Source organism: Sphingobacterium sp. UBA3549, assembly GCF_002376635.1.
Classification (GTDB): Bacteria; Bacteroidota; Bacteroidia; order Sphingobacteriales; family Sphingobacteriaceae; genus Sphingobacterium.
The window spans coordinates 461,372-519,042 of the sequence record NZ_DFOE01000037.1 but is presented as its reverse complement, the minus strand read 5'-3'; the positions used below and the strand labels follow the sequence as shown (position 1 = coordinate 519,042).

Genomic DNA, 57,671 nt, shown 5'->3' with positions numbered 1-57,671 from the left:
TTTTATCTTCCTTTTTCAATTTAAACCAGTGCTTTGCTTCGACAATCGCTTTTTGTGAATAAGGCCATGCACTCATATGCAATGGCTGTTTGCCGACAACCAAAAGACCCGAATTTCTATTTTTGAGGTGCATCCAACGTACATCCATCCGATTTCCATTCTCCTGCGGATAAAGGTAGTGCTCCATCAATTGATCGATATTCATGTGATAAACACCAAGATCAAATCCATAAGCACGATCAGGGTAGTTTTCCATTGGCCCTAGGCCATAATATTGGATATCGTCAAATGTCGGATTGATCCCCATTTGAAGTCCTACTTTTGGGATATTAGGCAGTCCAGCTTTTACCTTCAGCTGGTAGTTTACTGACACAATACCTGGATTTTTCACCGTATAGATCAATTTTACCTGTGCAGAATCAGCTGCAAGGGCATACAGTGTCTGTATTTCATACCCTTGATCTTTTTCCTGCGCGTTTACCGACACTACTTTTGGTGTGCCATACCAGTATTTTAGTTTTTTCTCCGGTTTCCAGCCCCGGCGGTCATTGTCCGTAGCCGGCCGCGTAAAGTTTGGGCGAATGGCATCTTTGATTATTTCCTGTCCCTTGTAATTAAACGCAGTCAAACTTCCAGTCGATTTGTCAAAGCTAACCTGAAAGTTTTTGCCTGCGATCTGATACTTATCGGCAGTTTCTGTTTTGATCAATTGACCTCCTTTGTATGATAAAGGTCGTAGGACATTGGATTGTTCCTGCAAGCGTACTTGCGATGAAGAGACCACAAATCCAACTGGAGCCCATGCAGTCGCTTCGCGTAGACGGAATTGGATATCAAGCTGATATTCCTGATCTGCGGCACGCTTGAAAGGTAAATATTTGGCAAAGCTTACCTGCGCAGAATCGCCTGCGGCCAGATTCATGGCCGATATCGGCACTTCTTTTACCAGCAGCCCATTTCTGCGGAATAATAAGACAGCATCATAATGGTTGAGGTTGAGCACTGCTGATCTATTTTTGACTTGTACCGTGGCCTTTTCTGGATCAACCAAAGTGACCTCTGCAGGCTGATAGATGCGCTTATTTTCGTACATCGCCGCTTTTGGACGTCCCCAAGCGTCGGTAATGCCATTCAGGCTAAAAGCTCCATTATGCACCTTTTCACCAAAATCGCCACCATAAGCCAGCACTTTACCATAAACGGAATCTTTGCGAATCAAGGCCTGATCCTTATAGTCCCAGATAAAACCACCAATCAAACGTGGATGGGCACGAAAAATATCCCAAAAATCACGAATGTTACCAGTCGAATTGCCCATGGAATGGGTATATTCAACAAAGAGGATCGGGCGATGGTCACCATTGTCCTGATTTAAGAGTAATGATGGAGTGAAAATGCCTGGATAAAATCGAGAGACCATGTTCACGTAATACTGATCCTTTACATTTTGAATCCGATGCGCGTGATCGTTGGATTTTGGATAACGAGAATCTGAAGGGTCAATATAGCCCGGCAACTGATGGCTCCCCATAGCTGGTTCGTAATGTACAGGACGTGTGATGTCGAAATCATGGATCCAGGCAGCCATCGCGGCTGTATTCGGACCTCTTCCAGATTCATTTCCCAACGACCAGATGATAATGGAAGGATGATTCTTGTCCCGTTCCACCATGCGTGTGACACGTTCCTGAAGTGCCGCCAGCCAGGAGGGATCGTTCATGAGTTTTCCACCAAGTCCATGGGTCTCCATATTAGCTTCATCCATCACCATAATACCATAACGGTCACAGAGCTCATAGATATAGGGATCATTCGGATAATGAGAAGTCCGGATCGCATTAAAATTAAATTGTTTGATTTGGCGAATATCCGCTTCCATATCTTCCCGTGTCAATGCCTTCCCCCGTTCAGGATGGTGATCATGACGGTTGACACCATAGAGGTAGGTCGTTTTACCATTGATCAGAAGTTTGCTATCGTTTGGAGAGAAAGCGATGCTCCGAAATCCTACTTGACAGGTCTTCGCTTCGAGCAAACGATTTTCTTTGTCGTAAAGCGTCAGTACCAAACGGTAGAGATTAGGTTCTTCCGGGGACCATTTCTTTGGATTTTTGAGCCTTGTTTCCATTAGTCCAAACTTCACATTGTCCAATCTCGGATAGATTTCATCAACGATAGCCGAAGCATCTTTTTCTAATGGTCTGTCGAGAATAGGTTTATTCTTGCTATCATACAGCTGTGCTTTTAGCGTAAAACCGTTGATGCTGTCGCCCGAAAAATTATCAACTTTTGGACGAAGCGAGAATTTGGCATCTTGATAATCAGCATCTAAAGTTGCCTGCCAATGAAAATCAGCAATACGAACTTTTGGCTCGGCCATCAAAAATACCTCGCGGTGAATACCGCTCATGCGCCAATGATCTTGATCTTCTAGATAGGAAGCATCGCTCCAACGCAAGACTTGGATAGAGATGCGATTTTTACCTTTTTTAAGATAGGGTGTGGCATTAAATTCAGATGGCAAGCAGGAGTCTTCCGCATAACCTACGTATTTGTCATTAATCCACAACTGATAGGCAGAGATAACCCCTCCAAAATGTAAGGTAATATTCATTCCATCCCAAGATCCGGGCAATTCGAATGTCTTTTGATACGATCCTACACCATTGTAATCTTTGGGAATGCGCGGCGGATCAATTGGGCTAAATGGATAGACTGCCGAACGGTAAATGGGAATATCATAACCTTTCATCTCCCAATTGGAAGGAACCTGGATTTTGTCCCATCCGCTGACCTCGGATAAATGAAAATCTTGCGGTGCATCGGCCGGTTTAAAGGCAAATTTAAAATCCCATTCTCCATTCAAAAAAAGCATCCGTTTGTTTGTTACCCTTTCATTCTTCAAGGCTTCTTCAATCGTGGCATAAGAGTATCCTGTCGCACGTGAGGGGTCTCTATTGATGGAAGTAATCATCGGATTTTCCCAAGGCGCGGCAATATGACCATTCGGCACCGGTGGGATGACCGCCGGTTTACCGTCAACCGTTTGTGCCTGTACTGAAATCGCAGACATCGACAGCAACAGGGCAACACTCAGCTTGGATACGACTATTTTTTTATATAACCTAGTATTTGTAATCGACTTCATATGCTATTCCTTTTTCCAAAACGAGTTCATAGTCGTTTCCTGAGATATGTTTTACTTGACCTTGTTTCACGCGTGGAACAACCTTGCTCCGCAGTTTTAATGTCCCTGTTCCAACAGGTGATTTTACCTTGATCTTGTTTTTCGACACGTAAAGTTCAATCTCACCCTTTAGTGTTGGTATTTTTCCCTCCATCCATGCTAAGGATGCCAAATAGGGCTTGATTTCGTACTGCGAATAACCCGCAGCCGTTGGTTGTACACCAAGATAATACTTGCCCAGCAAATAGATCGGGCTTGCTCCCCACGAATGACAAAGGCTCTTACCAAAATCTCTTCCATACATCGCATAGTGCTCGGCTCCTTTTTTCGCTGGATTAAATTCTTCCCAGAAGGTCGTCGCACCCAGTTTTAGCATACCGCCCCAATAGTCCTTCATTTCTTTCATCACATAGTCCTTTTCACCAAGTTCACACAAAGCTTCAAGTTCGTAGTAACGCATATAAGGTGTAGTAATCTGTTGTACCTGATCATTTAACAAGACATTAGCCTTCACGCCTGCCTGTTGCTGTTCGTTCAGATAATTAAAAAAAATCGCAAACATATTGGTGTAGCGTGTCACGTTATCGGTTTGCTTACCATCAATACGACTATGTGCAAAGGCTTTTTTCTGATCGTTCCAGTAATACGCAAATAGCTTATCTTTGAGTTGTTGAGCTTCTTGTTGATAGTGTTGGTTGTCTTTCGGCTCGCCAACCAAATCGGCACACATCGCCATGGTTTCGAGACTGCGGCACAGTAATAATTGTTCAAAGCTCACTTCCCCTTGCTTGCTGAGACCTTCTGCCCAGTCAATAAATACCCAATCGCCAGCTAAACCTTTCATCAAACCATCGCTATTTCTTCTATTCAAACAAAACTGCATCAGACTTTTCATACGTGGATAGATGCCTGCTATAAATTCCTTATCACCGGTATAACGGTAATAATCTGCGATACTCAAAAACCAATAGAAAGTATAATCCATAATGGTGTTGATATGGCTGATTGTAGGCTCCTTACCCCGTAAGGCTAAAATGGTTCTTTTGACGGCTTCGGAATCAAATCCCAAATAGTAATTCATCGCATACGATTGATAGGCGTCACCGCTCCAGATCCAGCGATCACGTTTGATACCGTCAATGAAAAACTCACGTGTGGTTAATTCCATGGTATATTTGGCTACATCCCATATCTTGTTTAATTCGTTATCGGAACTACGAAAGAATCCGCGATCTGCAACTGGTAGGTATTCGTATTGCATGGATACCTGATCGAACATCACGGTTCCTTCCGGTTCTAAGTAAACAAAGCGGAAGGCTTTGGATAGATCGAGGGTACTGTCCTGTGGCTGTTGGTTTTGTACCTCAAGTAAATCAATGGTCTCGCTGGTTTTCGTCGAAAGTGCTTCTTCACGGGATTCGCCATAATAGATGTTCAGGTGACCTGTCCCCACAAGCTTATGCAGGGTAAGAAAACCAAATGTATTTTTTCCGAAATCGACCAAGATACCTTTGCCTTGTTTTTCTTGCGAAAGTGACTGTTGTGGTTTCACAGGCAATTTAAACGCAGATGGCCGAGTTGTTGGTCCGTTAAAGTTCCATTTACCAGCCTTCACATAGCTTGTACCAGATTGATCAGACGCTTTACCTGTCTCATCAATCCATTCCTTATCTTCATAGGTTGCGTTCCAATCGCTATCTGTCGTTACGTTTTTTCCTGCAACATACAGTGCGGGAACATTCCCCTGATTGTAAACTTTAATATTAATTTTTTGCTTTCCTTTTTGAAGCATCACTTTAGTAGGTGCACCGGGAAGCATTTTTCCATTGATCTTGACATTATATTTGCCTTCGGCATAAATACTGATTTCTTCATCAGCAGGCAAATCAAATTCTTTACTGAACTCGACAAGAACATAGTGACTATCCATCTTCCAAAACGGAGGAAAGAAGGTTCCTCTGTCCGTACGACGATTTTGCATGTTGTTGCTCAACCACACTTCATAATCTCCAGGATACCAGATCCAGGTACTTACCTGTTGTGCAAATGCTGTCGTTCTTGCAATTAAACAACCTATAATTAAAATAATTTTATTCATATTCGAATCATTGTTAATCAATTCACTAACACCAAAACCAATGTTAACTTCGGCGGTACATGTGTTTTTCACTAGTAAAACACGCGCTATATTTTTTTAATTGCTCACTAAAATACACGCTGAGACACAACTTAGGCTTTTGCCGGTTTATATCCTTTCAGTGCAAACCATAAAATAACGAGATAACAAACCAAGGGTACACTATAGCCAATCTGTGTATTATCATGTACCGCATCAATAATATTTCCCGTTACAAATGGAAATACCGCGCCTCCGACAATGGACATAATTAGCCAAGAAGAAGCCTGTTTCGTCTCATTCCCTAGTCCAGCAATACCTAGTGAGAAGATCGTTGGAAACATAATTGACATAAAGAAGCCAAGTCCACCTAGTGCATACAAAATGATCATACCTGTACCTGAAATGGCTACAGTTGCCAATATAGCGCAACAAACAGCATAAATAGCCAATAAACGCTGCGCGGTCGTATAACGCAACAATAGGGTACCGACGAAACGTCCGCCCATAAAGAGCAAACCATATACACCTAGGAAATACCCCGCAGTTTTCTCATCGACACCTGCTCCCTGCTGTGCCATACGAATAAAAAAACTGGTTACACAAACCTGTGCTCCAACATAGAAAAACTGCGCGATCACAGAAAAACTCAAATGCTTGTGTCGAAGTACAGCAAATAAGCCAGTCTTTTTCTCTTTATCTCCTTCGACTTTATCACCTTGTATTTCAGGCAGTTTTATAAATAAAAAGATGAGCGCTACAACAACTAGGATTAATCCTAATATCAAATAAGGCATTTTTACTGCAGATGCCTCATGGAGCAGGTATGCTAAGCGACTGCTCTCCGTCATAGCCGCCAGTTCATTTTCTGAATAGCTCGTACCCGACAAAATAAAGGTCGTACCTATCACTGGTGCCACCACTGCTGCCAACCCATTAAAAGAGGCCGCCAAATTAAGGCGGTGGGTTGCCGCTTCGGGCTTACCCAAAACTGCTGCGTAAGGATTCGCCGCTGTTTCTAATAAAGCTAGGCCACAACCAATAATAAATAAAGCCAGTAAAAAGAGTTCATACATCCGGTGATCTGCCGCAGGGATAAATAAAAATGCGCCGACGGAAAAAGTCAGCAGTCCGATAATAATAGACAACTTATATCCCCACCTGCGTAATATATAACCTGCCGGTAGAGCCATAATAAAGTAAGCGAAGAATATTGATGTATCTACCAGTGCTGACTGGCTGTTATCCAACTGACAGGCTTTCTTCAAATGCGGAATCAGAATGCCATTTAAATTATGAGCCATACCCCATAAAAAAAACAGACTGACAATCAGAACGAAAGCAAGCAGGTAGCGCTTATTAGACAATGTCTCGGTTGATTTGATCGATGATTTTGTACCAATTTCCATGTCCCTATCAGTTAAGTTGACGCTTCCTTGCATTTTGCCAGCAGGATATGGTCTGCAACCAGTACGACTTCAGCATGTTGATTGATAATTTCCACATGTTCAACTACGGTACCGAACTCTGGATTTTTCGCAGCGGATTTTTCCGAAATAGTCACTTCAGCACGAATGGTATCGCCAATAAACACAGGCTTGACAAAACGAAGGCGATCGTAGCCTTTGGAAAATGCTTCCGGATTAATAACTGAGGCCGTCAGTCCGATACCAATCGCAAAGATCATTGTTCCGTGCGCGATGCGCTGTCCAAAAGGTTGGGTCTTGCACCATTCCGCATCGAGATGATGTGGAAAAAAGTCGCCTGTATGTCCAGCATGAACAACAAAATCTGTTTCGGTAATCGTACGGCCCAATGTCGTCCGTTTGTCGTTTAATATATAGTCTTCAAAAAAAATCGATTCAAAATGCATATTGTTTAATTTATGTTTATAACCTCTAGTTCCTGCTCGCTGATCTCCAATCTTTATTTTCTAGTCTCTACGATAGGTACACCGCCCTGAGCACTGCTTTTATAAGCAGCCTCCACGACGGCCATGGTCTCGATAACATCCTCCACCGCCGCCGGTAACACAGCAATTTCGCCCAGTTTAAAGCGCATCAAGCTACCCATGCTACCGATAAAGGCATCGGGGAACCAAGTCCCTTCGATCGGGAATTGTACCCACTGCGGCTTACTACCGTCTGTCGGTTTGATGCAATATTCAAATACATCGGGCACGCCGTGCGGATAATCCATCAATAAGCCCATCGTAGCTTTGATCGCTCCTTTAGTCCCTTCCCATTTGATGTAACTTTCTTCGTTGTGCGGTCCAAATTCATGGTCGTGATTGGTATTAACCACCGCGTGCATAGTATCCCCATAATCAAATAACAAGGTTGTCCGGCTCGAAGATAGCTCTTTGGCTGGATGCTTCAAGGTCTTGGCATAAACCGATGCCGGTGTACCCAAAAAGGAACGGATCAGGTCTATATAATGCACGCTATGGTACAGTATTTCCAAACGCGGATGCACCATCACGTGTGGAAAAAGCTGCCAAGGGGTATGCACGGCTACGCGCACCTCCATATCGTAGAGTTCGCCGATGTAGCCCTGATCGATCAGCCAACGAGCCGCATTGACAAAAGGCGCCTGACGCAACTGACAGTTGATCGCAGCCACCAAACCCTTGCGCTGGCAGACCTCCAAGATTGCCTGGCTATCGGCATAGTAATCGCCCATCGGCTTTTGGATCAATACCGCTGCTCCATCGGGCAAAGTCTCCAAGGTTTCGATATAGATATCCGGCATAGTCGTCATATCGTACACCGCATTTTCGGGTGCTTGCGCGACGGCATCCGCCACCGTATCGTACACATTCGGAATACCGAAATCCTGTGCCAATGCTTCTGCTTTCGCCCTTGTACGATTGACAATACCATGCACATGAAAGCCGGCCTTACGATAAGCAGGGAGATGTGCATCTTTTACTATACCGCCTGCGCCTATTATAATAATGGGCAAAGACGTTTGGGGTAATAGGGTTTTATATTGAATGTCTATCCTATCCATGTATTTAGTTTTTTCTGTGCTTTAGTCAATAATGAAAGACTACTCTCCTCGGAATTAATCGCTGCTATGACGGTCTCATCAATGATATGTGCAATCTGCGGCCAGTTGGCCAAGCGCGGTAATGTACGTGCAGTATCATGCAATTCAGCCAATTTATTATAAAAGGGTATCATCTGATTGATTTCGGAATCATACCAGGTGGAGTAACGACAGCCTACTCCTCCTTCGACAGTAAGCAGCTTATCTTGTTGGCGTCCGACTGCAAAACGTATAAAGTCATAAGCCAACTGCTTATGACGGCTACCTTCTGGGATTGCATACAACCAATACACATTTAATGAAGGAGACATTCCCCCTTCTGCTGAAGGAATGGCTGCTACATCTACCTTACCTTGCACTGCCGACGCCGCATCAATTTGTGCCCAGGATGCAAATCCAAACCAATTGACCATCATGGCTACTTCTCCCCGCGCAAAGGCGGCACCGGCCTGCACGGATTCATAATTGGCCGATTCGGGGTGCAATCCCCTACTCTCTTTAAATAACCCTCTATAAAAATCCAATGCTTCTACAGCCAATGGCTGATCCAGCTTAACAGGTATCTCTCGTTGCTGCAAATCGCCTCCACGGGACCAAAGTTGAATACAGAAATCGAATACTGCATTGTGTCCATCCGGATAACCGGCAAACACGGTTCCGTACAGGTTATCTTCCGGACGGGTAAAAAATGTGGCAACGGTTAAAAAATCAGTCCAGGTTGTTGGAACAGCCAAAGGCTTTCCGTAAAGCGCGTGAAAACGGCTCTGCTCCTGTGGGTCATCGAACAGATCTTTCCGGAAGACCAGGCATTCAGGACCATCATGAAAAGGCAAACCAAACACCTGTCCATCAAAACGTTGTAAAGCCTGTAAACTTTCGGGCCATGCACACTCCACTTCTTCGGGTGGATATTGATCAAGCATAAGATCGAGATTAGCTAAACCTTTCGTATCGTAAGCACGTGCGATCCAATCGGTATTGATATGGACAATATCCCAGTCACCATTATAAAGGCCTTGGTTCTCAAAGAAGGCTGCTGTCAATTCCTCTAAATCTAATGGAACAAACTCTATCTCCATATCCGATGGATATAGCTCCTGATAAGCCGCCCAACATTTCTCCATGGCACGCTCAAAGGGGTCGAATTTCCGGACAGCAAAACGTAACTTATCCATACAGTTCCTCCAGTATTTTAGCGGTGTGCTCACCTAATTTGGGCGAACCTTTTGTCGCAGTCAAACGCTCGCCATCGATACGAATCGGACAACGGGTGGTCTCATAATGGAAGCCGTCGCCCATCGTTACTTCTTGTAGCATTTCTAGCACTTTAAAAGCATCGTGCTCGGTCAAACGGCGCCAATCCAATACATCGGCACACCAGATGTCTGCTGCTTCCAGTATTGCTAACCAATGCGCCGTAGATGCTGTTGCCAAGTGTTCCGTTAATATCGCTTTAATGGTATCTCTTTCGCGGAAAGCCTGTTCACCGTCCGCGAAGCCTTCCAGCGCTGTGCAATCTAATAATTTGGTAAGAAAAGGAATAGAGCCCATAGCAAGTGCCAGAAAACCATCTTGGGTACGATAAACGCCATATGGCGCAGCCAAATATGCATGTGCATTGCTCACCTCGCTACGTTGGGGTAACAATTTACCATCACGAAAATAGGTTGTGACAGCCTCAAATTGTATATCTACAGCAGAATCCAACATACTAACATGCACGTGTGCCCCCATTTGGTGTATCGCACGACGATACAGGCAAGCCAAGACGGCACTACATAGATTCGAGCCGGCAAACATGTCCACAATGGAAAGTCCCATGGCCACTGGACCATTATTTGCGTCGCCACTCAACCAGGTCATCCCGGTAAGTGATTGCAATAATAAATCTTGTCCAGGTCGTTTCACCCAAGGTCCTTCTTTTCCATACCCTGAAATTTCTCCATAGATCACCGTCGGATTGATCTCTCGGACACTTGCATAGTCAAAGCCCAAACGTTCCATGACACCTGGACGAAAATTGTGCAGCACCACATCTGCCCGCGCGATTAAATCACGTATGATCTGTTTGTGGGATTCACTTTTTAAGTCCAACACCAGACTTTCTTTATTCCGATTAATGGCATGAAACACCGTTGAAGTACCATTGAGTATGGTATCCGAGGTATATAATTGCCTGCAAATATCACCCGTCTCTGGTTTTTCTATTTTTATCACCCGCGCACCTAAGTCGGCTAGCCGTAAACTTGCTAATGGGCCGGATAAAAATTGACTAAAGTCGACTACGGTATAGCCTGCTAATGGTAACATATTAATTTTCTAAATAATCGTGAACAATTGATGCGGTATGCTGGCCCACTTTTGGTGCAGGTTTGTCCGCATATAAACGCTTTCCATCAATCTGGTAAACACTACGGGTGGTGGTTAGCGCGGTACCGTCTTGTAAACTGACTTCCTGCAACATCCCTGTCTCCTTAAAACCTTGCTCCTCAAAAAAACGATGGTAATCGTTGACTGCACCACACCAGATCCCTTCCGATTCCAAACGGGATACCCATTCGCTAGTGGTCTTCTGGCACAATACCGTAGCAAAGGCCTCCAATATTTCATCACGTCGCGAAAACCAGGTTGAAGCATCTTGATAAGGCTCACTAGACAGACCTATTGTTTCTGCAATATGTCCCACATTGCCCATAGCCAAAGCTAGATAACTATCTAGTGTCTTATAAAGTCCATAGGGTGCACTTAAATAAGCATGGCCTGCGCCTCGAACAGCCGAGCGCTGTGGCAACTTACGTCCATCATTGACATGTGTGGTCAGCATTTCAAACTGCATATCCAACACAGATTCAAGCAAACTGACTTCAACAAGAGCGCCCTGTTGGGTACGGGCATGTTTCAACAATGCCGCCAATATACCTTGTGTCAGATGTGTCGCGCAATACATATCGACCACAGCCAATCCAAAAGGTACTGGTCCATCCTGCGCACAGCCCGATAGCCAAGAAAGTCCCGACAGCGACTGCACCAGCAAATCCTGACCCGGTTTTTTGGACCATGGCCCTTCATTACCGTAGCCCGTTACTGTGGCATAGATCATCTTTGGATTGATTTTCCGTACGCTCTCATAATCCAAACCGATCTTTTCCATCACCCCCGGACGGAAGTTATGTGTCATTACATCCGCCTGACGGATTAATTTCTTAATATTTTCCAGATCATTTTCGTCTTTCAAATTGGCCGCATACGATTCTTTATTTCTATTAATGGTATGAAACACCAGGCTGCTCTCATCTACAAAAATATTTTTAATCGCAATCTGTCGTCCGCCTTCTCCGGCGCCAGGACGCTCGATTTTGACAACTCGGGCACCGAGATCAGCCAACCGCAGGCCAGCGGTTGGCCCGGCCATAAATTGTGAAAACTCGAGAACTAAAAGTCCTTCCAGTGGTTTATTATCCATTGTCTTCTTTGTCCACTAATGATTCCCGATACATCTTGTTCATCTTTTCTAATACGGCAACTTCATCCCCGCCCTGTCTGAGATAGTCAACTACAATATCACCGGCGTGATCCTGAAAATACAGATGACCATCATACCGCGGGCGCAGATAGGCACGCTCCAATGTAGGCAGGGTATTTTTAAAATAGTCGGCCGTATAGGCGTTGACTTGCTCATCTTCCCAAGCACCTAAATGTCCCGGCTGACCACCATTTTCGACATATAATGTTGCCTGAATTTCTGGTGACGCAACAAATTGGGCGTAATCCATACCCACAGCAATATGTTTGCTCTGAGAGGATACTGCTAATCCCGCACCACCCAGTGTGCTAATCATTGGCGTACCGTTTAACGACACTAAATCATGAAAATGCAATACTTTACGGGCATAACCAGTTCGCGCATAATTGGAATAACCATACGCAAATGGACAATAGGCAATTTCATCCCGCTGCGTCATTTCTTCGAACACTTTGAAGGGATTTTTCTCATAAAATCCAGCATCCAATTCATCCGCAAGTGATTTGAATAATTTTAAGACCTGTACTCCGACGGCTTCGCTGATTACTTTTTCGTCGTTTTGGCAGGGTTCTTCACCCAAAGAACAACAAAGACCATAAAAGTGCATCAAAGAATCAATCGGCAACAGTGAAAATCCAACCCGTCCTGCTTTAGCTAAGGCCAAGACTTCTTCAAAGGTACGCGGGAGCGGCACACCTAGCGAACGTAAAATATCTGGGCGACTTGCAGCCACTGGTGTCGCCGCATCTGTAGCCAAGGCCCATTGCTTGCCTAGAAAGTTGTAGCTTTCATAAGACTTCCCAACACTATTCGCCTGTTGACCGGCCAAAAACTCCGTGGACAGATAATCATCAAATGAAGCCAGCATCCCCTTAGCAGCGGCATGTCCAGTCCACGGATGATCGATCACCAACAGGTCATATTCCTTGGCTAAATCCGTTACCGACTTATCAGCGAATTCCTGCAAAGAACGTTTTGTCCAAACAATCTCTACTTCCGGATGTAATTCTTCATAACGTTGTGCCGTTGCAACCATTGGCACAAAACCTCGCGAATGCCCCCAGGTAATCCCCTTTAACCGGATTTTCTCTGTCATTGTATTTATGTATTATTTTATGTAGTCTTGTTGAGATCCTTATCAACCATTTGATTACCAAACATCAAGTTATTCTAATCTCCAAAAACAGTAAAACATAACATTGTAGTTGTAGCTATTTTTATCCTGTTCTTCTTGATTATCCAGGCAAGATAATATAGCATAAGCAGCGCAATACTATAATCTAATGTTGGTATTAAATATGTTTATAATCTTTTTCCCTTCTAATGCTTTTTCGCAATGAAAAAAGCGGTTTATAATATTCAAATATAAATACAATATTTGAATATAAAAATTTAACCTGTTTTTTTTGGATCGCTAAAAACGCCTCTTCAAATACTTTTTTTATCTTTATCCCAATCATTTGTTAGCAAAATATTTTATGACATTAAATAGCTCCGATAAATATAAAGCGCCAGCACTCGAAAAGGGATTGCAGATCCTGGAATTTCTGGCCTTGCAACCAACGGCGCAATCACAATCCGAGATCGCCCTTGGCTTAAATCGAAGTCCCAATGAGATCTATCGGATGCTTGCATCGCTGGAGTCCAATGGCTATATTCATCGTGATCAGATTTCATCCAAATATTCGCTTTCCCTGAAGTTATACTATCTATCGCATCGCCACTCTTTTGTAGAGAAATTACGGGCCACCTCATTATTGCCAATGCAAGAGAGCTCCAATGAAATTAAGGATCCATGTCATCTCTGTGTGATCTACGATAACCAAGTCATGGTAATTTCCTACGCCAAAGGATCATCCCCCATCAGCATCGTGGTTGAAGAAGGAAAGCTGTACAATACTTCACAAACGGCTTCTGGCAAGCTTCTTTTAAGTTTTTCAGATGCTGAAAAAAGAAAATCCATTTTAGGAGCTGATCCCTATTACAAAAGCTTGAAGAAAACAGAGCGTCAACAGTTTGACAGCGATTTGGAAGATATTAGAATGAAAGGATTTTATGAGATGCCCAGTGCTTACGCAGAGGGCATTATCGATATTTCCGTCCCTATAGGAACCAACGAAACAGGTATAATCGCCTGCCTCACTGTTTCAAAACTCATCCGACGTCAAACTGAGCATACTGTATCCACGGAGGACATTGTAACAAGCCTAGAAAAATGCCGATCACAAATTGAATCCAATCTCGGATTAAGGTGAAAAAGTCATTTCAACACCGTGTACAACAATAGCATTACGACAAATAAAATTGTCCAAGCGATCTTAACCAGGTTACTTGGCTTGTCCATCTTAATCTCGACCATATGCTGATGTGCTATTTCGTAAGCTGATTTTGGAAGGAGCAACGATACACCAATTCCAATAAGCAGCAATAGAACAAACAAACTGAATGAAAGCATCAAGTAATGCGGCCAAAAAGTATAGACATCTTTAGGAAATATCCAAAGATAACATATTCCTGTGCCCAAACTTAGTAGCGCTCCTAAGGTTAAAATGGTATTAATAGCTGCTCGATTAGTCCGTTTCCATAACACAGCCATCAGGAAAGCGACCGCTAAAGGGGGCGCGATAAATCCAAGGATAGATTGGAACACATCAAAAAGATTAAGTCCTTTAATTTGATCGATCGCCAGTGCGACGAAAACCGAAGTTAAACAGCCCACAATCACCGTATATCGGCCTATCTGCGTAATCTGCTGATTGTTTGCTTTTGGTCGAATATGCTTGAGGTAAATGTCCATGGTGAACACCGTACTCAAGGAATTAAGCGACGAACCAATGGTGCCCACCAATACAGCAATTAACACCACGATTACCAATCCATTCAGGCCTGTAGGAAACAGGTTAGTCACCATCGTCATATAAGCAAGTGATGGGTCTTTAAGTCCCGGAAATAAAACCGAACAGATGATACCGGTGAGGATAAACAACGGCAAGGAAAGTATCTTGAGCCAAGCGATAAAGTTAATTCCTAGTTGCCCCTGTTCGAGATTCTTGGCTCCCAAAACTGATTGTACCATGGCTTGATCCGTACAGAAAAAAGCGATCGCTGCCACTGGATATCCTAAGGCGATGGCATACCAGGGGTAATCTGGATCACTCGCAGGTCTGATCAATGACCAATAGCTAGTCGGAGTCTGCTGTGCCAAAGCACTTAACCCTCCGATTTTGGACAATCCCAGAAAAGTTAAAAAGGCCGACACGGCGATCAGCAAGATCATCTGAAAGATATTGATTTTAGCAACTGTCTTTAATCCACCCGTATACGCAAACAGACCAGCTAGGGAGACTAAAACAGTAACCGATTGCCACATTGGAATACCTAAAATCTGCCGCACTAAAAATCCGCCAGCAAATAGTCCCAACGACAACCATGAAATAAGCATTTTTACCAATGAATACCAAGCCAGAATAGTCTGCGTATTTGGACCGAACCGCTTGCCCATAAACTCGGGTAAGGTACGTACTCCAGTAGCAATATAGCGGGGTGCGAAAACCACCGCTAACAAAAATAAATAGATAAAAGCATACCAATCAAAATTGACTGCAACTATACCTGTTGTATAACCTACTGTAGCGAATGCGAGCAGCATAGATGGCCCAACATTGGTCGCCCACATATTGAAGCCAATACTGTACCAGCTTAAGGATTTGCTGGCTAGGAAGTGTTCTGCCCCTTCTACCTTTTTACGAGATGACAAGAGGCCGATTGTCAGTAATACTAACAAATAGGCTACGACGATGCAATAGTCGTAAATGGTTAACTTGTCTAAGATACTGTTCATCTTCCTAAGCTCAAGTCGACACCATATCTTTCCAGCAGTTCCTTTGGACGGACAGGCTTTCCTGTTGTCAATGATTCATCCATAGCTTGCAATAAAGCTATTGTCCCAATACCTTCTTTCATATCTGGATAGGCTTCCTCTCCAGTACGTATGGCTTTTGCAAAATGCTCTAGGTAATTTTGATACTCACCAGCGTGATGGCTTTTTCCTTCAAAACGGAAATAGTGTTTTAGTTTATGCTCCCAAGTCAACATGCGCTCTTCACCGGTTTTATCGGTAATCGCATAACGAAGGTCCATATAGTCAGCCTGGCTCGCCCCTTCTGTCCCTCTTAGAATACAGCTCATTTCGCTATCTCGTGTGACAGGCTGCACCGGCCCCGTATACGCCCCGCTCACACGGGCGACCCGGCCATCTTCGGCTTTAAAAATAAAATGCATCGTATCAACATTTTGAAGCCCACCTTTTTTCCCATTAGCACTCAACATGCCATAGCCCATCACCTCTTCAATATTGGGGAGGTACCAGCGGATGAAATCAACTGGATGGCTCAATCCTCCATAAAGCCATTTGAAAGAAGACTGCAAAGACCAAGGTTTATCCAAAAACCAGCGGTGATCAGCGTGATAATAACCTTCGATCGTAATTAAGTCACCAATAAGTCCAGCGTCAAAATCTTCTCTTTGCTTTTTTACCGGTTCAAAAAAACGGGAACTCTGTCCGACAAAAACACGTTTATTTTTCTGAGTTGCGCGTTCCAATAAAGCGTTGGCATCAGCAAGATTATCGATAAAAGGTTTGGTACAGATGACGTGTTTGTCATGTGCCAATGCTAGCTCGATGTGCTTCGCATGTAGATGATCCGGAGTATATATCGCAATGGCTTCAATATTCTCGTCATCCAGCATGGCCTGATAGTCATTGGTATAAGCATGAAAGTCAAACTCTTTCATCCGCTTGCGCCCAAGCTCTTCATTCAGATCGCAAATCTTGACCAATTCGATGTGAGGGCTTTGCAATGCGGCTGACATCGTACTGCGCCCCTCACCTAATCCTAAAATCCCTAATTTTAACTGCTGTATATTTTCCATTTTACTGTTTATAAAAAATCCATGTTTCATTTTTTCGTGTTCCGGGAATACCTTCCTGATAGGAACTCATGAGTTTGTTCCACTCCACAACTCGTGGATTATCCTTGGTTGTCAACAGATCAATTGTTTTAAAATCCTGTCCTTTTGGAAAAGAAATATATAACATCAGCTGACGCCCATTGCGATAGACGAGCACTTCGTCAAATCCAGCGTTACAGAAACCTGCCGCAACCTCGGGCCATTCTTTAAATTGTGTTTTATGTGCGTTGTAATAGGCCTCCTGTTCTTTCTTATCATCGATCAATTGGGCGGTCAGTAGCACAAAATCGGTATCAATCTCTTTTTTACCAGCACAGCGGCTTCGGTCAAAGTCGTAGAACAGATCGGTAAACAATTTGTATTCAACCTCAGGATAATGAGCAATCCACGCACTCGCTAATTTTTTACCAATCTCATCACTGGTCATGACGAGCGTGTAATCGTTCCATCGATATATCTGTTCAGCACCCACTCCTTCTTTTGCCAAAAATCCTTTGATTGCTTGTGTTGTCAATTTCTGTTGCGGATCATAGATCTGGAAAAAAACAGGTTTGGTAAAAGGAATATAGGCGTTGAAAGATGCATTTTTAGGAATTGATCGTTTTTCAGACAACAAATAGGTATAACGCAGACCGATGCCTGCTTCGTCTTTGACCCAGGCATCCGCATCGGGGCCATTTTTTATCCACTCAACACTCGGCCCATTGGCATTTTGCAATATTTTATTAGATGGGAACCAGTTGTTACTCACATTCATATAGGCAGAACCCTCATCGGTATAGAGATAAAACCAATGCTCAGGAATATGCGCATAAGGTGACACATAGATGCTATCGATATAATTTTCCTGAATTTTTGTTCCGGGTTGTGCCGATAAGGTGTAAATACCAGCTACATCATACATGTATTTACCATAACGTGTGATCTTATTTTTTAAAACACGATTATTTCGCATGGCATTGACTGTAGGTGTCCAGCCCCAGCCCAAGCTAATTCCTGTGTACGGAAGATCCAGCAATTCATTGTTCGTAATAGCTACATTGCGGACAAATCCGGCGCCAATCCCCACCGTTCCCCAATCCTCATTTCCAATATCTTGGATTAGATTGTTGCTGACGACAACACCATCGGTCAAGATACGCTCGTTGTTGGGCTGAAAAGGCAAATGTGCTTCCATTTGTTCGTCTGAGAACTGACCGAGCAATATTCCGGATCCGCCAATATCCTGAAATAGATTTCCATTTAAACTATCTTTTAAATTGCCCGCCCGATAGTCTATGCCTGTCGCGGCCAAATGGGCAAAATCGCAGGCAGAAATTTTCGTAAACGCGGTATGACTAAGTAGAACCGCAGCTTGCGGCCGACCCAACCAAGCCTGATTTTCCAGCCCAGCTTTATCAACAGTCCCCGGCTTAGCTAATTTATACGCATCCAAAAAATACATACCTGCCTGTAAAGCAACATGACCGTAATAATGAGGTCTTAACCAGGCACTATGCTGAAATTTCAACCCTTCGATATACACATGGCTAACAGGCGTCTCTAATGTACCTTGCATTGTCAGAATTGTCTCCAGGTAAGGAGCCACAACATCTAACTGGTCTAAATTTTCATCAGGTCTTTTGTAATAATATACCTGATGATTTTCTTCATCTAAATACCATTCTCCAGGTTGATCCAAGAATTCAAGCGCATTCACTAAGCGAAAAGCAGAGTTGCCATGTTCTTTGGATAGCCATGGCTTTGGCCAAGGATGTTCGTTCTGAATTTTCCCTTCCGGTTCATGAAAAAATAGTGTGATACTATCTCTAGTAACAATCGTCTCACGAATGCGAAGCTGTGCTATTGCCCACCATTGATGGATAAAAAATTCCATTCCGGCTTTATAGTGAAATTTTTCAGGAAATACGTTAGGAATAATAGCAGCCTGCTTCTTAAAATCCCAATTAATAATCCGTGGCAAATGGGCATCATCATGACTTTCTGCACGAATCGCCTTACGTGAGCCAACCCACAATTGGCGGAAAGAAAGGTATTTGCCACCGACCTGGGGTGCATTTGCCACCATAACATATTTGGCAATAGCAGGATCCAATCGCTTGTCATTTTTTACGGGCTGCCAACCTTCAATAGTAACCCCTCCGGACAATATAGCTTCTCTGCCCAGTGATTTTATCCATGTGGGACTTTGGGCAGTCCCACTATCTTCAGGTCGGATAAAAATTGTTTGGGAAGGCACATACTGTCCGTCTTGAATCCAGATTGTGATGCCCTTATGCATGCGTGGATCGTTTAATCGTCGCCATTCCCTAGCCTCACGCAGGGCATCCTCCAAACATGAAAATGGAGCTCCCCGAGTGCCATCCCGTTGTTCCTTGTTGCTTTGTTTACCCACATAGATCTCTCCTCCCTGAGCTGAGAACGCAGCTAGCGAAAAAAATATAAAGACCCATATGAGAATTGTCTGCTTCATCTGAAAATAATTTTAAAATATCATACTACTTCGTTTCACCTTGGCTTATGGCCTCAGAACAATGCTATCAACAGCCATTGTTCTGAAGAAATTCGCCTGGGTTGCTAATGGCGTCCATCTGTCCCTGAGGAATTGGCCGAAGGGCATCAACACCATTCGTACAGCTGTTTACCTTAGGACTGAATAACGAACCTGAATTAAATTTCACCAAAAAACGATAAAAACTATATCTCGCTGTACCTAGATCGATATTTGTTGATCGCCCAAAACCGAACGGATAATTATGGTGCAAGGCGTATCCGCTATTTTTTGAATAATTCCTAATGCTTTTCCTTTAAATGTTTTTCTGTTGGGACGATGCAACCCTCTTAGATCGGCTTGAAACCCATTGTCAGTCCCGAGTACTTTTGCATCTCCCTTTACAATGAACTCAATTTCTTGATCATTGTGCAACACGGACTGTCCTGCTTGGTCCACCAATTCCGCAGTCACAAAATAAAGGTCTCGGGATTCCCCTGTGGCATATTTTTCATGTTCTAAGGAGACTTTTACCCGCTTAGCTTCTCCCGCTGTACGCATACTTGCTTCCTGAACAATCTTACCGTCTCGCTTTTTAACAACTTTCAGTTCCCCCTTTTCAAAAGGCACCTTCCAGCTGGCGTGCAGACGATCTGCTGTTTTAGCTGAAGTTCCCAGACTTTTGCCGTTCAGGAACAACTCGACATCGTCAGCTTTATTATAATAAGCCCATACGTCCACAGTATCACCTGTTTTCCAGTTCCAATGCGGTAAAAGGTGAAGGACATCCTGGTTTGTCCATTCAGACTGATACATGTAGTACACATCTTTGGGAATACCGGCAAGATCGACAATACCATAATAAGAGCTCCTTGCAGGATAAGGGTAAGGAACGGGTTCGCCAAGATAATCAAAACCGGTCCAGACAAATGTTCCAGCCAAAAAAGGACGACTCTTGACCGCTAGCCAAGCTTTCTCATGACTTGTGCCCCAATAGGCAGCAACATTATCATAGGCCGAAACTGTAAAATCGGGATTACCGTTAACGACATATTTGTCCTTTGATGATGCTGGCCACAACTGAATCGTATCGTGCAATTTGTCATACACCCCTCTAGTCTGTAAGGCAGAAACAGTTTCTGATGCCAACAGCGGTATATTTTTGAATTCTACAGGTAATTTATCATAATCTTCATGTTTGTAGTTGAAGCCCAGTACATCCAAAGCCTCTGCCTGTGCGATAAAGTTCTTTACATAATTATTTTCGGTCAAGGCGGCAGTAACGGGGCGTGTTGGATCCAAAGATTTTACCAATTTGGCCATTTCTTGCGTTAAGGTAATACCCGTGGAGTCAAATTGTTCTCGGATTTCATTTCCGATGCTCCATAGGATAACCGAAGCATGATTGCGATCTCGACGCACCCATGCTTCAATACCCTTGAGGTGTTCCGTAGGAAAGTCAATGTGGTAGTCGAACTTATTTTTTCGCTTTTTCCACATGTCAAATGCTTCATTGTAAACCAAAATTCCCATTTCGTCGCAGAGATCAAGTAACTCGTCTGCGGGTGGATTGTGTGCAGTTCGAATGGCATTTGCACCCATTTCTTTCATCATGACAAGCTGTCTTTTCGCAGCAGACTTATTAAAAGCGGCTCCTAAAGCACCCAAATCATGATGCATACATACTCCTAAAATTTTCAAGGCCTCGCCGTTTAAGTAGAAGCCAGTTTTCGCATCAAAGCGAATTGTCCGGAATCCGATTCTCTTTTCAATTTGATCTTCGACTGTATTATTTTTAGTTAAAAGAGTGAGTTGCACACGATATAAATTTGGCGACGCTAGGCTCCACAATTGTGGCTTTTCCACTTGAAGTGATGCATCAATATATCCATCTTTCTCAACCCCTGTCTTTTTTAACAGTATATTTCCTTTGGGATCCCATACAGTAATTTGATATTTATTCCCTGCAACGCCTTTAGGTCGCGCCAACTTATTCAATTTAGAACGCACTTTAAGCTGTCCCAATACACCCTGTATTTCCGGCGTAGTGATAAAAGTTTCTTGTTCGTCGAGGTGTACTTCGCTGCTTTTTAGGAGATAAACATCACGGTAGATTCCGGAACCTGAATACCACCGGGAGTTTGGCTGTTTACTATTGTCCACACGAATAGCAATGCGATTGGGTTGATTTCCAAATTTAATATGCGGAGTCAGGTCCAGTGTAAAAGAGAGGTAACCATTGGGCTTTTTCCCAAAATAAACACCATTAATCCATATTTCTGCATAACGGTAAACTCCGCCAAAGTACAACTGTATATTTTTACCCTGATCTGCGGTCGGCAACTTAAACTCCTTACTATACCAGCCAATTCCGCCAGGCAATGCTCCTCCTGCATTACCTGCTGGGTAACTAGCATCAAAATCAGCTTTGATACTCCAATCATGAGGCAATTCAACCGATTCCCAAGCTTGGGCATCTCCGTCGTTCAAGCGATAGCCCAGCTGATCCTGCAACGTAAAATTCCAATTGTCATTAAAGCTGATTTTTGAACGTCCTTGTCCGTATACAAGCTGAAGTTGAAATAAAAAGAGAATAGAAATAAAATAATATAAATTCATAAGTAAATGGTTATTTATAAGCACTGCTTTCATTGCAGTCAATGATGGCTTCGTGCTTGCGTCTTTATTCGTTAGTCTATATGGAGGTATTTAAACTTCCCTCGGGTTTATCCATTAGGAATAGTTTTTTGAAAAGTGACCTAGGCCTGAGGGGCTATTCTTGCTCATGGCTTAAGTCTTTAAAACGCACCGTACTTGTACCTAAATCTTTCGAAGTTGCCAAGGCGATACCGCGGTTACCTTTGCCGTCCACTGCACAATAAAAATGATAAACAACACCCTCCGCTTTCAATACAAATGATTTGTGCGCATATTGCTGATCAAAACTTTCACTTGATTCAATCAGATTTGCACCATCCCAATCTGTCCAGTGGATTAGATCCTTGGATGCCGCAAATCGATTGAATGCCCCTTTACGGTCTTTCCAGAAAGCGCCAAAATAAAACATGACCCAAGTATTGTGGATCCGCTGAATCATAGGGTCTCCCGTAATTCCTACCGGATGGTGAACCACAGGGTTCGGCTGGAACCTCTTCCAGTTTTCCAGATCATCTGACACAGCCATACCAATACGTTCATACCATCGTGTTGCTTTATTATTGGGTAATGAATCGCCTACGGCATTGTAATACATGACGAAGCGATGGCCCGTCTGTTTATCAGTATCTTCAATCACATAGCTTTTGAATAGCTTATGCCGATTTTCCCACCAGGAAACATCCGGATCCGTACTGGTCAACACGGGCTTGGACAACCGTTGCCATTCCACAGGTTGTGTTGGTTTTTTAGTTGTATAAGCCATCCCAATCGCCAGCGGCTCAGGTTCGTAACCAGGTGTGGAACCACCGAAATAGGACATCCAGTATTTTCCAGCGTAGCTGTTGAGCTTATACTTCCCGCCCCATTTTGTATCCACCAAGGCATTATATCCTGCTCGCTGCTTAGCATCCCAGCTGCCATCTGGTGCCACGGAGAGTTGTTTCCCCCAGGTCTTCCAGTTCAAAAGATCCGAGCTCTGCGCCAGCCAGGTCTCATAACCACTTCCATCAAACACAATGTAGGTCATATACCAATATTTCCCCTCCTTATAAATGGTCGGACAATCCATCAATTCACCTTTATGCGCAGGTACTAAAACAAGTCCATACTTATAGGGGGTCTTTACTTCTTCATAAATTTTTGTCATTTCCGCACTGGAAACTGCCGGAGTTTGAGCCTTTAATTTAGGACCGGCCAAAGCAATGGATAGCAATAGCATTAATCTTTTCATCTGTCTACTCTTTTTCTTCGTTAGTACAATCTGAACTATTTACGTTGTTGTCTAATGGTATTTCAATGGGTTTATAACTGGCTAAAATAATCACGATATCAGCTTTCATTGAGTAATTGTATATTTTCCTGAGCCCAATTTGAATTCAACATGGTCTTCTTTTACATTGACAGTTTGGGCCTCCATGGCCTTTCCATTGACCTGATAAGTTCCCTTTGGCAAAACCAATATACATTGGCTATTGACAGGTATCTCTACTTGATAATTTCCTTTAGATTGTTCTCGGTTAAAATAAATTTTTCCATATGGACTTCTAAAACTTATCTCACAGTCTTTCAGTGCATCCATCATTTTGGGCTCGATTCGAAAGTGTTTAAATGCGGTCGATGCTGCATCTTGCTGTATTCCGCCCAAGCCGGTATGAAACCACTCCATCAGGTGGCCAAGCATAAAATGATTATTGGAGACGTTTGGAAGACCCGCCCAAGACTCGGTCAGTGCCGTGGCACCTTTTCGCAGCTGATATCCATATCCGGGCCGGTCATCACGATGGTGCATGGCATAAATCAGATCATCACGGTTGTTGGAGTGTAACACCTGTAGCAGGTAACGATGACCGATATCTCCTGCCGTCAACGCCGTATCATTTTGGCAAACGGTTGTTGTTAGTTTTTCAAAAACTGCCTGTTGGGCCTCCTGAGGTACCAGTCCAACATACAGTGGCATGGCCAACGCTGTCTGACTACCGGAGCCATAGCTATGTTCCTGAGGTCGATAAAATTGTTGATTGAAGGCACTGAAAACGGCCTGCCGTAACGTTTCAAATTTTTCGGCATCTTCTTTTTGTCCAAGTAGCATAGCGATGTCTACCATGAGTTTCAAGTCATAGTAATAGATTGCCGTAGCCGTAATCCCGGGAGTAGTCAGCTGGGAAACACCGGGACGCTCCGGTCCCAAATCATACCAGTCACCCAAACCCTGTGTTAAAATGTGTCCCTTCGCTTTTGTACCCAAATAATCGATATAACGGGTCATCATGGCATAATTATCGGCAAGAAAAGACTTGTTTCCATACCAGCGATAGGCATACCAGCCCAAGATAATCGAGCTGCTTCCCCACTCGGGTGAGTCCCTGAACATATCGCCGCCCCAGTCAAACTGCACATATTCGGGCGCTATTTCAGGAACTAGACCATCCTTTGTCTGAGATTGCCGCATATCCCGCAGCGACTTGGCAAACAGGCGTTCAGCATCAAAGTTAAATTGTACCGACGGCCCCATTAAATGTAGCTGCTCCAGCCAGCCCAATTTTTCGCGGTGTGGACAATCGGTAAAGACACTGACCATATTACTCTTAATAGCCCAATTGATCAATCCATGGATCTGATTAAATAGCGTATCGGAGCTTTGAAAGCTTCCTACCTGCGCTGTACTATTCCGGATATGGGCCAACTGTATCGCATCCATCCGAACCGCTTTGCTGCCGGCAGGATGCAACTGAACTTCAGCATAGCGAAATCCATAATACGTAAAACGTGGCTGCCAGGATACCGTCCCATCTTTTGCAAAAATATATTGATAATAATAAGGGCTTCCTGAATGCTTTTGACTGGGGCGTCCATCCGCCGTCAACAATTCGGCCGGATACACCCGTACGGTATCTCCCGCTTGTCCGGTCATTTGCATAGTGACAATGCCCGACGCATTCTGTCCAAAATCATAGGTGATCCGTTTCCCCCCCTCAGCTCGCTGAAATCCAACAGGTGGGAAGCGCTGCATAATTTTTACCGGATCAATATCCTGAGCCCGTAGATGTGGTCCATCCGTTATGAGCGCTTGCTGCCAGTTCCTGTCATCGTAAACAGGGGCTGACCAATAATCAGGTAAAATCCGTGCATCGTAATCCTCGCCCCCATACATGCTGGAAAAAGTAATGGGTGACCGGTGTGTTTTCCAGCCTGCATCACTAACGATGATTTCTTGCGTCCCGTCCGTATAGGTATTGACGATCTTAAGTTTGAGCTTTGGCAGACCAAAAGCAACTTTATGTTTTTGAAATCGGCCTTTAATTGGTGGAATATAATAAAACCCATTTCCTAATAGGGCAGCGATTGTATTCTTTCCCTGTTGCCAGGCTTGGGTAAGATCATAAACCACATAACAGGCTTCTTTGTCATATTTTGTCCACCCCGGCTGTAGCACTGCATCATCTACCCGCTTGCCATTCAATAGCAACTCATAATGTCCCAGGCCAGCCACATAAGCAATCGAAGAACTGATCTTCTTTTTCACCTGAACTGATTTCCGGAAAACCGGAAGGTCATAACTTTTATCCAGGCGGAGCTTGCTGGAGCTTAGTGGCAGTGGATTGACCAATGAATCCGGTAATATATCTTTTGCAATCCACTTTGCACTGCCCCAATCTTGGGCTTGCAATAACCCTGTGTGGAACCGTTGCACCGCACTTGTGGCTGTCTCCTTTTTATTATCACGAACGTGTATTCTGATGTAATAACTTGTACCCGTAGCTAGAGGATTTCCCTGGTATAACAAATTTAGGGATTGCTCTGTCGCTACCCATTGGGAATCCCAAAGCAAATCCTGCTTTGCAAAACGAGTGCTTTTACTGACCTCGATACGATAAGCCTGTTGTTGCACATCAAATTTATCGCTGTGCAGTTGCCAGCTAAATGAAGGCTTTAATGTATTTATACCCAATGGGTTTTCGCGTCCTTCTATCAAAACACGCGTTACTGATAACTTAGCCATACCCACTACGGGCATAGCTAGCAATAACAGGAAAATGCTTCCTAAAACGATTCCCTGTTTTACAATATTCTTCATTCTTTTTCTTTTTTCCCCGACTGTATTCATAACCAACTATTAGGGCGATTCCGTGATGACACGTACGCGATCTTGTATCAGCCCCAAAACATTGGTTGTTGAGATACTGGTATCTTTACACACAAAAACACTATTTTTAATCTTGATATTTTTAGCATCTTTAATCGACAGATACCGGTCTCCGCGTCCAAAAACACGATCAATAGATACGTTTTCCAAAACAGACTCTGGAATACCTTCGATCTTAATACAATTTTTAGCCGCATCAATATATATATCCTTTATTTGGATATCCGAGAAACGTGGTGTCAGAGCGTTCTTTTGAACTTCGAAATCACGGCTAGCCTGATTGCCCACATGTTGGGCTTGTCCAAGCATATCCCAGCGTAAAGCTGATTCCACCTCCTGCATCCGGATACGCTCAAAGTGAATATCAGATCCGCCACCACCGCGTGGCCTTCTGGTCTTAAAACGGATGCCAACATTGGTTTTTCCAAACACACAATCATGGACATACACCTGCTTGGCCATGCCGGCAGTCTCACTACCGATCGTAAATCCACCATGACCTTTTTCGGAAAAGCAATAGCGGACAACTATATTTTCCGAAGGTCTATTCACCCGTAGTCCGTCGAACCCACGTCCTGCTTTCACGGCAATACAATCGTCTCCAGTATTTAGGGTGCAGTACTCCACAAGCACGCGGTTGCATGATTCAATATCGATCCCATCCCCACGTGGTATACCCGTAGAATGGATGCGAACTCCACGGATCACGACATCCTCACAATAAGTGGGCACGATATTCCAAAAAGCAGTACGCTCGAGCGATACACCTTCAATCCAGACACTTTTGCAGTTAATAGGCGCAATGAGTGCCGGTGGGAAGATGAAATCTGCGGTCTTTCCATCGTAGATCCGCTGCTCAACAGGCGTATTACTATCGACAATATTTTCAATGACGTCATGCGTCATGGTTTTATTCCGGACGCTGCCTTCACCGGGGCCAATAATTCTACCTGATCCCGTGATGGCAATGTTTTCTGCCCCATTGGCATAAATACAAGCCCCCAAGCTATATAATTCTACTCCTTCGTGCCGTGTAAACACCGCAGGCAGAAAATCATTGATTTCATGCTTAAATTCCAAAACGGAACCTTCATCCAATTTTAGATTAATATAGGACTTTAGCGTAATCCGTCCTGTATGGTGATGTCCTTTCAGTACTAACGTACCTCCCCCCTGTGCCGCAAGCTGATCGAGCTTAGCCTGTATATTTTCAGCAGGCCCTGCAGTATCATGTCGCATCGGAAATGTCGGCCGCTGGACCTTCCATGCCGTAAAAGGGGATTGTACCTTCTGTGGCTCAAGAGGCATCTCTCCCGCTCCTACCTGATCGGCACGTAACAGGGTCTTATCCAGTTGCTTTTTAACCGAAAGACTTCGACATCCCTGCATGCCCATTACTACCACTACAAGCGATATTATCCAGTTTAATTTCATTGAAACACCTGTTTTACGTAGCGTGTATTTGCACCAAAATTTTCTTTGACGGCACGTGGTGATAGATTAGCGTCACGGGATCGCTCGATCACGAGCCAACCGCGCCAGCCCATACGGTCCAAGGTTCGTTTTACCAAAGGCATATGCAGTCGTTTGTTATTTTCGAGCCATACACCATCTTCATCCGTACAATGAATCTGACAGATCCGCTTCTTTCCTAAAATAGTCACCTCCTGAATCAGATCACGCCCTTCTTTCAACGGATTGGAAAAATTAAAATAGATCTGTATATGTTTGGACCCAATTTCCTTTAAAAGATCAACCTCAGCTTTTGCATCCAATGCTGTTTCAATCCCGATGATCACACCGGCTTTTTTTGCCATCTCACCTACTATACGAAGACGCTCCACAATAGCAGGTCGCAGTTCGGGATATTTAACCAAGTCGCACGTCACGCCCAAAGGCAAGAAAGCGACTTTAACCCCCATATTCTGGCAAGCTTCCAAACAATCCCCTACCATCTGCTGATAAGTCGGCCGCGTAGCAAAAGACTGTGCATAAAAGCCGGTCATGGCCAACGAACAGATCGTTATTCCGGTTTCCTTTGCTTTGTCAAGAAAAGCCTTCCGTTGTGCTGGATCGCCCAACTTACTATCAAAAGTAATCCGGTTGCCCAGTCCGCCCATATCTACCTCCAACCCGTCTGCTCCTATTTCTTTTGCCAGGTCAAAGGCACTTAGCTTTTGCCGCTTTAAGATCATCAGATCAATTACGGCGACGTTGTAACGTCGCTTAGGTGCAGCAAAGACAGCAGAAGGCAGGGCTGCTACGGCAATTAAAGCCAAGGTATCGCGTATAAATTTTTTTCGGTTCATCATAGTTCAATCTGATATGATTTTAACAATGCTTTCAACTGTTCCATCCCACGAATCGCGTTCTTTGGTAAGTTTTCCCCCTTCTTTCCAAAACTGTATAATAACTCCTCCGGCTCGATCTGAATACCGGTTTCCACGATGATATCGGCAGCTTTAGTCTGATCTAAATGAAAATGATCCAGTAGGAATTTGTAGAGTGCCTGCCTTTTGTTGTAGCCAAAATCATGACCTTCTTCGGGAAAATGTGCGTGTTGCACCTGATTTTGCTGACCATAATAACCATAGATATGCTGCAGATATGGAAAATCGTTAATAGCGGTCTCCTTCGTCCAATCCTGTCCATCGGAGATGATCAGTTGTGGTTTGGGCGCTGTCATCGCAGCCAGTTCAACATTATTGGTCCCACCGCAGACAAAATGTACGGGGATTCCACTTTCACAGGGACATCCACCAAAGAAATAAGAAGACATTGCAACGACAGGAGCGACCAACGTGAAGCGATCGTCTAAAGCAGCCATTAAAATACTGTGGCTACCACCACCCGATCCGCCACTGATTCCTATTCGGCTTCGATCGACATTAGGCAAGCTCATTACATATTCCATAATTCGTGCTGCTCCCCAGGTCTGCATCAACATGGCTTCGCTGCTGCGATGATCTGTCGAAGCAAACTGCAATAGGGATTCTCCCCAGGCAAATAGGTCATAGCTTACTGCCATACATCCTAGTCGAGCTAAGGTGATAAATCTCTTTTGCGCATCCGAACGATACCGCTGATTTGGCCAATGGCCATCAGGAGATAACATCACAGGGATATTTTTCTTTTGCTTGAGCGGCGAATAGATACTACCATTGATATATACTCCCGGGATAATTTCTAAGGCAAAATTCTCAACTTGGTAATCCGCATAGCGACGTGCCTTGCCCAATCGGATCGGTTGATTCGGTATACTTTTCAGCTTATCCCAGTACATCGCTTGTCTCACCGCAACACGCAATTGATCTTTTCTCTTTTCCCAACTTGCCTGATCCGTATATTTTTTGGACAGTAAGTTTAGAAAGTCCCAACCTTCCTGTGGTTTCCAGCGGTAATACTCGTATGATTTTAATTTATAGATATTGGGCTTGGCTTCCTCCTGCAGTTTAAAACCCAAGGGATACAGCAAATTGACTTCTGTGCCCACAAGATCTGCCCTAAACTTCCAGGGTGCGTAATCCACCATAATGTCTTTGACATTACGTGGATCATATTTGATCTTGACCTGATACCGTTTTTGCATCAAGGCAAGCACTTTTTCCAGGGGTTGCTTAAATTTATGCTCATAATTGAGTAAGCTGTCCTGCCCCTTGACAACAAGCGAAACCACAAACAGACATGCGGTGAAAACAAGCTTAATCTTCTTCTTTGACATATGCATTAGGGTCTGGTTTTTTATATCCTTTTTTTGTTGGCCAGATGCCATCCTCAATCGGGATTAATTTCACTTTCTTCGGATCTACGACGACATGTTTCATTTTCTTTCTACGCCAGGTATAGCCAAAATGCAATAGCCCATCTTTGGTTTGAATCACTGCGGGATAAGAATACTGACTGATTGGCGAATCCTCAAGTATAAGTGCGGCCTGCCACTGCTTGCCATCTTTGGAAAAAGCAACATTCAATGGTGTACGTGCCCCTTTGGCTAAGTTACCTTCCGGAAGCACGTGGTTATACACCAACACATGCCGTCCGTCTTTTAGCGTTACGGCATCCGTCCCCGAATTATTGTTTGGGAGCGCCGTTTTTTCCAGTGGGGTCCAATGTTCGCCCCAGTCCTTAGACCAAGATGTTACGACCGCACGGTTGCGTGTGCGCGCCAATATTTGCAACCGACCATTTCCGTGGTCAAGTATGCTCGGTTGTATGGCATCCAGATTATCTGCACCACGGGCGATAGGGCCTATTTTACGCCAAGTCTTACCAAAATCCGAACTCGCCTCAAAATGTACATTCCAGCCATTTCCTTCTGTACTGGAAGGACTCAGCAAGGTGCCATTTTGCAAAAGAACAGGCTTATTTTTCACCGGTCCAATAAAGCCCTCGGGCAACTTCTCGGCAGCAGACCAAGTCTTACCGCCATCTTTGGACCGTTTGAGCATCCCCCACCATTCCGATGGCTTGGGTCCAATTTTATAGAATAGCAAGAGATCTCCGTTGGGTATTTGATATAAAACTGGGTTCCAGGTTGGCAAGCGCTTGCCGTCTGGCTGTACACCATCCGCTGCCGACACTGGCGCTAACCAGTTACCGTTTTCAAGTCTACTCACATAGATTTCCACATCGGGATGACGTTCTTTCGTTCCACCAAAAAAGGCATATACCAGGCCTTGATCCGTCTCTGCCATCGTAGCAGAATGGCAGGACGGAAAAGATGCTGTATCATAAATAAACTCATCTTTTATTACGCCTTTTTGCCATTCTTTTAATGTCGGATTTTGTCCGTAAGAACACAAGGAATATAAAAACAATAGGGCTGTTGCTAATTTAATTTTTATCTTCATAAATGTATTTTTAATATTATACATGTATACTAAATACTGCTTATAGTTTAATTTTGAATTGGTAATCTCCTGATCCTATTGCGAGCCAAACACCTGATTTTTCCTGTCGTAGGATCTGAATATCTTTATCGTTTTTTATTTTTTGATTATTTTCCAGGATCGTGGACAGTTCTGTCGTAGGCAGATAGATCTCTGCTCTGGTATTGGCCGGAATAGAAATCTTCCATTCGAAAGTCGATTTGCTTTTGCTCCAATTGGATTGAATGGTTCCATAAACACTTTTATAGCTTGCATCCACATGATCCAATCCTGCTACGACCTGCGGTTTCATGACAACAGTCTGAAAGGCATGCTCTTTTGATTTGATGCCCGCCAAATCCTCATAGAGCCATACCAAGAGATCGCCCAACATCATCACATGATTTTGTGAATTCATCTTGGGATGGGCTGTATTGCCATTCCACAACTCCCAAATTGTTGTGGCCCCATTTTCGACCATATAACCCCAGGAAGGATAGGTCTTATTGGTTGCAATTTTATAGGCAAGATCCACACGGCCGATTTTGGTCAGCGTGCGCATAATCCATTGTGTTCCGATAAGTCCTGTACTCAGGTGCCCGTGATTTTCTTTTTCCACAATCTCCACGATCCGGTTGCTAAGCTTTTCTTTGTTCGTATCTTCGAGTAAGCCGAAAGATAACGCCAATATATTATCAGTCAATGAATTGCCACCATAATATCCTGCTTCGTGATAGAACGCAGCATTAAATGCTACTTTCATCTTCGCTGCGCGATCCAAAAAGTTAGCCTGATCTTGTCCATTGCCGACGAGGATGCTAAATCGGGCCATCGTCTGCAACAAATGATAGTAATAGGAAGTTGCGATCAATGCACTCGGATATTTTTTATCGGCAATCTTACCTCTTCCAGCTTCAATGGTTACCGGTGGGAAGCACCAATCACCATAACTATCCTTGGTAATAATACCATCCGTTCCTGTATAACGTAACTGCATATAATCCATCCATTTTTTCATGGCCGGATAATGTTTTTTCAAGATTCGCAGATCGCCAGCCTGCTGATAAAGCATATCGGCGACCAATAGGTAAGTTCCAGGCCAGCTGATATTATCACTATAGTAGCGCCAAAATGCTGGTGCAACATCCGGTAATGCGCCATCCTCCTTTTGGGACAGCCGAATATCTTCGAGCCATTTAGTATAAAAATTAGCGTTATCAAAGAGAAAGTTCTCACCGTATGCACTCACTGGACGATCACCCAACCAGGGCTGACGCTCATTGCGTTGTGGACAATCTACCGGTATACCTTTGTAGTTTGAAGCAATCCCCCACCATGCATTCTGATGGATCTGATTGATGAGTGTGTTGGAAGACACAAAAGTTCCCGCATTGGGTATATCGTCGTAGACAAAGCGGCCAACAAAATTACTTTTTGAAGCTATACCCGGATAGCCGCTGACTTCGACATAACGAAATCCATGATAGGTAAATCGCGGCTCCCAGGTTTCCTTTCCGCCACCTTTTAATACATAATGGTCCGTTGCTTTCGCGTCACGTAAATTGGTCGTAAATAATTCACCTTCTTCCGTCAAAGATTCTGCAAAACGCAGTGTCACTGCTGTTCCACGCCTACCGGACACCTTCATCTTTACCCAACCCGAGAAATTTTGTCCAAAATCAAGGATGTATTTTCCTTCGGACTTTTTGACGATCGAAATTGGTGCAATATCTTGCATCACCTTCATACCTTCCGACTGCGCTTCGTAATTGCCACCGGGCTCTTGCACAAAAGCAGCCTTCAACCATGTTTTATCGTTAAAACCTGGATTTGCCCAGCCCGTTAGTTCTTTTCTGGCATCATAATCCTCACCATCATATTCGTTATTTGCCGTTATGGGTCCTTCGGTCGTTCCTTTCCACGAATCATCGGTCTTAATGACCTCTGTAGAGCCATCCGTATAAGTCAGCATAAGCTGCATTTGCAATTTTGGGAATCCAAAGGTTTTTACTTTATAAGGTTTTGCTTGACGCATGGCATAAAACCGTCCATTTCCCAAGATCACCCCGATCGCATGCTTACCTGCCGAAAGTGATTGTGTTACATCCAAAACATTATACTTAATGTTCTTGGTATAATCCGTAGGCACTGGAGCCAGTACTTGATCACCTATCTTCTTGCCGTCAATATATAATTCATAAAGTCCTAGCCCCATCACATAGGCTGTAGCCTGCTTAATCTGTTTGGTTGTTGTAAATTCCTTTCTGAAATAACGGGCAGACAATTGACCAGTCTTTTCATTGTCTGATGGGAAATACTGATCAAAACCAATCCAGCGTCCTGTCCAATCTTTGTAATGCAGCAGTCCCATAGTCCAACCAGCCGGCTCAGACCAGCTACTTTCACCCTTATTCGTATACACTTTTACTTTCCAGAACACTTCCATGCGGCTCTGTAGAGCGCTGCCTTCATAAATAACATACGTGGAATTATTCGAAACCTGTTTCCCAGAATCCCAAAAATCGCCGATATTCTGATCCAGTTTTTCTTGTGAGGAAGCGACAAGTACCTGATAGGCTTCTTGTCGGATAGACCGCTCACTGCCCTGCAATTGCCAGCTCAGTCTTGGAGCAATGACATCTATACCGATCGGATTCGAACGTAATTCAGTCCGCAGGTTTGCAACAGTGATCTGCGCTGTAGCCTGATGCCACAAGATCGACAAGAACATGGATAAAAAGGATGCAAGAGTATTAGCTTTCATTAGTTTTCAAAATCAAAATAAAGTACCATATGCAAAGCCCGAGCTGGCTCCTTCTCAAAATCATAGTAGACGTGCTTCATACCCATCGGCCCGGTCGTTTCTGGCTTTTGTGTTTTCGTGCCGATGGCTGAAATACCATTCATAAAAGAAATATCGCCTTTCGGAAAAGTAGGTTCCATGTTTTTCCATTCGGTATCTTGCTGTTCTTTTGGCGTATATAAACGCAGAAACACATCCTCCCGATCGGTAAACACGCGGAAACTTTGATCCTTTCCGATAAATTTGGTCCAATACATATTGGCATGGTACCCTTTAAATTCGGGATATTCGAATGGCGATTCGCCCGTTGCGGTGTTATTGTACTTCTTTTTCCACACGCCAAACTGATTCCCTTTCATCCGGTTTTTCCAAACCCGATAAGGGCCCATTCCCCGATATTCAACACCTTCGATTTGATCTTCTGGAAAATCGAAATTCACTCCGACAAAACGTGTAAAATAACTTTCAGGAAAATATTGAACATGCATTTTCAACTGTCCCGAAGCAAGGATTTCCCAACGCAAGGTATTGTAACTATCTTTTTTATCAAAAGTAGATGCGATAATCACCTTTCCATCCTCACGGTCCAATTTGAAATTCTTATAATTTGTCGCCGCTTCCTGCAAAACCGGTCCGTTTTTGAAAGGAATTACTCCTTTGGCATTTTGAACCTGCTCCAGCAATCCGCTTGTCTTATTGATCTGATAGCTAATACCATTCGCTTTCACCAAATAGGCATTCGCGGTCTCCTGTACGGCAATATCCCCTGTTCCATTTGGTTTCAGGAGGCTACTTGCCACCTGATTCGGCAATGTAATCGGAAAGCTCCAGGTGAAGAGTTCCTGTTGATACACATCTTTTGCGGTAATATATAAGACATCAAAGTCCTCCCAACCTGTAGGGAAATCAACTTTTAAAATCCCTTTATCACCGGGGCGGATATTGGGAGCGACAATCGTTCCTTTTTTTGTTTCCTTAACCTCATCATAACCGCCCAACTTTTTGAGTTCGTACGAAAAGGTACACTGGTTAACATTGGTAAATGCGTATCTATTTTCAATATGGAATGCCCCATCAAATCCCTTGGTCATTTCCCGCTTTTCAAAGAAAATAGGACTCCATACCTCTTTTATCGTAAAGAAGCTTCCTTCTTTTTCGCCATGTGGGCCAATAATACCATCCGGACCACGATTTCCATCAGTATCTATAATACCGCCTTTATCCGTCCTGACGATTCCCTGATCACGAAAATCCCAAAGAAAACCACCCGCAGCAAGGGGATTGGCAAGCATCGCTTTCCAATAATCCTCCAATCCGGCACCATGCCCGCCATCGTACATGCCATGCAAAAACTCCGTCGGCATAATGATATTGTGCCCATGATCATAGGTACCAATACCATAGTTATATTCCCGGTAATGGGTTGTTTCAAAACCATCATGTACGGCCCAAGGATAAATCACAGCACGTTTTTGAATATCCTCTTCTGCGAAGATGGGATCAAAATCTGGATTATGTCCACCTTCATTCCCATTTGCCCAGAAAACAACGGAAGGATTATTTTCAGATACGACCATCATCTCCCGTAATAATTTAGTACCGACTTCCTTATCGTAGTGTCCGTGCCAGCCCGCTATCTCGTTCATGACATATAAACCCAATGAATCACAGACAGCCAGAAAATGATTGTCTGGTGGATAATGGGCCATTCGGACAGCGTTCATATTCATTTCCTTCATGAGCTTCACATCGGCAATGCTAACTTCTTTACTCGTCGTCCGTCCGGATTCCGGAACGAACGCATGCCGATTGACCCCTTTGAATCGGACCTTTACGCCATTGACATAAACGCCATCACGTTCTTTGACTTCTATAGTCCGAAAACCAAATTTTTGCTCCAGCTGGTGCTGTACCTTACCATTTTTCGACAAGGTGAATTGCGCTGTATATAAGTTCGGAAATTCGGCAGACCATAATTGCGGGTTTGAAAATTGCCCCTCGAGCCAATTGTTTTTGTCTGACAGCTTTGCTTTCAGCTGTTTTCCAAATTTCTTTCCTTTTGCATCAAGCAGTTGAACCGTAATTTCGTCCGCTTCTCCCGCTGTCGCTATTTTTGCCCGGAATGTACCATCGGCCTTTGCGTCCAATGAAACACGTTCAATATGATGCTGGGGCAGGGCCTCCAAATAGACCGGTCTAAAAATGCCGCCGAAAATCCAGAAGTCACCTTCCCGTTCCGCCGCATTCACTGACTTGTTTGCCGAATGCTTAGCAACATGGACTTCCAATAGATTTTCTTTCCCAAATTTCACTAGTTTTGTAATATCATATTTGAAAACATAATATGATCCTTGATGGATAGCGCCAGCCAGCTTGCCATTGATCTTGACTTCGGTATCGGTCATCGAACCTTCAAAAACTATCTGAACCTGCTTATCTTTCCAGGCATCGGATACATTAAATCTATATTTATAGTGACCGACCTCTTTGCCTTTATCAGCCTCTTTATTGAAACCGTAATTATATTTCCCAAAACCCTGTTGTTCCCAGTTGGAGGGAACTGGTATTTTAGTCCATTTCCCAGCGTTCAAGCCTTCGGTCACATAAAAATCCCATAACACACCATCATCCTTTCCCGTTCCAGAGAGGTATTGGCTCGCTGTTTTTTGGGCAGATACCTGCAATCCCATAGTCCCAAAAAAAAGTAAGGATAACGCTATTTTTGTTTTCAAGTTCATGATCGCTAAAGACTATTTCAATTTAATATGTTGTAGTGGATTATTTGTTCTAAAGGGTGCCGCGGGAAAACCTGCAGCATTCACCAGATTAGGCTGGGCAGCTTCGTCCCATCCGAACCGGACCTGATGGACCTGTTGTACCTGTTCACTTTCAAGTACGACTGTCTGTCCGTTGATAGCAGCCTGCGCTGGATAAAAGATGCCATCCTCACCCGCAACTTCAAATGATGTTAAGGGCTTGCCGTCTACGGACTTTAATCCATCAGCATGTTTCAATTTTACCCTTGCTTGTTTGCCTTGATATTTTACGGACTCTAGTTCAGGGCCATCGGCTACAATATTTTTATGATAGACATATTTTAAAGCCTTAAGGGCATGACGACGACCGATTTCCCATTTATAACTTGGATGGAGATCGTGTGGATCATCGACCAAATCTGTCGTAATGATACGTGCTGTATGCGGCAATTGTAAAACCAGATCTTGGGCTTCCCGAAATTCTGGCAACACCGTTCTCGGCATACGGACATGGCCTTTTTCATCCAGAGAATAATAAAAAGGTGCGATCTCGGTAAAATAAAACGGTAATTTGGGATTCTCCCAAAGAGTCCGCCAATTTTCGATCAGCGCCTTCATTTTATAGCTATAACTAATATTCTCTTTTAGAAAGGTATTGGATTCACCCTGGTACCAAATAAATCCTTTTAAGGTATAAGGCGCTAATGGTGCAATCATCGTATGAAAGAATTTACCGGGATCGCCTTCTTTCTTTTTATCTTTCAGATAAGGTGAACTTGTCCAATATTCTTCGGAGAACCAGGGCTCGATTCTGCTGCCGCTCACAGCTGATGAAATAATGCCTACAGGAACACCTAATTCTTGCTGTAGCGTTTTCCCGAAGAAATAGGCCGGTGCAGAAAATTGACGCAGTGCCGAATCCCGGGCTACAGCCCAGCCCTCATATTGGCCATCCGGCTTGGCCAGAAATTTTCGGCGTACTAAAAAAATTCGGATATTGGGATTGTTTGCTTCGGAAACTTCGCTTTTAGGGAAATAGGTAGCTCTCAACGGAGCTTTAACTTTCTCAATTTTACGCATTTGGTATTCCATATTCGATTGGCCCGAGCACAACCATACTTCACCGACCAAAACATCTTTAAGTTCGATCGTATTGTTTCCCCTGATGGTCAACGTCTGTCCAACCGCATTAGCCGGCATGGCTTTTAGTTCAACTTTCCAACGACCGTTTTGATCGGCTTCTGTCGTCTTCAACTGGTTTTGAAAAGCTACGCTTACCTGCTCGCCAGGGCTCGCTGAACCAAAAATGGCGACCGGCTGGTTGCGTTGCAAAACCATGTGATTCGCAAAAATATTCGGCAATATGACATTCGCCCTTGCCGAAAAACCGGCTACCAATAAAGCTATATGTACAATAAACCGTCTCATTTATTTCAGCTTTTGAGCTTTCAGCGAAGTAATCTGATAAATGGCTTCTTTGACCGAAGCACCTGCATTTTCAACATCAAAATCTTGGTCTGTTTCCGTATCCGCATTGGGAAATCTTCTGACATCGCCCGTACGGAACGACACCTTGCTCACGTTGCTTACCGGTTGGAAAAATAACTTTGTCCCTTTATCTTCTCCATTGATGGCAACTTGATAAGAGCGGGTGCTCACATCGAAAGTCAACGCAAAATGATACATCTTTCCCATCTCATATTTCGTCAACGATGCATTTCGGTACCCGGCTTTATTTTTAATAATGCCATCTTTATCCATAATAATTCTAGCAGCTGCCAAGCCACTATCATTCACCAACTCAATCTGTAAAGAGCCATGATCATTTTGCTGTGGCGTCACCGTAAATTCAATGGTCCCTTTTTGGGCCGATTGAATGACGCGATCTGCCTTTGCATAGTCGAAAGGATCTTTATCTCGCAAAACCAACGCTGTACCTTCGACCTTGGCAGTTGCCCACAGCGGACTATAAATATTCCAGTTGTTATAGGCTTGTCCTGCATTTTTCGCAAAATCATCGTTCACGGCCTCTTCTACGGTAGACTTGATCGGAACAGGTACAACAGCAGTCCAAATATCTTCTTTGTTCATACTGTAGGTCAACCACATGTTACGATCGGGAACCTTGCCATTTCCTTCGACGATACCACGAACATATTGCGGTCCATATGACTTATAGTTACCGCCATAACGCATTGTGGTGATCTCCCCGTTAACCAATAACAAATCCGTGTAATTCAATCCATCATTACTGGTCGATACGGCCAAGGGCCATCTGAATTCCGATGGGTTATACACTGTTGCATAGCGCCCGTCGGATGTTTTTTGTCCCCAGATCTTCGCATTGCTGTTCACAAACCCGGGGGCGCGCAATGGTGAGTACTGCCAGGTTTTTCCATTGTCCTTGCTCATCGATGTCAATGCATGCTTCCATAAACCGACGACCCTTCCATCATTGAGATGATAAAAGGAAAATGCTTTTACCGGACGCTGCAAAGGAATTAATGGATCGTTTCGGTCGGACTCTTCCACCCATTGCTGCATCATAAGTGGTGTGCCGAGCAACTCGTCACAAGCTTGTACGAAAGCCTTGTCTTTGCTCTTTTTATAAAAGGGATATTTGGCACCCTTCTCATCAAAAGAGGCATTGAAGTGAATAAAATAAATAGGTCCGAAGCTACCATCTTTGTGAATTTCCCGGACTACACGCCCAAGACCATTTCCATCATTTGGATCGTCCTTGGCATCCAGTGCTACACCGTAATATGCGAGCGTCAGCAGTTTATCATTCTTTGCATGATAAAAACCCATACGTTGGTGCATGATTGCATATAAATCTCTCCCGGCCTTATCCGTACGTCCCGGCTTGGTAAAACCTTCCGGAACGAGATAGGTCGGGAATAAATCTGTCGGATTAGACCAATTTCGGCCATCTTTTGATGTCAGCAACAAGGTTTTTCCTTCTGCAATATGCTCCCCCACAGGATTGCTGAGAAACTGTAGGTAATAAGTATTGTTCCAATACGCTAAAAAAGGCTGGTGGTTATAGGTAAAACTATGCCCTCCGGCCAAATCAGGAAACTCTCTATTGGCTCGAAATACCTGGATATTGTGCGTACCCACAGCAGGGGTCAGCTGTCCATGATGGTAATCTACATTGGATAATGTCTTTCCTATATACTTTACTGTATCTTGTTGTGCTACCGCCTGGTTCATAACAGAAGACAGCGATAGCCCCACTAATACTAATTTGATACACATACTATTTCTTTTTGGCTTCAACCCGAAGCAAATTTTTTAAATCTTTATTGGATGCTTTGAAGATCGTTCCATGTTTATGCCCTTCCGGAACGGAAATCTTGTCGTTGATTTTTTCGAAGACCTTAAAATCTTTGGTGGACACAGCCTCATAGCTTTTGCTACCATATGAATCGAAATAGATTAACCATTGATCCTTGACTTTAAGCACCGCAGGTCCCTCACTTAAATAGGGCGAGAAAGGCTCAGAGATCTGCTGAAATGGCCCCAACGGATTTTTTGCAAAGGCCACCTTTAGATTTCGATTGGGCCGCGTATTATCCTTTAATACAAGCACATAATCTTTTTGCTTTTTTTTGACAATGACGGCATCAATGATACTAAAGCCCGGATCACTAAATAATTTCGTCTCCGTAAAGGATTTAAAATCCTTTGTTGTCGTATAGTACATGCGGTGATTGTTTTTCTCTTCTTCTACGCCTTTTGCAAAACGATAAGGAATGGTGGAAGCCCAAATAATAATAAACCGGTCTTCTATATCATCATAAAATAACTCTGGCGCCCAAACATTGACGGTGGTTGCTTCTTGTTGCATCACTGGAACGATCTGTTGATTTTCCCAATGGATCAAGTCTTTTGAACGTGCATAGCCGATTCCTTCATTTCCCTGCCACCCAATGGTCCATACCAGATGATAAATACCTTGTTTATCCCGTATCATCGACGGATCGCGCATGATTTTCTGTTTTCCTAATTCTGGTTTTAAATAAACCCCATTAATTGCATTCCAATGGTAGCCATCTTTGCTATACAGATAGCGCAAACCTTCATTGGCGGGTTCGTGGAACGAGGTAAATAGGTAAACATCCCGCTGACAGGAAGCCAAGATCGATGCCACACTAAATAAAATAAACAATTTGACCAAATTCCTCATTAAATGCTATCTAAGATCAATACCCAGTCGTTTCCATCCTTTTGTCCTCCCGCAGGCACAAAAGTTTGTACACCTTTATTTTCAAACTCCCCGATCACTTTGATCGACCCATTTCGGGGATCAAACCAGGACGCTTTTACTTTGTCCCCATTGATTTTTCCCATATTAATTTTCATTTCCCTACCGTTGTAATTGTAGATAAATGCGTAATCCGCTGTTCGTGTCGCTAGTAAACGATTGTATTTCTCACCATTATCCGCAATTAAAGACTGATCGGGAACACGATCAAAATAATTGTCTCTGGAAAGCATAAGTTCCTTCAAAAATTTCATCTGAGTAGCCCCCGGCGCATGAATTGCCGAATTCCATAGCTCATCCGAACCATACGCCGATGTCGAGTCTTGTTTTCCATGCATCTGCATCACTGAGTTCTGTCCATAAGTATAGCCAAACGCCCCCGCAAATACAGACCAGTAGCCGTATCTTCTGACGTCAGCATCTTTCCAGCGCGGCTGCTTAATATCGTGTAATCCCTGAGGAATACCTTCATAAGAAGGTTCTCCGTCGATCGTTGGTTTAATGGGCTTTACATTCCAGTCGGCTGACATAAACTTCCAGTTATCCTCGCCATAATGTTTCTGTTCATTCGCGGAAGTGTCCTGAGCGTAGGTACGATGTCCAGATTGCACCATATTGAAATCTAGCCAAGGCCTATCGTGAAACCAATCCGAAGAAGCCGTTCGTCCTCTAGGATGAAAAGTCATTAAATGCGTATGATCAATGGATTTTATTGTTTGGCCAATTTTCTCCCATACTTCCATCTTATCTGATCCTTTGATGTCTCCACCATTTAACCAAATGATATTTGGGCGATCTTTCCAACGCTCCGCAAGAAATGTGGCGTACTTTCCTGCCTGCTCTACCGATACTTTTCCTTCCTTCACTGGTGACCCCCAAATCGGGACCAAAGCAACGTAGAGTCCCTTTTCAGCTGCCTTATCAATAATGTAATCGACATGATCCCAATAATCATACGCTGTTGCATTATCCGGATTGTTCCCTTCGGTCACCAGCGGTCTGGAAATATCTTTGTTGACCACCGAAGAGTCCCCATAACTATTTACAGAAGGAACGGTATGCAGCACCATGGCCTGAATGACATTGAAACCTTTTTGTTTTCGATCTTCTAGGTATTGATCAGCTTCAGAACGGTTTAGTTTATTAAATAATAACCAGCCTGTATCGCCCAACCAAAAGAAGGGCTCTCCATCTTCTGTCATCATGTACCTACCATTTTCCGATATCTTCAATAGTGACAGGTGCTTCGTCTCTTTATTGGATGCACACGAAAAGAGTGCTCCTGCAACTGCAAATAATATAAGTTTCTTACGAATCGACATATTTTTATTTCTTATTTAGCCAAATTATTTCTGGCTCTTTGGTATAATTGCTCAAATGAATATGCTTCCCGAGATTGATCTTCTCTATTTTGATAATCGTTCCGTTTTTCGGATTAATGCGTGTCATTTCAAAACCGCCTTTATAATCGGATAGATCAATATCTTCTGCATCGGATTTTTCCTTATAAATGATCAGACCTTGGCTACCTTTTAGCAACCAGGCGCCATTGATTTCTGTTGCTTTCATCGCTGATGCTGCACGGTAGAAATCGTTGTTTCCTATCTTAGGTAAGTTTGCCATAGAACCACCGGCCATAAAGGAGGCCCATGCCATCGTTGGGTAGTTGTCAGCAAAGTATAACACTGCTTTATCCGGATATTTTGTGCGGTATTCGGATACGGCTTTATAAACGGCCTCCATCGATGTTTTCTTTGGTTTCAACAATCGTGCATGTTGACGCGGTGCCAGATTTTGCCCTCCTTGTGGCGCATAGGTCTTTCCGTCGGCTTGGTAGTGCCAGTAGCGGATATCAATGACCTGGATTTCTTTGGCACGTTCGGTATCCGCCAAAATAGCATCCTGTACGTCTTTCGTAGCACTTAAACCAATCATTGGATTTTTACCCGTCTCAGCCTTCCATTCTTTGATCACATCGATCCAAAACTGAACGAAATGCAACGGTCCGGTATATTCGGCGCTGATCATCTGAATAACTCCCGAGTTGTCTTTAAAATTATTTAAACATTGACGGATGTATGCGCGGTGTAATGAACGACGAACAGGGTTATCGATATCGTAGAACTGTTCTGCCATGAAAATTCGTTTATTACCCGCATAAGGAACAGGTTCTGGAAATCCGACATTATTGATATTATTAGCTGCACGCCATGGGAAGTCCGCGTAATGTGCACCAGCTTCGATAATATTATGTTGAAAATAATTTTGATGCAGCAATACCAAACCTTTTTGGTCTGCTAGATCTGCATATTGTTTCAAGCGTCCCCAATAAAATTCGTTGTACTTTGTTAAATCATACTTAGACAAGCCGTCATAAGCTAAGCCCTGGCCACTACGCGCAAATGGCAGTTCATAAAACGGAGGCCACACCTCCCCATTGATCCGACGAATACGCTCGTGGTCATCACGTCTCCGATCGTACCAAAGCCCGTAATTATGATCAATGGCGATAATATTATCTTTTTTTAATGCATCCGTCATCTCTTCAAGATCGTCCGTCAACCCCGTGCCAACCTCTCCAGGCACATAGCGCGTGATATGTGGTTTAGCTTTTTCAGCACCATGCGGTCTAGCGCTACCATTCCACCACGGAACATCCGATTTGGCCCCTACGAGTACTTCATCACCACGTACCAACCAACCGTTTACGACACGCATATCGGCTTGTTTTTTTGCTAGGGTGATCTCTTTATAGCCGATTTGATCGATGGTTTTTACATTTGCGGTCGTATTTAAGGGATAACGATCACCGGCTTCTGCAATAAAGTCAACCAGTTTCGTCATTGGATTTTCAGACTGACGCGTCAACTCCATGGCAACACTGACGGGCGGACTACTGGATGCTTCGGTCAAAACTGGCAACAGTACTGTGCGTTCATCAGCCGCTAGGCCAATTCTTTCCCGTAACTGCGCATAATACAAGCTTTTGGGCTTGATATATTCATTCGATTGCTCCCAATAGCCATTTCCCTGAAATTGAGACCAAATCCCAAAAGCCCAGTTCTGTGCCGTTGGGGGTTGATAACACTCTACAAGTCCAGCTGTCGACTGCCAAAATACAGAATTTGCTGCCGACCAGCCAGCTCCCTGGCCATCTTGACCTCGGTTTTTATAGCTTAGTGCCTGCGCATCTATATCTGCATTATCAAAAAGAACTCCCGACGCCCAGCTGTCTATCCCACCACTGAAACTGAAAGGCTCTACTGCCTGACATTGGACAAAAGCATTTGGCCCTGCTGCCAGATAGCCCACTGCGAAATCATGATATCCCTGCTCAGAATAGAGCCGCTGAAATAAGGTCTGTTGTCCTTTTGTGAAAAAAGTATATCTTCTTTGGCCACCAATTTCTGAAACCGGGTCCCGGGAAATACAATCCTCAACAGTTAATTTTTGGGTACTTGCTAAAGCGTAAACGGCTGATCCTGCGAAATGCTGGAACTGCATGCGACGCACCCATACATTTTCCGCATTTTCAATAGTAATCGCCATCCAGCGATGGTCTTCGTCTTTCGGGTTATTCGCATCGAAAGCAGATTTAAGTGTGATATTTTCTATACCGACATTTTCGATTCTTCCTTTCCAATTATATTGCTCAACAGTCGCTTGGCCATAGCGTCTGTCCAATGCTGTTGTGATTGGTGCATCAATCTCGATACCATTACCTTTCACTGCGACAATCGTTCTATCCCAAGTAACATCGCGTTGCCCGGGTTTCCAACCTAGCGAAGTAATGCCACCACCAAAATGATCAGTACCCAGCTGATTAATCCAATCTTGCGTGGAAGGTCTTGTAATCCTAATTTTATCGCCAGCTTTATAGGAAGCTGCATGATCAATATCCAATACCCGCGCGTTGACAGGGACGTAAGTACTTGTTACGTTTGTCTTTTTTGCAAACGTGATATCGTCTTTTCCGAGAATACGGATGAGTGTTTCTCTTGTTGTTCCTTCACCAATGATGACAGTTCCATTTGTTGTGAAACCACTACCACGCAGAATAACACCTGAGGCATGCAATGTCAGGGATCCCGAAACCTCATAAGTCCCGGCTTCTAAAAGTACCACTCCCCGCAGCCCATCTTTACCCAACGGTAGCATTGACACATAGTTGATAGCAGCTTGAATACGCTGTGTAGCATCACCTGTTTTTAGAGGAACAACAACAGCAATCTGCCCGGTAGGAATAGCTTCATTGCCTCCTTTGTATCCCGCGTAAGAAAAATCAGGAATCTGATTTCCAAGCGAATCTGCATGGTACACAAACTTGGCCTCATCCCATACTAGAGGACTATATGCCTTCATTTGTTGTGCATGTGCAGTAAAAGCAATGCAGGTGAAAGCATAGAATGCGATACAAGAAAAGAGCGAAATTCTTTTTATCATGATTATTTTTTATTTTTTGGCACGACGGCATCTATTGCAACCACCCCATTTAAATAATTCTCAATATTGGCGTAGCCGTTTTTCGCTATCTTTCTAGAATCACTTGGATCATTTGGATTCAACCCCATACTTTTTTCTACATTATCTGGAATGCCATCGTTGTCCGAATCTTGGTAAGGCATCCCCTGATAAGTCGGATATCCGCCTACTTGTGCAATATGGGATATAATCCCTTGTTTGTAGGAGTCTTCTGGAAGGCGTCGTTTAACATATGCAGACACAAATCCATGTTGCGCTTTTGTTGTATCATAATACACTTTATTCTCTGACACTTGCCTAATAATCCGTTCATCAACAGCGTCCTGTTTTGGTAGAAATGCACCTACATTTTTAAGAACATAGTTGTAAGCATCCTGAGCAGATAGTGCGGTAACGGGAGCCATTGGAAACGCCTTATCCACACGGATTTCTTTTTCACGATCACCAACATTCGGTAGATCTTCAATCTGGATGCCTCCGGCCCAGTTATTTTTAGTGACCTCTGGGAAACCTTCTACCACATTTCCATGTGCATATACTTTCCCATACTGATCTTTAAAGGCTTTATCTCTTCCAGATTCTGGCTTTAAGATACGGTACGCAATCGGCTTATCTTTGGGTGTAATTGGCCCCGGCTTATAGTAATTATTGATAAAGTTGAATAAGGATTTATTATCTCCGCCATCAGCACTTCTATTCCACCAGTTCCAAATCACATTATTAACAAATCCAAAGTCACCATACATTCCTATGGAAGGATTCCGACTGATATTTGACGCCCATAGGTTACGCATAAAGGTACTGTTTAAACCACCTATTGTACTTCCGAAAGCGTGGTTGTACGCATCCAGAGCTTCAGAAAAAATAGAATTCTGGATCGTAATATTGACAGTGGGTAATTTGAGATTTTTACCTTCACGGTCGTATACATGTCGGTAGATAGACATATTTTCATCCAGACCCCAGCTTGCAGACACGTGGTCAATCATAATATTGCCAACCACATTGCCTCCTACAGCATCATCACGTCTCGTTACATCGGTTTCACCGCGGCGGAAACGTAAAAACCTTAAAATGACATCGTGCGTATCAATCAGAAAAGATTCTCCGGCCACACATACCCCATCCCCTGGCGCTGTCTGTCCGGCAATCGTAATATAAGGCGCTCTGACAACAATTGGCTTTTCAAGTTGAATAATACCAGCGACATTAAATACAACGATACGGGAACCACCGGCCTCACAGGCTTCTCTCAACGTTCCAGGACCAGTGTCCGCAAGACTTGTCACGACAAAAACTTTTCCTCCTCGTCCACCAGCGGTATAAGCGCCTCCACCTTCAGCACCAGGAAATGCTTTAATCTTTGCCTGCGGTAAGTCACCCGGTTTTGCAGCCCAAGGGATATAAGGCTTCCCTTCCTCCTTTATAATTTTTTGTGCTTCTGCCCAGACTTTTTCTAAACGTATGATTTCTGCATTGTCCCGTTCTGCAGCCAATTTTTTCAGGGAATCTGGAATAACCGGATATTGGCCCAATGCCGCTAAGGGGCTTATTAGCCCCAATAGCAACACAGTATTTCGATTCAGTAACGATGTCATAGCTTTATTTAGCAGCTAATTTATTCAGATAGATTTCGATGTTCGCGTAACCTGATGCTGTAATCTTCGCTGAATCACTCGGATCATTTGGATTGAGCCCCATTTCTTTCTCAACTGTATCTGGAATACCATCATTGTCCGAATCTTTGTACGGTGTACCTTTATATACTGGATATCCACCAACTTGAGATATGTCGGTAATAATACCAATTTTGTACGAATCCTTTGGTAATCTTCGATGTTCAAAATCTTTTTCCGGCAATTTCACATTGCTTAATAATTTGACTGGTTTACCATTTTTCACATCACCAACAACCCGTGTGTCGATAGGGTCTCTTTTAGGCAAGGTGGCTCCTGCATGTTCGAGAACAAAGCCGTAAGTTTCCTTCGCAGTCATTACCGGGAAACTAGCATGTGGGAATGGTTCCTTAACGCTCATTGCAGCGAAATAAGGCTGAGCTTCAGCATAAGTCATCGCATCCCCTTTTTTATTTTCCAGTTGCACACCACCATCCCAGTTGTTAGCCGTTACTTTCTCGTTTCCTTCTACAATATTACCTTTGACATGCGCCCGGCCGAATACGACATAAGGCAATTTACTTCTACCCGATTCAGGCTTCAAGATGCGATAACTTACAGGCTGATTTAAAGGTGTCGCTGGTCCTGGTTTAAAGTAATTGTTAACAATGTTGTATGTAGCTTGATAGTCTCCACCATCAATTGATCGATGTACCCAATTGTACACAACATTGTTGTAGAAATTGAACAGACCATTCCACCCAATAGATGGGTTACGAGCCGCATTATTTGCCCAAAGATTGCGCATGAATGTGCAGTTCTCACCACCTAAAGTACTACCAAATGCATGGTTCCATGTATCTAAAGCTTCAGAGAAAATAGAATTTTGGATGGTAATATTTACAGTACCACGTTTTTCTTCTGCTTTTCCAGTACTATCATTATACATGTGGCGGTACATGGACATATTTTCGTCCAAGCCCCAGCTTGCCGAAACGTGGTCGATCATAATATTTCCGACAGGATTACCACCGATGGCGTCATCCCGACGGCCAACGTAAGTTTCGCCCCGTCTAAATCTCATATGTCGGATCAGGACATCGTGTGTATTGATCCAAACAGATTCACCGGCCACACAGACACCATCACCTGGCGCAGATTGTCCGGCGATAGTCACATACGGCGCACGAATAATCAATGGCGTTTTTAGGCGGATGATACCAGAAACGTTAAATACGATAATGCGAGGACCACCTTTTTCACAGGCCTCCCGCAATGAACCAGGACCATTATCTTCTAAGCTAGTCACTACATATACCTGGCCGCCACGACCACCAAAAGTAAATTTACCACCACCTTCCGCTTCCGGGAAAGCCAAAATCTTAGCTTGTGGGAGATCGTCCGGTCGTCCCGCCCATGGAATATAAGGTTTACCTTGTTTTGCGTATTCTTCTATGACAGGTAAAGCTTTTTGCCATGCTTCGTCAGATTGCTGATATGCTTTTTTCATTAGGTCATCTGTAAACTTCTTAACGTCTTCTGGTATTTTGGGATATTGACAAAAGGCAATGCATGTGAAAAGGCTCAACAAAGCTGTTAGCGTTATTTTATGTAACATGTTTATCTAGTTAGTAGGGTTTATAATTTCTATTTCAAATATATGTCAACTGTACATTTATCAAAAGCAATGTCTGTCACAATACGCATACATTGCTTTTAGATTCTGTATGTGGAAAACTATTTTAAAGGATCAAAAGTTCCTGCTCCATTCATGCTATCCCAACCACTAGTTTGTTGTAAATAAGGTGAAGTAGACAAGATTGTTTGATTTAATCCAAAGAAGTAATATTCCGTATACCATCTAAATTTCCAGGGGATATTTGTCGGATCTAAATCATCTTTTTCGGCAATTACAAAATAATTATCATACAGGTAATCGAGGTATTGATCCTGGTTAGCTATTCCAGCAGGATAAGTTGAGGGTTGGCGTTCAACGACAGGAACACTTGAGCCATTTCGAACCAACGGATCTGAAGCACCGGTATAATCCATGCCATTGTTTTTCACTGTAATTAATAAGCCTGTTCTTCTTGTTCCATTTAATGGTTTTACACCAATACGTTGGGCGGTAGGTGAATCCTCTTCAAAAAGCTTCCAACGTCTAAGGTCATAAAATCGTTTACCTTCATACGCTAATTCTAATTTACGTTCATTAAGCACTGCGCCGAAAAGTTTATTTCGGTCTCCGCTGATACTACTTAAACCATAAGATCCATCCTTATTTTCCAAACCTGCACGTGCCCTGATATCAGTAATACCTTTCAAACCTTCCACCAATTTGTCCGCACCAATAGCGGATTCAGCTAAATTCAATAGCACTTCAGCAAAGCGCATTTCTATGTAGTCTGTACCACTTTGCTGAAATCCGGCTGCGGCATTTGATGTACCCGACGCTGCAGGATCAGATCCTTTACGCAAATAGATGCCACTTGCGTTAGAACCTCTTGTTTCCGTAGATACATACGCACCCTTATCATTTTTCCAATAGTAAGTCCATTGGCGATAATTTGTTCCATTTGCATAGGGAAATAAGGCACCGTTATATACGAAAGTTTTTGAAAACCTCGGATCTCTGTTTTTATAAAATTTCTTGGAGTCGTATGGATAGGTAGAGGTTGGATCATCAATATTTTTACCATCCAGCATAGGAAAGGCATCAAATATCTGCTTAGTTGGTGAAATCGATCCTGCACCGGAAAGCTCTCTAGGGCGAATTGCTTGCTCCCAACCATTATTTTTTACAGCAGTGGATGTTGCTGCCGCATTATTAAACCCATAAACAATTACTGCTTCAGGATTGTCTACTTCTTTCAAAAACATGTCTCCCCAGGCTTTACCATTAGCCTCTCCCCCAGTCCTGAACAACCCAAAGCCATTCTGTTCTAATAAGGTTTTGGCTTCAGTATTTGCGGAATATGCTGCTTCCCAACGATCTCGCGAATCGTTTGGATTAAATTGTGGGCTTGCATAAGTTAATAAAACACGTCCTTTCAAAGCCGCTGCTGCGCCACTAGTAATCCGCCCCCAATTTCCAGCGTCCCACTTTCCTGGCAATAGACTTTTTGCTAAATCCAAATCCTTCACAATCTGGGCAATACACTCTGATGTAGCACTACGCGGAATAGAATTTGCTTCATTGTTACCTACAATTGGCACTTGCGGCTCTAATATTAAAGGAACACCGCCATACATCCTGACGAGTTGAAAATATTGAAAGGCGCGCCAAAAATAGAGCTGCCCCTTCATCTTATTACGGGTAGCCTCATCAATACCATAAAGATCAATTTTGCTTAGAAAAAGGTTAATTTCCTTCATTCGGGTCCACACGTTATTCGCAATGTTGGCGCCCATCCGTTGACCAAAATACTTATTTGCATGGTTATTGATAAAAGAAATGGCATTCCACTGTTTATTAAAATCAGTCTCGCCAGCTAATTCATCAGTTGTCTGCGTGAACACATTATTATAGGTACCGTTTTCCGCGGCGTCCATTGTAGCCACAAAAGACTGGGAATTATTTGCTGGCAAAAATAATCCGTAGACGTAATCCACATACGCCTGAGCCAATACCGGATCCTTAAAGACGTCATCGCCATTTACTGCTGTAAAGTCTTTTTTATCCTCCAAAAACTTGTCCTTACAGCTCTGATTTGTCAAAGCTAAACAAGCCAGCATCATCGTTAAAATCGTTAACTTTCTCATCGTAATCTTATAAAGTCAGGTTAATACCAAAAGAATATGTCCTCAAATTCGGATAGACATCCCAAGCCGATCCATTTCCATCTTTATAACTATATGGATTATAGATAGACATTGGATTCATTGCGCTTAAGTAAACTCTAGCGTTCGATACCCGCAAATACTGCGTCATTCTTTGAGGCAACTTATAGCCTATATTAAAGCTTGCCATCCGCATGCGAAAGGCCGAAACAGTCCAGAAACTGGAAGGCTGATTGTAAATACTGGACCATTGCGGATTCGGCATAGTACCGGTGGGATTTAAAACAGGATCATATACATTTCCCCAAATGTCAGGAAGATTGGTATACACACGAGAAATATCATTATTGAGCTTGTTACGCTCTGTGATCTCCGAATAACCTCCGAACGAACCTGTAATAACAGACTCTGCCGTAAATCCCTTATAACCGATTCTTAATGTAGTGCCTAATGTATAATGATTATCCTTACGTTTAGCCAACTGGATCAGGTCATTATCGTTAATGATACCATCAGGCCCTGCGAAAGTACCATCTGACTGAAGGGGCCCCCTCACGTCCCGATAATATAGCATTCCCGGTCTTAATTTATCGACAGACTGATCAAATACTTGTGTAATGTTATACTGACTTACATAGTTATCAATATCTGCTTGTGTCTTAAACATTCCTAAGTAATCGTATCCCCAAGCCCCAAGGTCAGAAGAGGCATTAGGTCTGGGTTTCCAAGGATATAACATATCAATATCATTGAAATTACCCTGAATGACCCTTCCATCGGACCAAGAAAAACGTGTACTAACGCCGTAGTTAAAATTATTAACTTTATCTTGCCAGCCTAATTCGAACTCTATTCCATAATTATTCTCTCTCCCAAAATTTTCTGCAGCAACTGATCCTCCAACTGTAATCGGAATATTACCTGTACGTTCGATCAATGCATCATGACCTTTGTAATAGAATCCTTCGATTGTGGCCGATAGACGGCTACGTAAAAAACGAGCATCAATACCAACATTATTTTTATACTCTGCACTCCAAGTAGCGTCGCGATTGGGGCTTTTCTCCATTTTCATACCAGTCGTCGCCCCGCCATTCCCGCCAAATACGGCACCTTTACCAGTCTGATAGCTATAGCGTTGTAGCCAATTCCACAGTGGAATTTTATCGCTGCCCAATTTTCCATGCGAAAATCTCAATTTTAAGAAATCTACCCCATCAACTTTAAAGAACTCTTCTTCACTGATTACCCAACCTGCAGAGATGTTATAAAAATTCGCCCAATAGTTTTCTGGAGCAAATTTTGTAGATGCGTCCGAACGAAACAATACCTCTGCCAAATACTTTTCTCCAAACCGATAGTTGATACGACCGACATAACCTAGCGTGCCTGACTCGTAAGCGGCAGTACGTCCATCCACGGCTCCAAACGCTGTACCGAATTGTCCATTGGTGTTTGCAAGTGGATCGTCTTTCCAAACGTCTTCCTGTGAACTCTTTGCTTCTCCTTTTTCTATGGAGAACAAGCCTGAAAACGTGTGTTGTTTCCATTTCTTATCATATAGTGCAGTAAAATTAGCCTGATAATTGTTACCATTCGCATTGGAAAAATAAACACGATTACCATTGCTGAAAGTTGCCGCAATGGGATTGGTACCGAGGTCGTAAATATGTCTATTATCTCCACCATTGGTAAATGTATATGTTTGATATTTCGTTCCGATCTGCGTGCCACGGGAACTTGTAAAGTTTCTAGCATAAGATCCTCTAATGACCAAACCTTTTAACCACGGTGCCTGATATTCCCCACTTAGGTTAACGCCAAATTGTCTAGAATCTGAGGTTGCTAAATTATTTAACCGCTCTAACTCAAAGAAATGATAAGCAGATAAATCTCCTGATGTTCCGGGCAATCGTGCAGGGAGCCCATTTACATAAGCAGGAACATACGGAGCGGCCAATAATAAGTTCCTATAATCGTTATCATCATTTTCACCACCAATTTTATTAAAGGTTTTTTGTAAATCTCCCACGTTTCCAAAAACCTGTATCGCCACCTTGAAATTACTGGCTACTTGAATATCGCTACCTGCTCTAAAGTTCCAACGGTCATAGTCTAAAGTGGATAGATTACCATTCTGTTTGTTATAAGCAACGTTCGCAAAATAGGTAGCTTTATCTGCTCCACCAGAAATATTTAAGGAATGTTTGGTCAAATAGCTGGATTTCCATGCATCATCCAACCAATTGTAAGAATGGTCTTTAAAATAATCCAATTCATCCTGTGAGAAAAATGCTTTTTCAAAACCAGGCCTTGAGGGATCGGTATTATTCCCGTTCGGTCCATTCATAATATTAAAGTACATCCCAAATTGATAGGCATTCATGACTTTTGTTCGATAGGCCTCATCATTGATGGCATAAGAACCGTTATAACTGATTCTTGGCGCACCGATCTTACCTCTTTTTGTTGTGATCAGAATGACACCATCGGCAGCACGTACCCCGTACACTGCGGCAGCACCATCCTTCAACACAGAGATACTTTCTATTTCAGAGGGATCCAAGTTATTGAATTGCGTTGCATCAGGTTGATTTTGTCCATTAACCTGAACTACTCCATCGATAACATACAATGGTTCAGAAGTCCCGCCATCTTTTCCGGCCGCCATACTTCTTCTTACACCTATGGTAGCTTTCGAGCCAGGTCTTGATACGCCCCCACTAACATTTACTCCCAAAAGTCGCCCCGCTAATCCAGCGGCCACGTTCGTCGTAGGCAAATCTTCTATCTCTTCCGCTTTTATTGCCACAACCGATCCTGTCAAATGTGCTTTTTTCTGTGTGGTATAACCAACCGTAACAACCTCATCGAGCTCCTGACTTTCAGCTTCCATGCGTATATTTAACACACTTTGGTTGCCAACCGGTATTTCCAATCTTTTATAGCCAACAAAATTGAGCACCAAAATCTCATTCCCAACGGGCAAGTTCAGCCTAAAAGTACCTCCCTCGTCTGTTGAAGTCGCAGTTTTAGATCCTTTGATGGATATCGTTACTCCCGCCAAAGGTTTTCCATTTTGATCAACCACCTTTCCTGTTATATTTTTAAAAAAAAGCAGATTGAGTTCACTTGGATTCGCACCATAAGAGAAGCATGGAATGGCCCCACCTGTCATTATTCCAATGGCGAGCAGCTTTGCCAACCGAATAGAAGATTTCCTTGGGAATATAAAGTAATTCATAATTTAGGTCCTTGTTTATTGGTTTGTTTTTTTGAGTCTCGCGGCCCACTTGTCACCTTCCTCTTTTAAATTATAGCCGTGAGACGCTAAATAGTTATTGATTTTGCCTTTGTATTTACCGAACCAGGCATGTTTTTTTTCCGAAGATTCGGCCTGCATGGCAAAATCTCGAGCTTCATAAAGTAAACTGTCAATCATATGTACTTCATCTTTTGAAAGACTAGGAATCATATCTTGATAGGCCTTCACGGTGTTCGGATAAACATGATAGGTCATGCCGTTTTTAACTGCTTCAACTTCTGCCGGTGTTAAAACTTGTTTTAACCGGATCACGAAAGCTTGATTTAAATTGGAAGTTTCCTGAAGCGTCTCCTGTGCGATCTGTTCTTTTAGACTCTTATCCGTATTCTCCTTAATTTTCAAATCGCGAAGCGAATAACAGGCATTCAAAAGATAATATTGATCACGAATAATGTGAACCGCTCTCTCTTGCTTGGCTTGATCTGCTAGCGCTAGTTTAGCTACAATTTTTGCAGACCGATCTGTAATAGTTTTCCAATAGGCGTCCTCTGTTTGACTAAATGTCATAGACACGCTTAAAAATAAAATTGTGAATAATGTAAAACGTTTCATAGGCATGAAATGGTTTATCCCTTTTTTGGTTATTAAATATTAAATTAAATAAAGCCCCTTAACTTTATTTCCGTTATAATTGCTCAAAATAAACGTCAAAACGACACAAAATTTCAAGTGCTCAATATAACTGAAAATTTCATCGGCAACCGTCATGTACTATCCTGACCTGCTTGCTATTTGACCTCTAGATTATCCACAACAACACCTTTAGAATCAAGACTATACAGCTTAATAAAATAGGTCCCAGCATTGATCATTGTCTTTGTATCAGTATTGATATAATTCCATTTTCCGGAACGCGTAGGTTCCAATGATACAAGAGTTTTAGGCACCAACACATGCTTATTTTTGTCTAAAATTTCATAGTAAGCACGACGAACTTCCTTAAATGGATTATGATACTTCACCAATAATGAATACACATCCGCTGCACCGACCTGAAACTCCCAAGCGATATAACTCTCACTAGCATTAAATACTAAACGTCTTTGGCCGGCAAACTCAATTTCGGAAACACCTTCCCGCCAAAGGGTTTGATAGGCTTTATAGTTTTTGACCTCCTTCAAGTCATACACTGGAAGAAGCCCACTTTGCTGCTGAAAGACCACAATATCTCCGCCGCGCTCAGTTTTCAGCAAAATTTCCTCGCCTACCTTTAGCACCCTACGGAATACGGCAAAATATTTTCCCGTATTCAATTGTACACTGTCTTTGGTCTCTTCAAAATTGTCCGGTTTCTCATTTCCTAGATAGAAAGCAGTGGTAGGTTCTTTAAAACGTAGATGATAGGTGCTATTGCTATCAAGCTCAAAATAATCTGAGCCAAACAAGGATGGTGGCAAGGAAAAAAACGATGTTACGCTAGGGCCATCCTTTTTCAATACACTGCCTATATCCAGCCAACTATGGAGTTTTATATTCTGACGCGCTAAATCTAGATTATAATGATCTTGACCGCTTGAATCTGAAACTATGGCAATACCCTTCTTTGAGGCAATAGCAATGGCGTGCATTACTGCTTGTCCAGCATAAACGCGTGGGAAATTGATAACAATCTTTCCGTCAGCAACCCTAACAGTATAGTTTTTTCTGACTACGCGCTGGAATCCCGCATTTTTATAAATATCAAACTTATGCTCAACAAGTTGGCCATTGATAGCAATATCGAAAACTCGATCGCCATTGCCTGACGAAAACTTACCATACCAAGGTTCGGCGAAATATAATTCAACTAAATATTCTCCATTAGGTACGTCAAATTGATAGCCCAACTTCTCAAGCCCATATCGGAAGCTCTGAAAAAGAGGCCAGTCTTTAGTTCCTTTAATTGGATCAAAAATAACGCGTTGACTGGCAAAATAAGTGTTCATCCCTTCAAAACTATCCGCCCAAGATTTACTGCCCCAGCCCAATTTCGACCGATACGGTTGGTCAGCTTTCCACTCTACCCCGTATTCATCTGTATAATTATCGCCACCGCAATTAACACGGTAGAGATAATGATATCCAAGATCTGGTTTTAGCATCTTGGATGAGCCTACGGAAAAGTCTCGAAAATGTGGACTTTCGGGAAAATTATGTAGTATAATGGTGTCACGGCTAACGATCTTTCCCCCTATTCGTCCCTCGGCGTACAATATATTATACCTCACCTCAACACCATTAAATTCAATATGCTTTCCAAAACCAGGATGTTGCTTTTTTCCAAGTGACAGGGATCCTAAATCATTGAAAAGTTCGACTTCCTCACAATTCGAAAAAATACGAATGTTGTCTTTCACTCCAGGGGCCAACCACCGATTTGGCCAAGAATGCATTGCGATATAAACCATTGGATGCTTCTTTTTACCATAATGCGACAGATACATGTAATAAGCATCCGTAGGCTCTCCCCAGGGGGTTAATAAACCTTTATAATTAACCGGGCCAATCCTGTCAATATCACGATTTCCTTCTCCCCCCTGAATACGCCCCGGATTATCATGTGAGTTCCAAAGCCATAAATAATGACCAATCGCTTTGGCTTTAACAGAATCTGCTAAACGAACTTTTGTTTGTAGTATATCGACAAAGCGCTCTTCGTTGTAGTTACTCTCGTTAGGAAGATAGGGTGGTTCGGCATGTAAGCCCAAGCTCCTCCAAGCGCCGTACTCCCCTACAAGCTGCTGCTTTTTAAGATCCTCTCCATAGGTGTTTTGATTTCCCCCGTAAGTGCCTGTCCAATTTTGCGGAACATCCCAATCGGTACCACTACCGCCATTACATGTAGTCACCAGTCGTTGTATAGATGCTGTAGGATCTAATTTCCGAATTAGTGCTGTACATTCCCATGCAAAATCTTCGGGTAGTGTACTCTCATTTTCAAGGCCCCACAAAATTACTGAAGGGCTATTTCTACGTTCTCGTACCCATTCTGTTAACAATTTTTTGAAATTTTCTCGAAATGCAGGTGTGTCAAACCAAATATGGGCAGCAAGCTGTGTCCACAATAAAATGCCATGACGATCCCATGCGTGTTGATAGCGCAGGTTATGGGGTTGATGTGCATCACGAAATGAATTGAATCCGAGCGTTCTAATTTGTCTAATCCGGGCATCAATCTCCTCTTTATCAAAGGCATGTGATTGCCCCAACTTATGTTCATACTCCGCAATGCCATTAATAAATATAGGCTTTCCATTAACCAAGAGACGTGGGTCGCCAGAGGGCTTTAAACCTTTTGACCAACGAACAGACCTAACTCCATAACGTGTTTCAACCTCATCGGTAATCTGTCCACCAATTTTGATCTGCATTTTTATGCGATATAGGTAGGGTGAATCCACAGACCATAATTGCGGATTGGCCAAAACCAGATCTTTCAGCCGAATTTCCTTTGTTGTGTTTACTTTTATCTGCTCTTTCGATGTAGATTGAAGAATTGATATCCCTTTCTGATCCAACACTTCGGTTACAATCTCCACATCTTTATTTCTCTGGCTTTTATTACTTATTTCGACGGCTTGATGCACAATAGCCTTTTTATGATCGGCAGTCTCATCGTTCCAATAATGCTCACCAAAAGGCGTAATAGAG

At 43.2% G+C, this 57,671-nt stretch carries 33 protein-coding genes (2 of these 33 running past the window's edge); 1 reads left to right on the top strand and 32 read right to left on the bottom strand.

Translation table 11 applies throughout. The annotated features are described in order from the left end of the window. The 9 genes from B2W36_RS20855 to B2W36_RS20815 form a co-directional block, all read right to left on the bottom strand. Positions 1–3,148, bottom strand: partial view of a glycoside hydrolase family 2 TIM barrel-domain containing protein gene (locus B2W36_RS20855; protein WP_293889420.1) — the 5' portion only. 173 nt of this gene lie to the left of the window's left edge; the window shows 3,148 of its 3,321 coding nt (coding positions 1–3,148); it begins with the start codon at positions 3,146–3,148; the stop codon falls past the left edge of the window. Continuing rightward, positions 3,126–5,285 carry a trehalase family glycosidase gene (locus tag B2W36_RS20850; RefSeq protein WP_293889419.1) on the bottom strand — a complete coding sequence of 720 codons (2,160 nt, stop codon included), beginning with the start codon at positions 5,283–5,285 and terminating at the stop codon, positions 3,126–3,128. The genes B2W36_RS20855 and B2W36_RS20850 overlap by 23 nt, the downstream gene beginning before the upstream one ends. A gap of 131 nt (positions 5,286–5,416) precedes the next feature. Continuing rightward, on the bottom strand, positions 5,417–6,712 hold the full coding sequence (gene fucP / locus B2W36_RS20845; RefSeq protein ID WP_293889418.1) for an L-fucose:H+ symporter permease: 1,296 nt from the start codon (positions 6,710–6,712) through the stop codon (positions 5,417–5,419). A gap of 11 nt (positions 6,713–6,723) precedes the next feature. Next, positions 6,724–7,176, bottom strand: coding sequence for a MaoC/PaaZ C-terminal domain-containing protein (locus tag B2W36_RS20840; RefSeq protein ID WP_293889417.1), 453 nt, complete (start codon positions 7,174–7,176; stop codon positions 6,724–6,726). A 53-nt stretch (positions 7,177–7,229) separates the two neighbouring features. Further along, positions 7,230–8,315, bottom strand: coding sequence for a Gfo/Idh/MocA family protein (locus B2W36_RS20835; protein WP_293889416.1), 1,086 nt, complete (start codon positions 8,313–8,315; stop codon positions 7,230–7,232). Then, on the bottom strand, positions 8,303–9,529 hold the full coding sequence (locus tag B2W36_RS20830) for an extracellular solute-binding protein (RefSeq protein WP_293889415.1): 1,227 nt from the start codon (positions 9,527–9,529) through the stop codon (positions 8,303–8,305). The genes B2W36_RS20835 and B2W36_RS20830 overlap by 13 nt, the downstream gene beginning before the upstream one ends. Then, positions 9,522–10,664 carry a CaiB/BaiF CoA transferase family protein gene (locus tag B2W36_RS20825; protein WP_293889414.1) on the bottom strand — a complete coding sequence of 381 codons (1,143 nt, stop codon included), beginning with the start codon at positions 10,662–10,664 and terminating at the stop codon, positions 9,522–9,524. The genes B2W36_RS20830 and B2W36_RS20825 overlap by 8 nt, the downstream gene beginning before the upstream one ends. A gap of 1 nt (position 10,665) precedes the next feature. Next, on the bottom strand, positions 10,666–11,817 hold the full coding sequence (locus tag B2W36_RS20820) for a CaiB/BaiF CoA transferase family protein (protein ID WP_293889413.1): 1,152 nt from the start codon (positions 11,815–11,817) through the stop codon (positions 10,666–10,668). Next, the gene (locus tag B2W36_RS20815; protein ID WP_293889412.1) at positions 11,810–12,973 is read right to left on the bottom strand and encodes an ABC transporter substrate-binding protein; all 1,164 of its coding nucleotides are present in this window, start codon (positions 12,971–12,973) and stop codon (positions 11,810–11,812) included. Before B2W36_RS20815 ends, B2W36_RS20820 begins: the two co-directional genes overlap by 8 nt. Before the next feature lie 382 nt (positions 12,974–13,355). Between B2W36_RS20815 and B2W36_RS20810 the strand changes: the two genes are divergently transcribed. Further along, the gene (locus B2W36_RS20810) at positions 13,356–14,132 is read left to right on the top strand and encodes an IclR family transcriptional regulator (protein ID WP_209578213.1); all 777 of its coding nucleotides are present in this window, start codon (positions 13,356–13,358) and stop codon (positions 14,130–14,132) included. 5 nt (positions 14,133–14,137) lie between these two features. On the opposite strand, the gene B2W36_RS20805 is transcribed toward B2W36_RS20810, so the two are convergent. The 23 genes from B2W36_RS20805 to B2W36_RS20695 form a co-directional block, all read right to left on the bottom strand. Further along, positions 14,138–15,718, bottom strand: a complete 1,581-nt coding sequence (locus B2W36_RS20805; RefSeq protein ID WP_293889411.1) for a sodium:solute symporter family transporter — start codon at positions 15,716–15,718, stop codon at positions 14,138–14,140. Next, positions 15,715–16,809 (bottom strand): Gfo/Idh/MocA family protein, encoded by a 1,095-nt coding sequence (locus B2W36_RS20800; protein WP_293889410.1) that lies wholly within the window; start codon positions 16,807–16,809, stop codon positions 15,715–15,717. Before B2W36_RS20800 ends, B2W36_RS20805 begins: the two co-directional genes overlap by 4 nt. A 1-nt stretch (position 16,810) precedes the next feature. Then, positions 16,811–19,321 carry an L-rhamnose mutarotase gene (locus B2W36_RS20795; RefSeq protein ID WP_293889409.1) on the bottom strand — a complete coding sequence of 837 codons (2,511 nt, stop codon included), beginning with the start codon at positions 19,319–19,321 and terminating at the stop codon, positions 16,811–16,813. A gap of 240 nt (positions 19,322–19,561) precedes the next feature. Then, positions 19,562–21,958, bottom strand: coding sequence for a glycoside hydrolase family 2 TIM barrel-domain containing protein (locus B2W36_RS20790; protein ID WP_293883873.1), 2,397 nt, complete (start codon positions 21,956–21,958; stop codon positions 19,562–19,564). Positions 21,959–22,112: 154 nt separating this feature from the next. Beyond that, positions 22,113–23,228 carry a glycosylase gene (locus B2W36_RS20785; RefSeq protein WP_293883875.1) on the bottom strand — a complete coding sequence of 372 codons (1,116 nt, stop codon included), beginning with the start codon at positions 23,226–23,228 and terminating at the stop codon, positions 22,113–22,115. Positions 23,229–23,333: 105 nt separating this feature from the next. Then, on the bottom strand, positions 23,334–26,072 hold the full coding sequence (locus tag B2W36_RS20780) for a family 78 glycoside hydrolase catalytic domain (RefSeq protein ID WP_293883877.1): 2,739 nt from the start codon (positions 26,070–26,072) through the stop codon (positions 23,334–23,336). 39 nt (positions 26,073–26,111) lie between these two features. After that, positions 26,112–27,575: a glycoside hydrolase family 28 protein gene (locus tag B2W36_RS20775; protein WP_293883879.1), complete on the bottom strand. Its 1,464-nt coding sequence runs from the start codon at positions 27,573–27,575 to the stop codon at positions 26,112–26,114. Beyond that, complete coding sequence (locus tag B2W36_RS20770) at positions 27,572–28,453, bottom strand: sugar phosphate isomerase/epimerase family protein (RefSeq protein WP_293883881.1); 882 nt, start codon at positions 28,451–28,453, stop codon at positions 27,572–27,574. Before B2W36_RS20770 ends, B2W36_RS20775 begins: the two co-directional genes overlap by 4 nt. Continuing rightward, positions 28,450–29,862: an acetylxylan esterase gene (locus tag B2W36_RS20765; protein WP_293883882.1), complete on the bottom strand. Its 1,413-nt coding sequence runs from the start codon at positions 29,860–29,862 to the stop codon at positions 28,450–28,452. The genes B2W36_RS20770 and B2W36_RS20765 overlap by 4 nt, the downstream gene beginning before the upstream one ends. Next, on the bottom strand, positions 29,843–30,991 hold the full coding sequence (locus tag B2W36_RS20760; protein WP_293883883.1) for a sialidase family protein: 1,149 nt from the start codon (positions 30,989–30,991) through the stop codon (positions 29,843–29,845). The genes B2W36_RS20765 and B2W36_RS20760 overlap by 20 nt, the downstream gene beginning before the upstream one ends. A gap of 40 nt (positions 30,992–31,031) precedes the next feature. After that, entirely contained in the window at positions 31,032–33,773 is a 2,742-nt protein-coding gene (locus B2W36_RS20755) for an alpha-L-rhamnosidase (protein WP_293889408.1), read from the bottom strand. Beyond that, the gene (locus B2W36_RS20750; RefSeq protein WP_293889407.1) at positions 33,773–36,550 is read right to left on the bottom strand and encodes a glycoside hydrolase family 2 protein; all 2,778 of its coding nucleotides are present in this window, start codon (positions 36,548–36,550) and stop codon (positions 33,773–33,775) included. The genes B2W36_RS20755 and B2W36_RS20750 overlap by 1 nt, the downstream gene beginning before the upstream one ends. Before the next feature lie 12 nt (positions 36,551–36,562). Then, positions 36,563–37,996: a sialate O-acetylesterase gene (locus tag B2W36_RS20745; RefSeq protein ID WP_293889406.1), complete on the bottom strand. Its 1,434-nt coding sequence runs from the start codon at positions 37,994–37,996 to the stop codon at positions 36,563–36,565. Then, positions 37,997–39,829, bottom strand: coding sequence for an exo-alpha-sialidase (locus tag B2W36_RS20740; protein WP_293883889.1), 1,833 nt, complete (start codon positions 39,827–39,829; stop codon positions 37,997–37,999). Position 39,830: 1 nt separating this feature from the next. Continuing rightward, complete coding sequence (locus B2W36_RS20735; protein WP_293883891.1) at positions 39,831–40,760, bottom strand: glycoside hydrolase family 43 protein; 930 nt, start codon at positions 40,758–40,760, stop codon at positions 39,831–39,833. Beyond that, entirely contained in the window at positions 40,760–42,160 is a 1,401-nt protein-coding gene (locus B2W36_RS20730) for a glycoside hydrolase family 140 protein (RefSeq protein ID WP_293883893.1), read from the bottom strand. The genes B2W36_RS20735 and B2W36_RS20730 overlap by 1 nt, the downstream gene beginning before the upstream one ends. Positions 42,161–42,164: 4 nt before the next feature. Then, entirely contained in the window at positions 42,165–45,281 is a 3,117-nt protein-coding gene (locus B2W36_RS20725) for a DUF6298 domain-containing protein (RefSeq protein WP_293883895.1), read from the bottom strand. Positions 45,282–45,283: 2 nt separating this feature from the next. Continuing rightward, positions 45,284–46,918 (bottom strand): polysaccharide lyase, encoded by a 1,635-nt coding sequence (locus B2W36_RS20720; RefSeq protein WP_293883897.1) that lies wholly within the window; start codon positions 46,916–46,918, stop codon positions 45,284–45,286. Between the two features lie 4 nt (positions 46,919–46,922). Then, entirely contained in the window at positions 46,923–48,554 is a 1,632-nt protein-coding gene (locus B2W36_RS20715; protein WP_293889405.1) for a polysaccharide lyase, read from the bottom strand. 119 nt (positions 48,555–48,673) lie between these two features. Continuing rightward, positions 48,674–50,698: a RagB/SusD family nutrient uptake outer membrane protein gene (locus tag B2W36_RS20710; protein WP_293889404.1), complete on the bottom strand. Its 2,025-nt coding sequence runs from the start codon at positions 50,696–50,698 to the stop codon at positions 48,674–48,676. 7 nt (positions 50,699–50,705) lie between these two features. After that, the gene (locus B2W36_RS20705) at positions 50,706–53,960 is read right to left on the bottom strand and encodes a SusC/RagA family TonB-linked outer membrane protein (RefSeq protein WP_293883903.1); all 3,255 of its coding nucleotides are present in this window, start codon (positions 53,958–53,960) and stop codon (positions 50,706–50,708) included. Between the two features lie 15 nt (positions 53,961–53,975). Beyond that, positions 53,976–54,593, bottom strand: coding sequence for a DUF3826 domain-containing protein (locus B2W36_RS20700; protein WP_293889403.1), 618 nt, complete (start codon positions 54,591–54,593; stop codon positions 53,976–53,978). A 176-nt stretch (positions 54,594–54,769) separates the two neighbouring features. Beyond that, positions 54,770–57,671 carry the 3' portion of a malectin domain-containing carbohydrate-binding protein gene (locus B2W36_RS20695; protein WP_293889402.1) on the bottom strand. The gene runs 608 nt beyond the window's last position, so only the last 2,902 of its 3,510 coding nucleotides appear in the window; the start codon falls outside the window, past its right edge; its stop codon occupies positions 54,770–54,772.

Bases quoted from the DNA above. Each gene is read 5' to 3' on its own strand.
- B2W36_RS20850 (WP_293889419.1), bottom strand. From the start codon at position 5,285: ATGAATAAAATTATTTTAATTATAGGTTGTTTAATTGCAAGAACGACA.
- fucP (WP_293889418.1), bottom strand. From the start codon at position 6,712: ATGGAAATTGGTACAAAATCATCGATCAAATCAACCGAGACATTGTCT.
- B2W36_RS20840 (WP_293889417.1), bottom strand. From the start codon at position 7,176: ATGCATTTTGAATCGATTTTTTTTGAAGACTATATATTAAACGACAAA.
- B2W36_RS20835 (WP_293889416.1), bottom strand. From the start codon at position 8,315: ATGGATAGGATAGACATTCAATATAAAACCCTATTACCCCAAACGTCT.
- B2W36_RS20830 (WP_293889415.1), bottom strand. From the start codon at position 9,529: ATGGATAAGTTACGTTTTGCTGTCCGGAAATTCGACCCCTTTGAGCGT.
- B2W36_RS20825 (WP_293889414.1), bottom strand. From the start codon at position 10,664: ATGTTACCATTAGCAGGCTATACCGTAGTCGACTTTAGTCAATTTTTA.
- B2W36_RS20820 (WP_293889413.1), bottom strand. From the start codon at position 11,817: ATGGATAATAAACCACTGGAAGGACTTTTAGTTCTCGAGTTTTCACAA.
- B2W36_RS20815 (WP_293889412.1), bottom strand. From the start codon at position 12,973: ATGACAGAGAAAATCCGGTTAAAGGGGATTACCTGGGGGCATTCGCGA.
- B2W36_RS20810 (WP_209578213.1), top strand. From the start codon at position 13,356: ATGACATTAAATAGCTCCGATAAATATAAAGCGCCAGCACTCGAAAAG.
- B2W36_RS20805 (WP_293889411.1), bottom strand. From the start codon at position 15,718: ATGAACAGTATCTTAGACAAGTTAACCATTTACGACTATTGCATCGTC.
- B2W36_RS20800 (WP_293889410.1), bottom strand. From the start codon at position 16,809: ATGGAAAATATACAGCAGTTAAAATTAGGGATTTTAGGATTAGGTGAG.
- B2W36_RS20795 (WP_293889409.1), bottom strand. From the start codon at position 19,321: ATGAAGCAGACAATTCTCATATGGGTCTTTATATTTTTTTCGCTAGCT.
- B2W36_RS20790 (WP_293883873.1), bottom strand. From the start codon at position 21,958: ATGAATTTATATTATTTTATTTCTATTCTCTTTTTATTTCAACTTCAG.
- B2W36_RS20785 (WP_293883875.1), bottom strand. From the start codon at position 23,228: ATGAAAAGATTAATGCTATTGCTATCCATTGCTTTGGCCGGTCCTAAA.
- B2W36_RS20780 (WP_293883877.1), bottom strand. From the start codon at position 26,072: ATGAAGAATATTGTAAAACAGGGAATCGTTTTAGGAAGCATTTTCCTG.
- B2W36_RS20775 (WP_293883879.1), bottom strand. From the start codon at position 27,575: ATGAAATTAAACTGGATAATATCGCTTGTAGTGGTAGTAATGGGCATG.
- B2W36_RS20770 (WP_293883881.1), bottom strand. From the start codon at position 28,453: ATGATGAACCGAAAAAAATTTATACGCGATACCTTGGCTTTAATTGCC.
- B2W36_RS20765 (WP_293883882.1), bottom strand. From the start codon at position 29,862: ATGTCAAAGAAGAAGATTAAGCTTGTTTTCACCGCATGTCTGTTTGTG.
- B2W36_RS20760 (WP_293883883.1), bottom strand. From the start codon at position 30,991: ATGAAGATAAAAATTAAATTAGCAACAGCCCTATTGTTTTTATATTCC.
- B2W36_RS20755 (WP_293889408.1), bottom strand. From the start codon at position 33,773: ATGAAAGCTAATACTCTTGCATCCTTTTTATCCATGTTCTTGTCGATC.
- B2W36_RS20750 (WP_293889407.1), bottom strand. From the start codon at position 36,550: ATGAACTTGAAAACAAAAATAGCGTTATCCTTACTTTTTTTTGGGACT.
- B2W36_RS20745 (WP_293889406.1), bottom strand. From the start codon at position 37,996: ATGAGACGGTTTATTGTACATATAGCTTTATTGGTAGCCGGTTTTTCG.
- B2W36_RS20740 (WP_293883889.1), bottom strand. From the start codon at position 39,829: ATGTGTATCAAATTAGTATTAGTGGGGCTATCGCTGTCTTCTGTTATG.
- B2W36_RS20735 (WP_293883891.1), bottom strand. From the start codon at position 40,760: ATGAGGAATTTGGTCAAATTGTTTATTTTATTTAGTGTGGCATCGATC.
- B2W36_RS20730 (WP_293883893.1), bottom strand. From the start codon at position 42,160: ATGTCGATTCGTAAGAAACTTATATTATTTGCAGTTGCAGGAGCACTC.
- B2W36_RS20725 (WP_293883895.1), bottom strand. From the start codon at position 45,281: ATGATAAAAAGAATTTCGCTCTTTTCTTGTATCGCATTCTATGCTTTC.
- B2W36_RS20720 (WP_293883897.1), bottom strand. From the start codon at position 46,918: ATGACATCGTTACTGAATCGAAATACTGTGTTGCTATTGGGGCTAATA.
- B2W36_RS20715 (WP_293889405.1), bottom strand. From the start codon at position 48,554: ATGTTACATAAAATAACGCTAACAGCTTTGTTGAGCCTTTTCACATGC.
- B2W36_RS20710 (WP_293889404.1), bottom strand. From the start codon at position 50,698: ATGAGAAAGTTAACGATTTTAACGATGATGCTGGCTTGTTTAGCTTTG.
- B2W36_RS20705 (WP_293883903.1), bottom strand. From the start codon at position 53,960: ATGAATTACTTTATATTCCCAAGGAAATCTTCTATTCGGTTGGCAAAG.
- B2W36_RS20700 (WP_293889403.1), bottom strand. From the start codon at position 54,593: ATGAAACGTTTTACATTATTCACAATTTTATTTTTAAGCGTGTCTATG.